Source organism: Streptomyces sp. NPDC093097 (genome assembly GCF_044754325.1).
Lineage (GTDB): Bacteria > Actinomycetota > Actinomycetes > Streptomycetales > Streptomycetaceae > Streptomyces.
Window position 1 is genome coordinate 114248 of sequence record NZ_JBIVOW010000024.1, and the last position, 47305, is coordinate 161552.

Annotated in this window: 42 protein-coding genes and 4 pseudogenes; 17 read left to right on the forward strand and 29 right to left on the reverse strand. The window is 71.6% G+C overall.

Annotation, left to right across the window (positions count from 1 at the left end):
* Positions 1–43: 43 nt before the first annotated feature.
* Together ACIQE0_RS31985 and ACIQE0_RS31990 are read left to right on the forward strand one after the other, a co-directional pair.
* Entirely contained in the window at positions 44–577 is a 534-nt protein-coding gene (locus ACIQE0_RS31985) for an NUDIX hydrolase (protein WP_366333080.1), read from the forward strand.
* Positions 578–604: 27 nt separating this feature from the next.
* Positions 605–1264 (forward strand): annotated as a pseudogene (locus ACIQE0_RS31990) (replication initiator); the annotation flags it as partial.
* A gap of 14 nt (positions 1265–1278) precedes the next feature.
* On the opposite strand, the pseudogene ACIQE0_RS31995 reads toward ACIQE0_RS31990, so the two are convergent.
* Positions 1279–1501, reverse strand: a pseudogene (locus ACIQE0_RS31995) (nitroreductase family protein); the annotation flags it as partial.
* 67 nt (positions 1502–1568) lie between these two features.
* Positions 1569–2297: an SDR family oxidoreductase gene (locus tag ACIQE0_RS32000; protein WP_402338738.1), complete on the reverse strand. Its 729-nt coding sequence runs from the start codon at positions 2295–2297 to the stop codon at positions 1569–1571.
* A 283-nt stretch (positions 2298–2580) separates the two neighbouring features.
* Between ACIQE0_RS32000 and ACIQE0_RS32005 the strand changes: the two genes are divergently transcribed.
* Positions 2581–3243, forward strand: coding sequence for a LuxR C-terminal-related transcriptional regulator (locus tag ACIQE0_RS32005; protein WP_384103382.1), 663 nt, complete (start codon positions 2581–2583; stop codon positions 3241–3243).
* Between the two features lie 63 nt (positions 3244–3306).
* Here the strand turns inward: ACIQE0_RS32005 and ACIQE0_RS32010 are convergent, their stop codons facing one another.
* The 3 genes from ACIQE0_RS32010 to ACIQE0_RS32020 all read right to left on the reverse strand — a co-directional run bounded on the left by ACIQE0_RS32010 (position 3307) and on the right by ACIQE0_RS32020 (position 6866).
* On the reverse strand, positions 3307–4068 hold the full coding sequence (locus ACIQE0_RS32010; protein WP_402338739.1) for a VC0807 family protein: 762 nt from the start codon (positions 4066–4068) through the stop codon (positions 3307–3309).
* A gap of 271 nt (positions 4069–4339) precedes the next feature.
* The gene (locus tag ACIQE0_RS32015) at positions 4340–6403 is read right to left on the reverse strand and encodes a sensor histidine kinase (RefSeq protein WP_402338740.1); all 2064 of its coding nucleotides are present in this window, start codon (positions 6401–6403) and stop codon (positions 4340–4342) included.
* Between the two features lie 37 nt (positions 6404–6440).
* Complete coding sequence (locus ACIQE0_RS32020; protein ID WP_366333072.1) at positions 6441–6866, reverse strand: cold shock domain-containing protein; 426 nt, start codon at positions 6864–6866, stop codon at positions 6441–6443.
* Positions 6867–7166: 300 nt separating this feature from the next.
* Here ACIQE0_RS32020 and ACIQE0_RS32025 point away from each other — a divergent pair, with 300 nt between their 5' ends.
* Entirely contained in the window at positions 7167–7835 is a 669-nt protein-coding gene (locus tag ACIQE0_RS32025; protein ID WP_366333070.1) for a 4'-phosphopantetheinyl transferase superfamily protein, read from the forward strand.
* A gap of 13 nt (positions 7836–7848) precedes the next feature.
* Here the strand turns inward: ACIQE0_RS32025 and ACIQE0_RS32030 are convergent, their stop codons facing one another.
* Both ACIQE0_RS32030 and hydA read right to left on the reverse strand, forming a co-directional pair.
* Complete coding sequence (locus ACIQE0_RS32030; RefSeq protein WP_402338741.1) at positions 7849–8868, reverse strand: TIGR03842 family LLM class F420-dependent oxidoreductase; 1020 nt, start codon at positions 8866–8868, stop codon at positions 7849–7851.
* Positions 8869–8888: 20 nt separating this feature from the next.
* Positions 8889–10280 (reverse strand): dihydropyrimidinase, encoded by a 1392-nt coding sequence (hydA, locus tag ACIQE0_RS32035; protein WP_366333066.1) that lies wholly within the window; start codon positions 10278–10280, stop codon positions 8889–8891.
* 469 nt (positions 10281–10749) lie between these two features.
* Between hydA and ACIQE0_RS32040 the strand changes: the two genes are divergently transcribed.
* Together ACIQE0_RS32040 and ACIQE0_RS32045 are read left to right on the forward strand one after the other, a co-directional pair.
* Positions 10750–11634, forward strand: coding sequence for an ABC transporter substrate-binding protein (locus tag ACIQE0_RS32040; RefSeq protein ID WP_402338742.1), 885 nt, complete (start codon positions 10750–10752; stop codon positions 11632–11634).
* 112 nt (positions 11635–11746) lie between these two features.
* Positions 11747–12586 carry a heparin lyase I family protein gene (locus ACIQE0_RS32045; RefSeq protein ID WP_402338743.1) on the forward strand — a complete coding sequence of 280 codons (840 nt, stop codon included), beginning with the start codon at positions 11747–11749 and terminating at the stop codon, positions 12584–12586.
* 84 nt (positions 12587–12670) lie between these two features.
* Here the strand turns inward: ACIQE0_RS32045 and ACIQE0_RS32050 are convergent, their stop codons facing one another.
* The 4 genes from ACIQE0_RS32050 to ACIQE0_RS32065 form a co-directional block, all read right to left on the reverse strand.
* On the reverse strand, positions 12671–13984 hold the full coding sequence (locus tag ACIQE0_RS32050; protein WP_402338744.1) for an aspartate aminotransferase family protein: 1314 nt from the start codon (positions 13982–13984) through the stop codon (positions 12671–12673).
* Complete coding sequence (locus tag ACIQE0_RS32055; RefSeq protein ID WP_402338745.1) at positions 13981–14823, reverse strand: nitrilase-related carbon-nitrogen hydrolase; 843 nt, start codon at positions 14821–14823, stop codon at positions 13981–13983. The genes ACIQE0_RS32050 and ACIQE0_RS32055 overlap by 4 nt, the downstream gene beginning before the upstream one ends.
* A 130-nt stretch (positions 14824–14953) precedes the next feature.
* Complete coding sequence (locus ACIQE0_RS32060) at positions 14954–15145, reverse strand: hypothetical protein (protein ID WP_366333056.1); 192 nt, start codon at positions 15143–15145, stop codon at positions 14954–14956.
* A gap of 8 nt (positions 15146–15153) precedes the next feature.
* Positions 15154–16005 (reverse strand): helix-turn-helix domain-containing protein, encoded by an 852-nt coding sequence (locus ACIQE0_RS32065; protein ID WP_402338746.1) that lies wholly within the window; start codon positions 16003–16005, stop codon positions 15154–15156.
* 291 nt (positions 16006–16296) lie between these two features.
* Between ACIQE0_RS32065 and ACIQE0_RS32070 the strand changes: the two genes are divergently transcribed.
* A complete protein-coding gene (locus ACIQE0_RS32070) occupies positions 16297–16722 on the forward strand; it encodes an ATP-binding protein (RefSeq protein WP_402338747.1) in 426 nt (141 codons plus the stop codon).
* Positions 16723–16756: 34 nt separating this feature from the next.
* Here the strand turns inward: ACIQE0_RS32070 and ACIQE0_RS32075 are convergent, their stop codons facing one another.
* The gene (locus ACIQE0_RS32075) at positions 16757–18265 is read right to left on the reverse strand and encodes an amidase (RefSeq protein ID WP_402338748.1); all 1509 of its coding nucleotides are present in this window, start codon (positions 18263–18265) and stop codon (positions 16757–16759) included.
* A gap of 172 nt (positions 18266–18437) precedes the next feature.
* A complete protein-coding gene (gene ggt, locus ACIQE0_RS32080) occupies positions 18438–20264 on the reverse strand; it encodes a gamma-glutamyltransferase (RefSeq protein WP_402338749.1) in 1827 nt (608 codons plus the stop codon).
* A gap of 231 nt (positions 20265–20495) precedes the next feature.
* On the opposite strand from ggt, the gene ACIQE0_RS32085 reads away from it, so the two are divergent.
* The 5 genes from ACIQE0_RS32085 to ACIQE0_RS32105 all read left to right on the forward strand — a co-directional run bounded on the left by ACIQE0_RS32085 (position 20496) and on the right by ACIQE0_RS32105 (position 26010).
* Positions 20496–21236 (forward strand): hypothetical protein, encoded by a 741-nt coding sequence (locus ACIQE0_RS32085; RefSeq protein ID WP_402338750.1) that lies wholly within the window; start codon positions 20496–20498, stop codon positions 21234–21236.
* Between the two features lie 51 nt (positions 21237–21287).
* Complete coding sequence (locus ACIQE0_RS32090; protein WP_366333044.1) at positions 21288–22388, forward strand: ionic transporter y4hA; 1101 nt, start codon at positions 21288–21290, stop codon at positions 22386–22388.
* 313 nt (positions 22389–22701) lie between these two features.
* Complete coding sequence (ligD, locus tag ACIQE0_RS32095) at positions 22702–23682, forward strand: non-homologous end-joining DNA ligase (RefSeq protein WP_402338751.1); 981 nt, start codon at positions 22702–22704, stop codon at positions 23680–23682.
* 341 nt (positions 23683–24023) lie between these two features.
* Entirely contained in the window at positions 24024–25058 is a 1035-nt protein-coding gene (locus ACIQE0_RS32100) for a glutathione S-transferase C-terminal domain-containing protein (RefSeq protein ID WP_366333041.1), read from the forward strand.
* Between the two features lie 85 nt (positions 25059–25143).
* Complete coding sequence (locus ACIQE0_RS32105; RefSeq protein WP_402338752.1) at positions 25144–26010, forward strand: GyrI-like domain-containing protein; 867 nt, start codon at positions 25144–25146, stop codon at positions 26008–26010.
* A 98-nt stretch (positions 26011–26108) separates the two neighbouring features.
* Here the strand turns inward: ACIQE0_RS32105 and ACIQE0_RS32110 are convergent, their stop codons facing one another.
* Positions 26109–27449, reverse strand: coding sequence for a PLP-dependent aminotransferase family protein (locus tag ACIQE0_RS32110; protein WP_402338753.1), 1341 nt, complete (start codon positions 27447–27449; stop codon positions 26109–26111).
* Positions 27450–27592: 143 nt separating this feature from the next.
* Here ACIQE0_RS32110 and ACIQE0_RS32115 point away from each other — a divergent pair, with 143 nt between their 5' ends.
* Positions 27593–28411, forward strand: coding sequence for an alpha/beta fold hydrolase (locus tag ACIQE0_RS32115; RefSeq protein WP_402338754.1), 819 nt, complete (start codon positions 27593–27595; stop codon positions 28409–28411).
* A gap of 35 nt (positions 28412–28446) precedes the next feature.
* Here the strand turns inward: ACIQE0_RS32115 and ACIQE0_RS32120 are convergent, their stop codons facing one another.
* Positions 28447–29277 (reverse strand): class I SAM-dependent methyltransferase, encoded by an 831-nt coding sequence (locus tag ACIQE0_RS32120; protein ID WP_402338767.1) that lies wholly within the window; start codon positions 29275–29277, stop codon positions 28447–28449.
* Between the two features lie 318 nt (positions 29278–29595).
* Between ACIQE0_RS32120 and ACIQE0_RS32125 the strand changes: the two genes are divergently transcribed.
* From ACIQE0_RS32125 to ACIQE0_RS32135, 3 genes are all read left to right on the forward strand, one after another.
* Entirely contained in the window at positions 29596–31197 is a 1602-nt protein-coding gene (locus ACIQE0_RS32125) for a CocE/NonD family hydrolase (protein ID WP_366333033.1), read from the forward strand.
* Positions 31198–31292: 95 nt separating this feature from the next.
* A complete protein-coding gene (locus tag ACIQE0_RS32130) occupies positions 31293–31748 on the forward strand; it encodes a pyridoxamine 5'-phosphate oxidase family protein (protein ID WP_366333031.1) in 456 nt (151 codons plus the stop codon).
* A 55-nt stretch (positions 31749–31803) separates the two neighbouring features.
* Positions 31804–32286 (forward strand): hypothetical protein, encoded by a 483-nt coding sequence (locus ACIQE0_RS32135; protein ID WP_366333029.1) that lies wholly within the window; start codon positions 31804–31806, stop codon positions 32284–32286.
* A 35-nt stretch (positions 32287–32321) separates the two neighbouring features.
* On the opposite strand, the gene ACIQE0_RS32140 is transcribed toward ACIQE0_RS32135, so the two are convergent.
* The 14 genes and pseudogenes from ACIQE0_RS32140 to ACIQE0_RS32205 form a co-directional block, all read right to left on the reverse strand.
* Complete coding sequence (locus ACIQE0_RS32140) at positions 32322–33191, reverse strand: amino acid ABC transporter permease (protein ID WP_366333028.1); 870 nt, start codon at positions 33189–33191, stop codon at positions 32322–32324.
* A complete protein-coding gene (locus ACIQE0_RS32145; RefSeq protein WP_366333026.1) occupies positions 33188–33832 on the reverse strand; it encodes an amino acid ABC transporter permease in 645 nt (214 codons plus the stop codon). Before ACIQE0_RS32145 ends, ACIQE0_RS32140 begins: the two co-directional genes overlap by 4 nt.
* Positions 33833–33911: 79 nt before the next feature.
* Complete coding sequence (locus ACIQE0_RS32150) at positions 33912–34853, reverse strand: glutamate ABC transporter substrate-binding protein (RefSeq protein WP_402338755.1); 942 nt, start codon at positions 34851–34853, stop codon at positions 33912–33914.
* A gap of 13 nt (positions 34854–34866) precedes the next feature.
* Positions 34867–35610 carry an amino acid ABC transporter ATP-binding protein gene (locus tag ACIQE0_RS32155; RefSeq protein WP_384103329.1) on the reverse strand — a complete coding sequence of 248 codons (744 nt, stop codon included), beginning with the start codon at positions 35608–35610 and terminating at the stop codon, positions 34867–34869.
* Positions 35611–35719: 109 nt separating this feature from the next.
* Positions 35720–36160, reverse strand: coding sequence for a DUF6278 family protein (locus tag ACIQE0_RS32160; protein ID WP_366333020.1), 441 nt, complete (start codon positions 36158–36160; stop codon positions 35720–35722).
* A 115-nt stretch (positions 36161–36275) separates the two neighbouring features.
* Positions 36276–37055, reverse strand: coding sequence for an exodeoxyribonuclease III (locus ACIQE0_RS32165; RefSeq protein ID WP_402338756.1), 780 nt, complete (start codon positions 37053–37055; stop codon positions 36276–36278).
* A 30-nt stretch (positions 37056–37085) separates the two neighbouring features.
* Positions 37086–37727 carry an MBL fold metallo-hydrolase gene (locus ACIQE0_RS32170; protein ID WP_366333016.1) on the reverse strand — a complete coding sequence of 214 codons (642 nt, stop codon included), beginning with the start codon at positions 37725–37727 and terminating at the stop codon, positions 37086–37088.
* 38 nt (positions 37728–37765) lie between these two features.
* Positions 37766–39055 (reverse strand): 4-carboxymuconolactone decarboxylase, encoded by a 1290-nt coding sequence (gene pcaC, locus ACIQE0_RS32175; RefSeq protein ID WP_402338757.1) that lies wholly within the window; start codon positions 39053–39055, stop codon positions 37766–37768.
* A gap of 130 nt (positions 39056–39185) precedes the next feature.
* Positions 39186–39626 carry an integrase core domain-containing protein gene (locus tag ACIQE0_RS32180; protein ID WP_402338758.1) on the reverse strand — a complete coding sequence of 147 codons (441 nt, stop codon included), beginning with the start codon at positions 39624–39626 and terminating at the stop codon, positions 39186–39188.
* Between the two features lie 307 nt (positions 39627–39933).
* Positions 39934–40215: a hypothetical protein gene (locus ACIQE0_RS32185; RefSeq protein WP_402338759.1), complete on the reverse strand. Its 282-nt coding sequence runs from the start codon at positions 40213–40215 to the stop codon at positions 39934–39936.
* Between the two features lie 15 nt (positions 40216–40230).
* Positions 40231–40659, reverse strand: a complete 429-nt coding sequence (locus ACIQE0_RS32190) for an RHS repeat-associated core domain-containing protein (RefSeq protein ID WP_402338768.1) — start codon at positions 40657–40659, stop codon at positions 40231–40233.
* 1037 nt (positions 40660–41696) lie between these two features.
* Positions 41697–41939 (reverse strand): annotated as a pseudogene (locus tag ACIQE0_RS32195) (hypothetical protein); the annotation flags it as partial.
* The gene (locus tag ACIQE0_RS32200) at positions 41936–42742 is read right to left on the reverse strand and encodes a hypothetical protein (protein ID WP_402338760.1); all 807 of its coding nucleotides are present in this window, start codon (positions 42740–42742) and stop codon (positions 41936–41938) included. The gene ACIQE0_RS32200 and the pseudogene ACIQE0_RS32195, both read right to left, overlap by 4 nt.
* Before the next feature lie 131 nt (positions 42743–42873).
* Entirely contained in the window at positions 42874–46335 is a 3462-nt protein-coding gene (locus ACIQE0_RS32205; RefSeq protein ID WP_402338761.1) for a DNRLRE domain-containing protein, read from the reverse strand.
* Positions 46336–46999: 664 nt separating this feature from the next.
* Between ACIQE0_RS32205 and ACIQE0_RS32210 the strand changes: the two are divergent.
* Positions 47000–47203: pseudogene (locus ACIQE0_RS32210) on the forward strand (IS5/IS1182 family transposase); the annotation flags it as partial.
* Positions 47204–47305 lie beyond the last annotated feature (102 nt).

Sequence of the window (47305 nt, forward strand, 5' to 3'; positions counted from 1 at the left end):
TGTCTGAGATGCTGGACGCCACCTGGCGAGAGAGGCGGCGTTCATGCAGTGGAAGACCCATGGCGAGCGGCAGATCTACACGAATCCTTGGGTGAACCTGTGCCTGGTGGACGTCCAGCAGCCCGACGGACGCCGGTGGGAACACCACGTCGTCCGGCTCCGTCACCTGGCCGTGGCCGCTGTGGTCAACGACCGCCGCGAGATCTTGATGATGTGGCGCCACCGCTTCATCACCGACGCGTGGGCGTGGGAGTTGCCCATGGGTCTCATAGAGGAGGACGAGACGCCGGAGCAGGCCGCGTCTCGTGAGGTCCTGGAGGAGACGGGCTGGCGCCCGGGGCCGATGAAGCCGCTGATCTACGCGGAGCCTGCGAACGGGATCACGGACTCGCAGCACCACGTCTTCCGCGCTGACAGCGCGACTTACGTCGGGACCCCGACGGAGAAGAACGAATCCGACCGGATCGAGTGGATCCCGCTCGCCGACGTCCGCGGCATGATCGACCGTCGGGAGATCGTCAGTAGCGGGGCGCTCGTCGGTCTGCTGTACGTCCTGATGGATGAGGCGATCCGCTGAATCAGGCGGGGAGCACTTCCCGCAGGCCTGGCGGTCGAGCGCGCCCGACTCACCGTCGAGTCCGATGCCGTCGGCGAACGCGACATCGCCTGGGGCAAGCGCTTCAAGGTGGACCCCATCGCCGCCCTGGCCGACGGCGAACTCACCGATGCCAAGGTCGCCGGGTGCATCGCCAAGTACGCCACCAAGAACGCCGAAGGTGCCGGCACCTTCGACCGCACGCTGATGTGCCGCCCCTGCTCCGGACGCGGCTACGTACGCGGCCCCGACCGCTTCCGTGACCTGTGCACCGACTGCGAAGGCACCGGGCAGGCCGAACCCCTCACCTCTCTGCCCGTCCAGCAGCACGTACGGCAGATGATCCGCACCGCCTGGGCACTCGGTCACCTCCCGGAGTTCGCGGACCTCAAGCTCTGGAAGTGGGCTCACACGCTCGGCTTCCGCGGCCACTTCTCCAGCAAGTCCCGGGCCTACTCCACCACCCGCGGCGCACTCCGCGACGTACGCCGTGCATGGCGCCTCACCCAAACCGAAGCGGCCCGCGCCCGCGCCGGCCTTCCTGCCACCGGCGACAACACCACGCTCGTCACCGACTCCTCCTGGACGTACCTCGCCTCCGGCTACCGCCCCGGCGAAGAACTCCTCGCCGCACAGACCCGCCACGAGATCGAGCAACAACGCCGTTTCCGACACGAAGAATTGCTCGTCCCAGGGGTCGCATGCGGCCACCCGCTCGCCGGCGCGCTTCTTGAGCTCGGCCAGCGGCCCACCGGTCACGACGTAGGAGCGCCACGGCTGGAGGTTCGATCCGGACGGCGCCCAGGCCGCAGCCGACAGCACCCGCTCCAACACCCGTCGCGGGACGGGCCGGTCGGTGAACCCTCGCACCGCCCGTCGGCTCGTGACCGCCTCACAGACATCCACGCTCAGCTACCTCCCTCGATCGTCTACCGCTCTCGACTGCTCCATGGGCACGCAGGAGGCGGGGATGTCAGGAGAGCCAGTCGGCGTAGTGGGTGGGGGCGAGATGGGCGTTCTTGTCGGTGAGGACGTCGCCCTTGACGGCGGCGAACATGCCGGCGGTGGGGTCGGTGACGACGGTACGGCTGTCGCCCTTGTGGGACAGGGTGATCCGGCCCAGCTCGTCCAGGGTGAAGACCTCGGGTCCTGCGATGTTGCGGATGCCGTTCAGCGGAGCCCCGGCGGTGACCTCCGCCACCGCGTCGGCCACGTCCTTGGAAGCGATGGGCTGGATGGGCGTGGCGGGCAGCCGGACGGTGTCGGCGTCGGCGGTCCAGGACAGGACTGCGTCCATGAAGTCCATGAACTGCGTGGCCCGCACGATCGAGTAGGGGATCGGCCCGGCCGCGAGGATCTTCTCCTGGAGCGCCTTGGCACGGTAGTAGTCCAGCTCCGGCACCCGGTCCGTGCCGACGATCGAGAGGATGACGAGGTGGCCGACGCCGCCCTTCCGGGCCGCGGCCAGGAGGTTGTCCATCGAGGTCCGGAAGAAGGCGAGCGAGGCTTCGTCGAAGGTCGGGGAATTGGTCAGGTTGACGACGGCGTCGGCTCCCGCCACTGCCTCGTCCAGTCCCTGGCCGCCGATGATGTCGACTCCGCTGGACTTCGAGTGCGGTACGGCCTGGTGTCCGGCGGCGTTCAGGTTCTTGACGACCTGCGAACCGATCAGTCCGGTACCGCCGATGACTGCGATCTTCATGATGTGCCTTTCGCCCGGGATTACTACGCAATATGGCATATACAAGGCTATGTGGGCGGGCATGAAACGGCTCGATGGGCGCGGTGTCGGTCGAAGCGCCGTCCCTTGCGGAGGAGTTGGCGGCGGGAAGGTTCAGTTCGCGGGAGTGGCTGACGCGGGGCCGTAGGGACGGACTGCCGTGCGGGTCGGGCAGGGGTGGTGTGGCCGGGGTGACGGTGGGCCGGTGGATAGACTGCCGGTCGCCGGCGCGCCCGCCGATCACGTCCTGCCCTGGGAGCCGCACATGCGAGTCGTCCTCGCGGAGGACCTCTTCCTGCTGAGGGACGGGATCAGCAATCTCCTCAGCGCCCACGGGTGCGAGATCGTCGCGTCGGTGGGCAGCGGCCCGGAGTTGGAGGACGCGCTGCGGCAGCACGTTCCCGACATCGTCGTGGTGGATGTGCGGCTGCCGCCGTCGTACACCGACGAGGGGCTGCGCATCGCGCTGTCCGCGCGGCGTGCGAACCGCGGGCTGCCGGTGCTCGTCCTCTCCCAGCACGTGGAGCAGTTGTACGCGCGGGAGTTGCTGTCGGACGCGGCGGGCGGGGTCGGCTATCTGCTCAAGGACCGGGTGCTCAACGAGACCCAGTTCATCGAGGCGGTGCGCCGGGTCGCCGCCGGCGGGACCGCCCTGGACCCGGAAGTGATCAGCAAGTTGCTGACCAGCAACGCCGGCACGACGTCGCTGAGCACGCTGACGGCCCGGGAGGCCGAGGTGCTCGGGCTGATGGCCGAGGGCAGGTCCAACGCGGCCATCGCGGCGCGGCTCTTCGTCAGCGAGGGCGCGGTCAGCAAGCACACCACGCGGGTCTTCAACAAGCTGGGGCTGGCCCCCTCCGACGACGACAACCGCCGGGTGCTGGCGGTGCTGGCGTACCTCAACCGCGACCGCGACCGCGAGGTCTGATGCGGGATCGTCCCGGGGCGGGTGCCAGGGCGTGCCAGGCGCCGGGAGTCCACCGGAAGCGCCCTAACTCCGTTCCAGCGTGGTGTGGTTGAGCCGTAGCCCGCGCCGGCGCAGGTAGAGCCGGCCGTAGCGCTTGCTGACGAGTTGGAACAGCACGATGCTCACCACGAACATCACCGTGGTGGCGGTGGGCACCGCGTCGATGTCGAGCCGGTAGGCGAGGACCATGCGGAGGAGCCCGTCGAGGAGGAAGCCGGCGCCCCAGATCACGTTGGTGACGCGCATGAGGTGGCGGATCTCCGCATGGTCCTGCCAGAGCGCCTCCCACCGCGCGGTCGAATCGGCCGACGTCTGGAGGCTGATCAGGCCCTGGAAGATCGCGGGGCGTTTGTGCGTGGTGACCAGCAGCGCGATGCCGAGCACCATGGTGAGCACACCGCTCTTGGCGAGGAGCCAGCGCGGGCTGCCGGTGATCAGGGAGGTCAGCCCGCCGATGAGCAGCAGGCTCAGGGTGAACAGGGCGACCGGTTCGGGCCGGCGCTCCTTGACGAGCGTGACGAGGCTCGTCAGGAACGGCGGCACGCAGCCGAGCAGCAGGGAGTTCAGCGGGGAGAGCCCGTACGCACGCAGCCCGTAGTACAGGCCGAGCGGCAGGGCCAGGCCGAAGAAGAGGGACGTCAGCAGTCCGCGGCGGGCGGCGGCGATCCGCTGCCGCTCCTCCTCCGTGAACCGCGCGTCCCCCTGCGGCGTGGAACCGGACGGCTCCTGGCCGGACGGCTCCTGGTACGACGCGGCACCGTGGTGCGGCTGGTGACCCTGACTCATCTCGATGCTCTCCCGTGTGCGCTTCCCGTGCGGCGTCCGGACCCGGCTCCGGGCGCAGGTCCGGACGAACCCTCGTCGGACCTTTCGACCGACGTTTCGACCGACGTCTCGACGATAGGAGCGGAGCCGGACGCGAGGAATCCGGGCAGACCCCGAGGTGGGGTCCAGGTAGACCCACCCCTGACCGGGGCCCACGCCCACCTGCCCCTGCGAGAAGCGAAACGAACGAAACGAAGCGCTACGAGAGTGGGCACGACGGAAAGCGGCCCCGCTACGCGGCCGAACCGTCCCCCGCCAACGGCACGTTGAGGGTCACGACGGTCGGCCCGCCGAGCGGGCTGTTGACGGAGAGGGTTCCGTCGAACGGGGTGAGGCGGCGGGCGATGCCGCTGAGGCCGCTGCCGGGGCCGGGGGCCGCGCCGCCCCGCCCGTCGTCGGTGACCGTGACGGTCAGCGCACCGTCCCGGCCGGCCAGGGCGATCTGCACCCGGGTCGCGCTCGCGTGCTTGGTGGCGTTGCTGAGCAGCTCCGAGACCGCCAGGTAGACGGCGGTCTCCACCGGCTGCTCGATCGGGTCGGAGAGCTCCAGGTGGACGGTGACGTTCAGGGGGCTGTCCATGGCCAGGGCGCGGACCGCGTCGCCCAGTCCGCGCTCCGCCAGCACCGGGGGATGGATACCGCGCACCAGGTCGCGCAGTTCCGCCAGCGCCTGGACGGCCGCCTCCTGGACTTCCGAGACCGTCCGCTTGGCGGCCTCGGGGTCGGAGTCGACGAGGCGCTTGACGGTGTTCAACTTCAGTCCGATGGCCAGCAGTCGGGCCTGCGAACCGTCGTGCAGATCACGCTCGATGCGGCGGAGTTCGGCCGCCTGGGCGTGGGTGGCGAGCGTCCGGGTCTCGGTGAGCTCCGCCACCCGCCGGGCCAGCAGCCGGCCGCCGGTCGGCGCGAGCAGCAGGCGGGCCCAGCGGGTGTGCAGGCGCAGCAGCGGTGCGGCGAGCACGCCGCTGACGGCGATCAGCGGCAGCGCGGCGACCACGCCGAAGGCCGGGTGATGGAGCGCGGACCAGTCGCCGGGCAGCAGCGCCAGCAGGGCGTACCAGGGCGCCGCGGGGTCGTAGGTGACGAAAGGGCCCGCGATCGGCCACCACAGCCAGGGCCACAACAGGGCGAAGACGCCGATGAGCGCGGGCAGCGTCAGCGGCAGCACCAGCAGCGCCACCAGCGGCGGATCGGCGGCCAGCCACAGCAGGTCGCGCCAGGTCGCCACGTCGTTCCTGGTCCAGTGCGCGCGTTCGCGCCGGGCGGCCCGGCGCCGGCTCGGATAGAGGCGCTGCCCGGAGCGGTAGAGGCCGTCGGCGCGCCGCGGTGGGGGCGGCGGCTCGGGGAGGTAGGGCGCGGGGAGGCGGACGCCGGTGCGGTCGTGGACCAGTTGGCGGCTGAACTCGACGAGCCGGCGGGCCGGTGACGCCACCAGCTCCCACCACAGCGCGGACCGGCCCAGCGCATGCAGCACGACGAACGCCACGGCGAGGAGCGCGCCCACCACCAGCTCCGCCAGCGCGACCCCGATCAGCACCGTCAGCCGGTGCAGCGCCACCCCCGAGCGCATCACCGCGCGTACGGCCGCCCCGGACCGGGAGTACCGGCACGGGCCGAGCAGCAGCCGCGCGGCCCGGGCGTGGCAGCGCAGCAGCGCCGGTCCGCCGGCGAAGCCGGCCGCGGCCAGCAGCACGCCGCCGGGCACCGGCCACATGCCCGCCGCCCCGGCACCCGATGACGAGGCGGCGCGCACCCCGAGCGGCAGCACGCCCGCGCCCGCCGCCGCGACGGCCGCGCCCGCGCCGACCAGCAGCGCCGGCAGCGCCGCCGACAGGCCGCAGCTCAACGGGGCCAGCAGCAGCCACATCAGGTCCCGCCAGGTCGCGTCGTCGGTGACGATCCAGCGCACCAGCAGCTTGTGGTGGGGGATGCGGGCCGAGCGATAGAGCGTGTGGTGGTAGCGGTGCAGCCCGTCCGCATCCGGCCGCGGCCGGGCCGGTCGCGGGTGGTAGGGCACGGGGATGGGCACCGCCGACCAGCTGCCGGCCAGCCGCCGGGTCAGGTTGGTCAGCGCGCGGCCGCGTTCGACGACGGTGACGTGTGCGTAGGGGATGCCGAGCAGGTAGGTGGCCTGCGCCGCGATCAGGGTCGCCGCCAGCAGCACCGGTCCGGCGGTGTCGAGCGCCCAGAGCGCCAGCCCGCGGGCCGGTGCCAGCAGCGCCGGCCGCAGGCGCGGGCCCAACGGCCGCCCGGGGGCGGGGCGTTCGGCGGCTGCCCGGCTGTCTTCCGTGAGCACGCTGACTGCACCCCGCCTTCCGCGACGACCAGGGAGGTTATGCCTCGACCCAGCCGTGCCGGGTGGCGACCTCGGTCAGCCGCCGACGGATCAGGAGGATCTGTTCCGCGGTCATGCCCGGCGCCGTGACGAGCAGCGTTTCGGTGATTTCCCGGGTGAATTCCTGGACGGTCAGCACGTCGCACATACCGTCCTCGATGCCTTCCCGCAGCGGCGGGTGCACCGTGGAGAACGAGGCGGCGGGCACGCCCTGCACGCCTCCCGAAACGACCCGCACGTCGGCCGCTTTGAGTCCCCGGTCGCCCTCTTCGACCTCGAACTCGACCATGACGCCCGGAGCAATCAGGGACTTGTCCACAAGAAGGTCGTTGACGTGCAGAAAGACGTCTCCCCCGCCATTTCCGGGAGCCACGAAACCATAGCCGCGCACAGCGTCGAAACGAATTACTCGCCCAGTAGCCACGATGAAAACCCCACCACTCCCACGAAATCACCCTCGGCGTGAAACCTCTACGCCGCGCAGGATGATATTCCGTGGACCGTTCACGCATCCAGTCCGTGCGAATGTCGGGGCGTCGGCGGTCGGCGCGGCGCTTTCCGCGTGACGGGTCGGCCAGGGGTGGAACGCCCCTCAACGACCGCCGGTTCGGACGGCGTTGGCGTACGACGGATAAGGTGGCCGCGGCCGGCCGTCCGGCCGCCCGCACCGCGCGGTGACCGGCCCGCCCCCGGTGTCGGCGCCGGGACGCCCCGAGAGGACGCCGTGATAGCCGAGCTGCTGCCCCCGCTGGTCGAGACCGCCGAGGCCTTCCATGACACCGCCCCGCTGCCCCGGCTGTTTCCGCAGGAGGCCGCCCTGGTGGAGCGGGCGGTCGCCGAGCGCCGCGGGGAGTTCGCGACCGTGCGGGCCTGCGCCCGCCAGGCCCTCGCCCGGCTGGGCCATGCCCCGGCGCCGATCCTGCCCGGGGAGCACGGCGCCCCGCGCTGGCCGGACGGGGTGGTGGGCAGCATGACGCACTGCCGCGGGTACCGGGCGGCGGCGCTGGCCCGCGCCGCCGACCTCGCCACCCTCGGCGTGGACGCGGAGCCGAACGGCCCGCTGCCCGGTGACGGCGTCGCGGAGAGTGTGCTGCGCCCCGCGGAACGGGCCCATGTCGCCCAACTGGCCGCGGACCGGCCGGACATCCACTGGGACCGGCTCGTCTTCAGCGCCAAGGAGAGCGTCTACAAGGCGTGGTTCCCGCTGACCCGTCGCTGGCTGGACTTCGAGGAGGCCGAGGTCCGGATCGACCCGGCGGCCGGCACGTTCCGCGCCCGGCTGCTGGTGCCCGGCCCCGAGGTGGACGGCATCCGCCTGTCCGGCTTCGACGGACGGTGGCTGGCACGCGCCGGACTCCTCGTCACGGCCATCGCCGTCCCCCGGCTCCTCTGATCTCGACCGCCGCTCACCCCCGCACCGCGGGGATGACGTCCCTCGCGTACGCGTCGATCACCGCCTCCTTCGCGTCGTGCATCGCGTACAGCGCGAACTGGTCGACGCCCAACTCCCGCAGCCGGCCCAGCTTCTCGATGTGCGCGGCGGCGGGGCCGACGAGGCAGAAGCGGTCCACGATCGCGTCGGGGACGAAGGCGGTGTCGGGGTTGTCGGTGCGGCCGTGGTGGGAGTAGTCGTAGCCCTCGCGGGCCCTGATGTAGTCCGTCAGCTCGTGCGGGACCAGGCCCGAGTCGGCGCCGTAGGTGGACACCAGGTCGGCCACGTGGTTGCCGACCATGCCGCCGAACCAGCGGCACTGCTGGCGGGCGTGGGCCAGCGCCTCGGGCGCGTCGTCGTCGGTGACGTAGGCGGGGGCGGCGACGCAGATCCGCACCTCGGACGGGTCGCGGCCGACCGCCGCCGCGGCGTCGCGGACCGCCCTGACCATCCACTCGGTGAGGAACGGGTCGGCGAGCTGGAGGATGAAGCCGTCGGCCTCCTCCCCGGTCATCTTCAGCGCCCTGGGGCCGTAGGCGGCCATCCAGACGGGCACGTTGGCGCCCTCGCGCACCCAGGGGAACCGCACGACGGTGCCGCCGAGGTCCGCCTCCTCGCCGCGCCCGAGCGCCCGGATGACCTTCATGGCTCCGCTGATCCGGGCGAGGGTGTTGGGCTTGCGGCCCGCCACCCGCATCGCGGAGTCGCCCCGGCCGATACCGCACACGGTGCGGTTGCCGTACATGTCGTTGAGGGTGGCGAAGGTGGAGGCGGTGACCTCCCAGGTGCGGGTGCTCGGGTTGGTGACCATCGGGCCGACCGTCAGGTGGCTGGTCTCGGCGAGGATGCGGCTGTAGATGACGAACGGCTCCTGCCACAGGACGCAGGAGTCGAACGTCCAGCCGTGGGTGAAGCCGGCCGCCTCCGCGCGCTGCATGAGGCGGACGACCTCGGAGGCCGGCGGGTCGGTCTGCAGGACGAGTCCGAAATCCATGGCGATGCCCCTTGGTCGGTTCAGTTCAGGTACTGGCAGGTGCCGCGCGGGACGTAGGCGCCGTGCCCGGCGCGGCCGGTGAACTCCCGCCGGTCGATGACGGGTTCACCGCGCGAGAGGACCGTCTCCACTCCCCCGGTCAGGCGTTTGCCCTCGTACGCCGAGTAGTCGACGTTCATGTGGTGCGTGGCGGCCGAGAGGGTCTGCTCGGCGTGCGGGTCGTAGATCACCACGTCGGCGTCGGCGCCCGGGGCGAGGGTGCCCTTCTTCGGGTACAGGCCGAACATCCGGGCCGGCGCGGCGCAGGCGAGCTCGATCCAGCGGCGGCGCGAGAGATGTCCGTCGACGACGGCCTGGTGGAGCAGGTCCATCCGGTGCTCGACGCCGGGCATCCCGTTGGGGATCTTGGAGAAGTCGCCGCGGCCGAGCTCCTTCTGCCCCGTGAAGCAGAACGGGCAGTGGTCGGTGGACACCACCTGGAGGTCGTCGGTGCGCAGGCCGCGCCAGAGCGCCGCCTGGTGCTCCTTCGGGCGGAGCGGGGTGCTGCACACGTACTTCGCGCCCTCGAAGTCGGGCTCGGCGAGGTTGTCGGTCGACAGGAAGAGGTACTGGGGGCAGGTCTCGCCGAAGACCGGCAGCTCCTCGGCGCGGGCGCGGGCGACTTCGGCGAGGGCCTCCCGCGCCGAGACGTGCACGACGTACAGCGGCGCGCCGGCGACCTGGGCCAGCCGGATCGCGCGGTGGGTGGCCTCCGACTCCAGCAGCGCCTTGCGGACCTCGCCGTGGTACCGCGGATCTCTCTCGCCGCGCTCCAGCGCCTGCTGCACCAGGACGTCGATGGCGATGCCGTTCTCGGCGTGCATCATGATCAGACCGCCGTTGCCGGCGGCCCGTTGCATGGCGCGCAGGATCTGGCCGTCGTCGGAGTAGAAGACGCCCGGGTAGGCCATGAACAGCTTGAACGAGGTGAGCCCCTCGGCGACGAGCCCGTCCATCTCCTTGAGCGTCGAGCTGTTGACGTCGGAGACGATCATGTGGAAGCCGTAGTCGACGGCGCACTGGCCGTCGGCCTTCGCATGCCAGGTGTCCAGGCCGGCGCGGAGCGACGCGCCCTTGGACTGCACCGCGAAGTCGATGATGGTGGTGGTCCCGCCCCAGGCCGCCGCCCGGGTGCCGGACTCGAAGGTGTCGGAGGCGAAGGTGCCGCCGAACGGCATCTCCATGTGGGTGTGGGCGTCGACGCCGCCCGGGATGACGTACTTGTGGGCGGCGTCGATGACGCGGTCGGCGGTCCACTGCTGGCTGCCGGGGGTCGCCAGGGCTTCGATGCGTCCGTTCTCGATGAGCACGTCCGCGTGCGTCTCCTCGGCGGCAGTGATCACCAGGCCGCCGGTGATGAGGGTCCGAGTCATTCCCGAGAAGTCCCTTCACATCGCAGTCGGGGGAGGGCCGGGCCGGCCGTGCGGGCGGGGCCGCGGCTCCGGGCGGCGCGGTCGACGGGGGCGGTGGTGCCGGTCGGGCCGGCCCGGACGACCGCGCGAGTCATCCCGGCTCCCTCCCTGACGGCACGTCACAAGCAGGTCTACACCCGTAGATTCCGGACGGGAAGGAGACACCGTAGAAGCATGGCACCGGCGGCGGCAAGAGTGTGACGGAAGATCAGCCGCGGGGCGGGTGTCGCGGCGGTGGTCAGCCGGGTGGTTGAACGGGGTGCGCCGGGGGCGGCGGGGGCGGCGCCCGGGGAGGGGTGCGGGGACGACCGGATGGGCAGGTAACAGTCCCCGGACCCGCAAATTCGAAAGCCATTGCGGAACCACACCTTCACAAGTGACACCGAGGACGTCAGAAAGCGCGCGATCGACGTCAGAAAGGCGAGGCGCCATGAAGCAGAGCACACCGTGGGAGTTCTCCGACGACCGCGGGCGCCTGGTGGTGGCCGGAGAACGGCCGGAACGGATCGTGGCGTACATACAGGCGGGGGCCACTCTGTGGGATCACGGCGTCCGCCCCGTGGGCCTGTTCGGGTCGATGCACGACGGCCTGGCCGCCGACCCGGCCAAGGCCGGTGAGCTGCCGCTTTCCGAGGTCCGCTACCTCGGCTCGGGTGCCGCGCTGCACCCGGAGACCCTGCTGGAGGACCGGCCGGATCTCGTGGTGGCGGTGACCTACGACGGCGAGCAGGTCTACGGACTGGCGGCGAAGACCGCACAGGAGCTGGAGGAGCAGGTCCCGGTGGCCACCGTCGCGGTGGGCCCGGGGCGCAGCCTGGCCGAGGTGCGCGAGCGCTTCGCGGCGCTGGCCGGCTCGCTCGGCCACGGCGAACCACTCGCGCTGGCACGGGAGTTGGACGCGGCCGAGGACGAGCTGCGGCGGGCCGACGGCGGGCCGGTGCGGCCGCGGGTGGTGGCGCTGTCGCCCGCCGGCCCCGACAAGGTGCACCTGGCCCGGCCGGGCACCTGGCCGGACCTGCGGGCCCTGGCCGAGCACGGCGTGGAGTTCCCGGAGCCGGCGGCCGGCGCGGGCGCGAACTGGTCGACGGTCGGCTGGGCGGAGGCCGCCGCGCTCGCCCCGGACGTCGTCCTGATCGACGTACGGGTCAACGCCGCCCGCGTCGAGGCGCTGCGGACGGACGAGAACTGGCGGGCGATCGAGGCGCGGGCCCGGCTGCTGCCGTGGAATCCGGAGGCCCCGGTCAGCCGGCGCGCCCACACCCGCTTCTTCACCGAGGTGGCCCGGGCCGTGCGGGCGGCCGCCGCCGGGAAGTAGCGCCGGGGCCCGCGGCGCCCCGGGCCGGACGCCCGGTCGTCGCCCTTGACGGCGTTCTGACAGCAAACCTAACTTTCGCTCCCGTACCATCCCCCCACAACGGGAGTCCCCCATGAAGCACGCCCCAACCCCCCGCATCCAATGGGGAGTTGCCCTCGTCGCCGGCCTTGCGCTGACCGGCGCCTGCTCCCCGATGGACCGGCAGGCCGCGTCCGCCGGCGGCGCCGACGACGCGCGCCCGGCCGCCGAAGGCCACCACGCGGCCCCCCTGTGGCGCGCCGACCCGGCCAAGGGCACCGCCGCCTTCGAGGGCACCGAGACCAAGCCGGGCTCGGTCAAGGTCGTCGACGACCCGGCCGGCAAGCACGGCAAGTCCTTCCAACTCCACACCTCCGGCGACAAGATCGACGGCCCCACCCGGGTGCGGGTGGAGACCCGCGGCCACCGCACCGCCGACGGGCCGCTGCGCTTCTCCCGGGAGGGCGACGTCTACTACATCGGCTGGCGCTCGATGTGGGGCCCGCTGCCGACGAAGAAGGGCGACTGGGTGGTCCTGTGGCAGCTCAAGGACTACGGCTCGGGTGCCGCCACCCCGCCGCTGTCCCTGCGCGCCCGCGGTGACGGCGCCGTCGACCTGGAGTACGCCGACCCGCAGCTGAAGACCACCCGGCTCTGGCACACCCCGCTCACCCTCGACACCTGGCACGACTTCGTCATCGGCATCAAGGTCTCCAAGGACCCGTCCCGCGGCTGGGTGCGGCTGTGGCACAACGGCACCGCGCAGAAGCTGCCGAATGGGAAGGAGCAGTACCCCGCGGCGACCCTGCGCGCGGACTGGGTCACCGACAAGTGGGGCGTCTACCGCTCCGACGGCGTCAAGGGACAGGCCACCGCCTGGCTCAACAGCCCGGCGGTGGGCCGGAGTTACCAGGACGTGGCGCCGACCGGCTGACCACCGGCCGCCCATCGGCCGCCGGACCGGGGCGGGCGCCGGCCGGGGCCGCCCCGGCCGGCGATCCGCGCCGCCCCGGCGGGTTCACCCCTCCGCGAGCCGCGCCTGCGCCCACCGCAGGGCGTCCGCGAGCAGTTCCGCGCCCTGCTCGGCCTCGGCCACGGTGAGCGTGAGCGGCGGCGCGATGCGGAGCGCTGCGCCGCCGTGGCCGCCCTTGCCGACCAGCAGCCCGCGCTCCCGGGCCGCCTCCAGCACCAGCGTGGCGGCCTGCGCCGACGGCTCGTCGGTGCCCGGCCGGACCAGTTCGACGCCGATCATCAGGCCCCGTCCGCGCACCTCGCGCACCACGTCCAGGCCGGCCGCCACCGCCCGCAGCCGCTCGATGAGCAGTCCGCCGACCCGCCGGGCGTTGCCCTGGAGGTCGTGCTCCAGGAGGTAGCCGAGGTTGGCCAGACCGGCGGCCATGGTGATCGGGCTGCCGCCGAAGGTCGAGATGGAGTTGGCGGGCAGGCAGTCCATGACCTCGGCGCGGGCCACCACCCCGCCGATCGACATGCCGTTGCCGATGCCCTTGGCGAAGGTGAGCAGGTCGGGCGAGCCGTTCTCGGCGTGCGCCTGCCAGCCCCAGAAGTGGTCGCCGGTGCGGCCCCAGCCGGTCTGCACCTCGTCACTGATCCACAGGATCCCCTCCCGGGCCAGCACCTCCCGGAACGCGGCGTACAGTCCGTCCGGGGGCGCGGTGAACCCGCCGATGCCCTGCACCGGTTCGGCGATCAGCGCGGCGACGCCGCCGGCGGTCTGCTGGAGCGTGTCCTCCAGGTCCGCGACGCAGGCCGCGATGTACTCCCGGTCGCCGAGGTCGGCGTACGGGCCGCGGGTGCGCACCCCGCCGTGGACGTAGAGGGTCTGGAGCGGCGAGAGGCTGGTGGGCGACCAGCTGCGGTTCCCGGTGATGGCGACGGCGGAGAACGACCGGCCGTGGTAGCTGTTGCGCATCGCCAGGATCTGGTTGGACCGGCGGTAGGTGGTGGCCAGCAGCAGCGCGGCGTCGTTGGCCTCGGTGCCGGAGGTGGTGAAGAAGACCCGGGCGTCGGGGATGCCGGAGAGCGTGGCGATCCGCTCCGCCAACTCGACCATGGGGCGGGAGAGATAGAGCGTGGAGCTGTGCACGAGCCGGCCGGCCTGCTCGCTGACGGCCTTGGCCACCTCGGGCAGTGCGTGGGCGGTCATGGTGGTGAGGATGCCGCCGAAGAAGTCGAGGTAGCGGTTGCCCTCGGAGTCCCAGACGTGCCGGCCCTCCCCATGGGTGAGCTCCAGCGGATGCTCGTAGTAGAGGCTCAGCCAGGACGGCATCACGGCCTGGTGGCGGGCGTGCAGGCCGCGGGCGTCGGAGGTCATGGCTGTACCAGCCCGTCGTAGGCGTCGGGGCGGCGGTCGCGGTAGAACGCCCACTGCTGGCGGACCTCGTCGATCAGGCCGAAGTCCAGGTCGCGGACGACCAGTTCCTCCGCGGTGTCGCTGGCGGGCTCGCCGACGAACTGGCCGCGCGGGTCGACGAAGTAGCTGGAGCCGTAGAAGTCGTTGTCGCCGTACTCCTCCACGCCGACGCGGTTGATCGCGGCGACGAAGTACTCGTTGGCGACCGCCGCCGCGGGCTGCTCCAGCTTCCACAGGTAGCCGGACAGGCCGCGCGAGGTGGCCGAGGGGTTGTAGACGAGCTGGGCGCCGGCGAGGCCCAACTGCCGCCAGCCCTCGGGGAAGTGGCGGTCGTAGCAGATGTAGACGCCGATCCGGCCCACGGCGGTGTCGAAGACCGGCCAGCCGATGTTGCCCGGACGGAAGTAGTACTTCTCCCAGAATCCCTTGACCTGCGGGATGTGGTGCTTGCGGTATTTGCCCAGGACGGTGCCGTCGGCGTCGATGACGGCCGCGGTGTTGTAGTAGAAGCCGGACTGCTCGACCTCGAAGACGGGGACGACGATGACCATGCCGGTCTCCCGGGCGAGGGCCTGCATCCGCCGCACGGTCGGGCCGTCCGGCACCGGCTCGGCCCAGCGGTAGTGCTCCGGCTCCTGGACCTGGCAGAAGTACGGGGCGTTGAAGACCTCCTGGAAACCGATCACCTTCGCGCCCTGCGCGGCCGCCGCCCTGGCGTGCTCCTCGTGTTTCGCGATCATGGATTCGGTGTCGCCGGTCCAGGTCGCCTGGACCAGTGCGGCACGCACAACATCGGACATCGGCTGCTCCTTTGTCGGTGCGTCGACCTGCGGCCACGCGGATCTACGCGTGTGGAGGCGACCGTAAGCCCCGTCCCCGACCGTGGCAAGACCATCTCCCAGCGCGCCGCGCGGCCGGTCGGGCGAAGCCTTACAACAGGTGATCCGCCTTCCCCGCCTTCACGTCCCGGATGAACGTGCGCAGGGCCTCTATCGAGTCGGTGAGGTAGCGATCCTCTTGTCCCTTGACGGCGATATAGGCGTTGCCTTCGCCGTCGGTGCCGATGCGGAAGCAGTTGTTGCCCTCGGCGCAGAAGGGAGCTTCCCATTGAATGTCCGACATGCGGTCTCCTAGAGCTGGCAAGCGATGGCGTGGACGAAGTCCCGAGACTCCCCGGGCGGCAGTGCGGCTCCGTCCATCCAGTCAAGATGTGCACGGTACTTGGCAAGTTGGGCCTCGGCGTGGGTGAACTCCGGCCCGTGCGCGGAGTCCAGCTGAACGGTGTCGAGTTGCGGCACGACGCCTTCGGCATAGAGGAGGGCATGGCCCGCACCAGGGAAGGCGCCGCAGCTGACAGGGACGACGCGCACCGTGACGTGTTCGCGTTCGGACATGGCGCAGAGGTGGTCGAGCTGGGCCTGAGTGACCTTGCGGCCACCGAACTGCATCCGCAGCGCGGCCTCGTGGACGTAACCGATGTAGGGGCGGCTCACCTCTTCGCCGACCAGGCGCTGCCGTTCCATGCGGTGGTTCACGCGGAGTTCGACTTCCAGCCGGGACATCGCCGGCAGTCCGGCCGCGAACACCGCCCGTGCGTAGTCCTCGGTTTGGAGCAGTCCCGGAAGATGGACGGTCTGAATGGTCAGCAGCCGCGCGGCGTGCCATTCCAGTTCGGCGATGTCGAGCAGGCCCTGCGGGAGGGTTCCCCGGTACTGCTCCCACCAGCCACGTTGCTTCCCGGCGGCCATGGCCACGAGGGCATCGACGTAGGCGGGGTCGGTGCACGCGTAGTTGCTCGTCAGCGTGCGTACGCGGTCCGCGCTGACGACCCGGACACCGGACTCCATGTTGGAGATTCTCGTGCGGTCTATGCCCAACAGGCCCGCCGCATAGTCGGTGCTGACCTCTGCGGCCATCCGGAGTTTGCGTAGTTCAGCACCAAGGCGCTTCTGGCGCTCGGTGGGCGTGCTTCGCGGTGGCATGGGGCCCCTTCCGACGGGCTCACGCCAGTTTGCCGTGACCGGTGCACTCGGTCCAATCCGAAGGGGTTAATTGCACCCCACGTGCATGGCAGTTTGCACCGCCAGGCGCTAGCGTTGAGTAACGCGCAAGGCACACACCGCAATCGCCGGAAGCGCACCGCGTGAGCGTGCCCTCCTGTCCTGGGGCGGGCAGAGCGCGTAGGCACTCAACCACCCAACGCCATCGGAGGGTTCAGCATGCCCGCTATCCCGTTCCCGTCACCGCTCCCGTCGTCTCCGTTCCCCGCACCCGTGCCCGTCCTGCATCGGCCGCGGGTTCCCACGGCCCCCGCCCATTGGAAGTTCCCCGGCAACCCCGCCTCCGTGCAGCGCGCCCGGCGGGCCGTCGTCCAGGCGCTGCCCGCCGACAGCACCCCTCAGCTGACGGACGACATCGCCCTGTTGACGTCCGAACTCGTCACCAACGCGGTGCGGCACGGAACCGGGTACGACGATGAGCAGCTGATCGAGCTGATTCTCTGGCCCGCCGACGGCCACTACTGGCTGGCGGTGTCGGACCCGGGTGAAGGGCGTCCCGCCGTCCGGGCGTTGACTCTTGATGCCCGTCGCGGCAGGGGGCTGGTCCTGGTGGAGGCGATCTCGGCCGCGTGGGCGGTCGTACCGCGCCATCCCAACGGGAAGTCCGTCGTCGCCGGGGTCCGGCTGTACGGCGGCTGACGCAGCCGCCCTCGCCCAGGCACCGCGACGGCGGTCACCGGCCTCCCGGGCCGCCCTCGCCGGCCGAGGGGGCGGGCCGGTCGCCGGGCCGCCGCTCGTGCCAGCGCAGGGCGTCCTGGAGTTGGGCGGCCAGGGAGATCAGCCGCGGCTCGCCGTGGGCCGGGCCCAGCAGTTGGGCGCCCAGCGGCAGGCCGTGCGCGCTGAAGCCTGCCGGGACGCTGATGCCGGGCCAGCCGAGCACGTTCCACGGCCAGGCATAGGGGCAGGCCGCGATCATGGCCTTGTCGGTCTCCCAGCCGCTGAGGCCGGCGAGGGTGCCGATGCGCGGCGGCGGGGTCGCGGTGGTCGGCGTCAGCAGGACGTCGTAGCGGCCGAACAGCGCGCCGATACGGCGCCGTTGACGCACTTCGGCGGCGCGGGCGCGGCGCAGCGGCGGCCCGCCGAGGAGCCGGCCCAACCGGGCCGCCGACTGGGTGCGGGGGTCCAGCAGCCGGGGGTCGGGAACCCGGGCGGCCCACTCGCCGACCCCGGCCGTGGCGCGCGGGACGAAGGCCAGTCCGACCAGCCCGTAGTCCGGTTCGGCCTCCTCGACGAGGTGGCCGAGGCCGGCCAGGGTGCGGGCCACCGCGGTGACCGCGGCCCGGACGTCGGGGTGCAGCGGTGTGCGGGTGAAGGTGGTGGCGGTCTTCCAGGACAGCGCGATCCGCAGCCGCCCCGGGTCCCGGCCGGCGGCCGCGCGGGCCGCGATGGCCGGCGGCCGGTGCAGGTCCCCGGCGTGATTGCCGCTGGTGAGGTCCAGCAGCAGCGCGGCGTCCTCGACGGTACGGGCCAGCGGGCCGATGCCGGTGATGCCCTGGAACGCCTCGGCGTCCGGCCAGGTCGAGATCCGGCCGCGCTGCGGTTTGATGCCGACGAGGTGGGACCAGGCGGCGGGGATCCGGACCGAGCCGGCGCCGTCGGTGCCCAACGCGGCGGGCACCAGCCCCGCGGCGACCGCGGCGGCCGAGCCGCCGGAGGAGCCGCCGGGGGTGTGGGCGAGGTTCCAGGGGTTGCGGGTGTCGCCGAAGGCCGGGCCCTCGGTGAACGGCCACTGGCCCAGTTCGCAGGCGTTGGTCTTGCCGACGATGACCGCGCCGGCGGCGCGCAGCCGCCGCACCACCTCGGCGTCCTCCCGCTTGGGCGGGAACTCCCCGGCGCAGCCGAACGCGGTGGGCTCCCCCGCCACGTCCGTGTCGTCCTTGACCGCGACCGGCACGCCCAGCAGCGGCAGCCGCTCCCCGGCCGCGAGCCGGCGGTCCGCCTCCGCCGCCTCGGCCTGCGCCGCCTCGGTCCGGACCCGGCGGAAGGCGTTGACGGTGTCCTGGGTGACGGCGATGCGCTCCAGGGAGCGCCGGACCAGGGCGGTGGCGGTGACCTCGCCCTCGGCCAGCGCCCGGGCCTGCTCGGCGAGCCCCTCCCACTGGCCGTCGAGATGCCCGGCCGGCGGGCGGCGGCGCCCGGGGGACGATCCGGTCCCGTGCTCCTGGCTCTCGTCAACGCTCACGCCGCGTGCCCTCCCTGGGACCGCCCATGCGAACGAACGGTCCCAGGAGGCTAATCGGCGCAGCGGGGGCCGGCAACGCCGCCGCGCAGCGCGACACGACGACGACACACGGACGGCAGGCACCACCCGCCCGGGGGCCGCCGGCGGCGCCGGCCACCGCTCCTACGGGGTGCTACGGCGCCGGGTCGACGACCTGCGCCGAGCCCCCGCCGCGCCGGACCTTCTCGGCCGCCGCGAGCCAGCGGCCGTCGGGCAGCCGCTGCACGCCGGTGGCCGCGCCGATCTCCGGGTTCTGCGTGAAGGAGTGCCCGAGGGCTTCGAGTTGCTTGCGGAGCGGGCTGTTCCACAGGGCCGGTTCGAGCTCGGTGGCGGCGGCGTTGCGCTGGCTGGCGCGCGGTGCGGCGATGGCGTCCACCAACGGCATCCCGCGGTCGAGGTGGTTGACGAGGGTCTGCAGCACGGTGGTGACGATGGTGGCGCCGCCGGGCGAGCCCAGCGCCAGCACGGGCTCACCATGACGCAGCACGATCGTCGGGGAGATCGAGGAGCGCGGCCGCTTGCCCGAGCCCGGCAGGTTCGGGTCATGCACGGCCGGGTCGACGGGCGTGAAGGAGAAGTCGGTCAGCTCGTTGTTGAGCAGGAAGCCGCGGCCGGGGACGGCGATGCCGCTGCCGCCGGTCTGCTCGATGGTGAGGGTGTAGGAGACGATGTTGCCCCACTTGTCGGCGACGGTGAGGTGGGTGGTGTTCTCACCCTCGTAGGTCGTCGGCACGCCCTTGCCGGTGCTGCCGCAGGGCGTCGGATGGCGCGGGTCGCCGGGCGCGAGCGGGCTGGTGAGCGCCTTGTCGTCGTTGATCAGGCATTCCCGGGAGGCGGCGAAGCGCTTGGAGGTCAGGCCCTTGACGGGGACGTTCTCGTAGGCCGGGTCGCCGACCCAGCGGCCGCGGTCGGCGAAGGCGATCCGGCTGGCCTCCAGGTAGCGGTGCAGGAACTGCTGCTCCGACAGGTGCGAAAGGTCGCTCTTCTCCAGGATGTTGAGCGCCTCGGCGATGGTGGTGCCGCCGGAGGAGGACGGCGCCATGCCGTAGACGTCCAGGCCGCGGTAGGTGGTGTGGGTCGGCTGGTGGCCGACCGTGCGGTAGGCCGCCAGGTCGGCGGGGGTCAGGTGGCCGGGGCGGACCTTGCGGGTGCTGCCCGCGGCGACCTGGGGCCGCTGGACGGTGCGGACGATGTCCCGGCCGATCGCGCCGTGGTAGAGGGCGCCGACGCCCTTGGCGGCCAACTCCCGGTAGGTACGGGCCAGATCGGGGTTCTTCAGGGTGGAGCCGACGACCGGGAGCTTCCCGCCGGGCAGGAACAGGGCGGCGGTGGCCGGGAAGTCGCGGAAGCGCGCTTCGTTGTCCGCGGTCTGCTTGCGGAACGTCTCGTCGACGGTGAAGCCGTGCTCGGCGAGCTTCTCGGCGGGCTTGAGGACCTGCCCCAGGGAGCGACTGCCCCACTTCTTGAGGGCGCTGTCCCAGGTGGCGGGGGTGCCGGGGGTGCCGATGCTGAGTCCGCTGGTGACCGCGTCGGCGAAGGGTATCGGCTTGCCGTTCTCCAGGAAGAGTTCCTTGGTGGCGGAGCGGGGTGCGGTCTCCCGGCCGTCGAGGGTGCGTACGGACCTGGTCTTGGCGTCGTAGTAGACGAAGTAGCCGCCGCCTCCGACGCCGGACGAGTAGGGCTCGGTGACGCCGAGGGCGGCGGCGGTGGCGACCGCCGCGTCGACCGCGTTGCCGCCCTTGCGGAGCACCTCGATGCCCGCGGCCGAGGCGTCCGCGTCGACGCTGGCGACCGCCCCGCCGTAGCCGACGGCGACCGGGGTCTTGGCGGGGGTGGCGGGGTCCTGGGCGGCGGGGCCGGTGCGGGGTGCCGCGGTCCGGGCGGCGGCGGGGACGGCCATCAGGGAGCCGGCCAGCGCGGCCGTGACTCCCAGGACGGTGAGACGTTGGGCGTTCGACATACCTGGGCTTCCTCCAAGGGCAGTGCGCGGGGGGCGGCAGGGGCCGGAGCCTACCTGGGCCAACAGCCCGCCGACAGGGGATGATTCGGGCGTCGGAGGACCGGCTGCGGGGCGGGACGGTTCGGGGCCGAGGCACACGGTCCCGCCGTATCCCTACACATCGGGGCAAGCGGTGCGCCCCCACGGCCCGCCCTCGAACACCCGCCCGAGGGTTCGCTACGCTCGCCCGCCATGAACGACACCCTGCTGCTCCTGTCCGCGGCGACCCTGGTCGTGGGACTGGCCGCCGGCTGGGCCGGGCAATCCGCGCTGGCCCGCCAGAAGCTGACTCGGGAACGGCGCTTCTTCGGGTTGCCCGCCGGCTCCGAGTGCGTCCTGGTCACCCACCGGGACAGCGCCTCCGCCCATTGGAGCATCCCGCGCCACGACACGCTCGCCCTGCTCGGACTGGCCGCCGCGATCGAGACCTGCGGCGCCCACCCCGAGATCGCCCCGCACGACACCGGACTCCAGGGCTTCGGCGCACGCACCGAGTTCTGCGTCGGCGACCCGACCGCGCACCGCCGGCTCGCCGCCCACCTGATGAACCGGCTGCCGGGCGTCGCGGTCCACCCGGGTGACGCGACCGGCGCCGGCCGCGGCGACCTCACCATCGGCGGGACCGCATACCGGATGGAACCGGGGGCGGCCGAGTACGTGCTGCTGGCCCGGCTGACGGCCGGGGAGGGCGGCCGCCCGGTGTTCCTGGCGGCGGGTCAGCGGCCGGTCACCCACCGGGCGGCCGTCCGCCACCTGGTCCGCAACCGGGCCAGGCTGGCCCGCCGATACGGCGCCGACGGGCAGTTCGCGCTGCTGCTGAAGGTGGTCAACTCGCAGGCGTACGGGCCCGATGTGGTGGAGCTGGTGGCCGACGTCAGCAAGGCGGCGCTGGCTCCGCCGGAGCTCAAGGGGCAGCACCGGGCGACCGCCTGAGGCCACCTCATCGACGGGCGGGGGCCCGACTTCTCTGCCAGGCTCAGGTGCATGGCCCCCCGTCCGCGCACCCCCTACCTGCACTGGACCAGTGCGCTGCCCGTCCTGGCGGTGGTGCTGCTGGCCCTGGTCTGGGGCCGGTCGCTGCCGACGCCGCTGGTGGGGTTGGTGTCGCTGTTCCTGGCCGGGGCGGTGCTGGCCGCGGTGCACCACGCGGAGGTGATCGCGCACCGGGTGGGCGAGCCGTTCGGCTCGCTGGTGCTGGCCGTCGCGGTGACCGTCATCGAGGTGGCGCTGATCGTCACGTTGATGGTCGACGGCGGGGAGAAGAGCGCCGGGCTGGCCCGGGACACGGTCTTCGCGGCGGTGATGATCACCTGCAACGGCATCGTCGGGCTCTGCCTCCTGATCGGTGCGCTCAAGCGCCGGCTGGCGGTCTTCAACGCCGAGGGCACCGGGGCGGAGCTGGCCACGGTCGCCACGGTGGCCGGGCTCAGCCTGGTGCTGCCGTCCTTCACCACCTCGGCGTCCGGACCGCGGTTCTCCGGTCCGCAGCTGGTCTTCGCGGCGTGCGCGGCGCTGGCGCTGTACGGCCTGTTCGTCACCACCCAGACCGTCCGGCACCGGGACTACTTCCTGCCGGTCACCACCGCCGGCGAGGTGATCGACACCGAGGAGCACGCCGACCCGCCGACCACCCTGGTGGCGCTGCGCAGCCTGGGCCTGCTGCTCCTGGCACTGATCGCGGTGGTGGGCCTGGCCAAGGCGGTCTCCCCCACCGTCGAGTCCGGGGTGGTCTCCGCCGGCCTGCCGTCGTCCCTGGTGGGCGTGGTGATCGCGATGCTGGTGCTGCTCCCGGAGACCATCGCGGCGGTCCGCGCGGCCCGCCGGGACCGCATCCAGACCAGCATCAACCTCGGCCTGGGCTCGGCGATTGCCAGCATCGGCCTGACGATCCCCGCGGTCGCGCTGGTCACGATCTGGCTCAAGAGCCCGCTGATCCTGGGCCTGTCCCCCAGCCACTTGGTGCTGCTGACGCTCACCATCGTCGTGGGCACCCTGACAGTGGTGCCCGGCCGGGCCACCGTGCTCCAGGGCAGCGTGCACCTGACGCTGCTCGCGGCGTACCTCGTGCTGGCGGTCAGTCCCTAGGCGGGGCCTGTCCGGTGAGCGGGCCGCGCGGAGGTCGGAGCTCTCGGCGGGCCGGGCGGAGTCCGTCGCGTGCTCTCGGCGGGCCGGGCGGTGGTACGTGAGAGCGGTCACCTCGTGGGTCGGTTTCTCGCCCTATGGTTTATCGTTCAATTGGAAGCGCGCCCCGACGGGCCGCGCCCCCTTGACCGCCCCGGCCGGCCTCCCCCGTCCGGCCGGGGCTTTCCCCCTTCCCCGCGCCGGGCCGACGCTCTTCGGCTCCCGCCCCGCCTGCGGCCGCCCTGCGGGCGCCACCGCCTCCGCCGATCATCGGAGTATGGCCCCGACCCCCGGGCGCGGCGCCGCGGCCCCGACCCCGTACCCCGTGATCCAGCCCATGCTGGCCGCGCTCGGGCCGCTGCCGCCTGAGCACGAGCAGGCGAGCTGGGCCTTCGAGGGCAAGTGGGACGGCGCCCGGTGCATCGTGAACACCCCGGGCGACGGCACCCTCCGGCTCGTCACCCGGGCCGGCAACGACACCACCGCCAGCTACCCCGAGCTGGGCCCGCTGGGAGAGCAGTTGCGCGGCCGGCCGGCGGTGCTGGACGGCGAGGTGGTGGTGCTGGACTCCGCCGGCCGGCCCGACTTCGGGCTGCTCCAGCGCCGGATGGGCGTCCTCAACCCGCGCCGCACCGCGCGACTGGCGATGGAGCTGCCCGTGCAGCTGGTGCTCTTCGACGTGATGTACCTGGGCGGGTCGCTGCTGGACGTGCCGTACCGGGAGCGGCGGACGGTACTGGCCGGACTGGGGCTGGCCGGTCCCAACTGGTCGGTTCCCGGGTACGTGACGGGCCACGGCCGGCAGGCGTGGGAGGCGGCGTTGCAGGGCGGCCTGGAGGGCGTGCTGGCCAAGCGGCTGTCGTCCCCGTACCTCCCGGGGGTGCGCTCACCGGACTGGGTGAAGACCAAGTACCAGGAGACGTTGGACGTGGTCATCGGCGGCTGGCTGGAGGGGCGCGGGGCGCTCGGCGGGCTGCCCGGATCGGTCGTGGTCGGCGTGGCGGAGCCGGCCGGGCTGCGGTTCGTGGGGGCGGTCGGTTCGGGTCTCTCCGACCACGAACGGCGGGAGTTGGCACACTACTTGAGCGTGATCCCGCTGGACCGCTCGCCGTTCGTCAACCCCGTGGACCTGGCCGGTGTGCACTGGGCGGAGCCCCGGCTGGTGGCCGAGATCGCCTTCAGCGGCTGGACCTCGGCCGGCCGGATCCGGCATCCGGTCTGGCACCGCCTGCGGCCCGACCTGACACGGCTGGGGTGACCGGACGCGGATCACCTTCGGTGCGGCCCGGCCGCGCCGACCCGATACGGGCCCCTTCGGTGCGGTGCAACGCGGTGCAATGCGATGCGGCGCGGCGCGGTGCGATGCGATGCGGCACGGTGCGATGCGGCGCGGTGCAATGCAGTGCAGTGCGGTGCAGTGCGGTGCAGCGAGGCGCAATGCGGTGAGGCGCAATGCGGCGCAATGTCGTCCGCCCCGCGCCGGTCGTCGTGCCGGATTCACCGTGCGCCGGGTGGCTGACGCACCGGGACGCTCCCCCGGTGGCGCGGGAAGGCATCCGAAGGACGCCCTCCCACGGCCCCGACGGAAAGGACCCGGCGATGCCCGACCCCGCCCCCGGCAACGACGCCAACGGCAACCGCGCCTATGGCCACAAGCCGTTCAAGCGCTCCCGGAGCCACTTCGCCGACCGCATCACCGCCGACGGCCGCGACGGCTGGCCGGTGGCGGCCGGCCGCTACCGGCTGGTGATCAGCCGCGCCTGCCCCTGGGCCAGCCGCGCGGTGATCTCCCGGCGGCTGCTGGGCCTGGAGGACGCCCTGTCGATGGCCATCGCCGACCCGATCCAGGACGACCGCAGCTGGCGCTTCACCCTCGATCCCGGCGACCGGGACCCGGTCCTGGGCATCCGCTTCCTCAGCGAGGCGTACGACGCCCGCGAGACCGGCTACCCCGGCGGCGTCAGCGTCCCCGCGATCGTGGACATCCCCAGCGGACAGCTGGTCACCAACGACTTCCAGCAGATCACCCTGGACTTCGCGACCGAGTGGACGGCGTTCCACCGGCCCGGCGCGCCCGACCTCTACCCGCAGGCGCACCGCGCCGAGATCGACGAGGTGATGACCGGCGTCTACCAGGACGTCAACAACGGCGTGTACCGGGCGGGTTTCGCCTCCAGCCAGGACGAGTACGACGCGGCGTTCGACGAGCTGTTCCACCGGCTGGACCTGCTCGCCGAGCGGCTGGCGGACCGGCGCTACCTGGTCGGCGACACCCTCACCGAGGCCGACATCCGGCTGTTCACCACGCTCGTCCGCTTCGATCCCGTCTACCACGGCCACTTCAAGTGCAACCGGTTCAAGCTGGCCGAGGACCCGGTGCTGTGGGCGTACGCCAAGGACCTGTTCCAGACGCCCGGTTTCGGGGACACGGTGGACTTCCACCACATCAAGGAGCACTACTACCGGGTGCACAGCGGCATCAACCCCACCGGCATCGTCCCGCTCGGCCCTGACCTGTCCGGCTGGCTGACCCCGCACCACCGCGAGGAGCTGGGCGGCCGCCCGTTCGGCGACGGCACCCCGCCCGGCCCGGTCCGGGCGGGCGAGGAGGTCCCCATCTCGGGACGCCCCTGACGACCCGACCGGAGCGGGCACCGATTGTCGGGTCCGGCAGGGTGGCCTTCCCTAGCGTGAGTCCTCGAAAGGGAAGGAGACCGGGGTGCTGGAACGGCTCAACGAAGCCCTGGAGCACATAGAGGCCCGTCTCGACCGGCCGGTCGGGACGGATGAACTGGCGCGGATCGCGATGACGTCGGAGTACCACTTCCGCCGGATGTTCTCCGCGCTGGCCGGTATGCCGCTCTCGGAGTACCTGCGGCGCCGGCGGCTGACCGTCGCGGGCGCCGAGGTGCTGGCCGGCGAGCGGACGCTGCTGGACATCGCGGTGCGGTACGGCTACGGCTCGGGCGAGGCGTTCGCCCGCGCGTTCCGGGGCCTGCACGGCGTGGGTCCGGGCGAGGCCCGGCGGACCGGTGCAGTCCTGCGCTCCCAGCCCCGGCTGGCCTTCCGTCTCGTCGTCGAGGGGAGCAGCACCATGGAATACCGGATCGTGGAGCGGGGCGAGTTCCGGGTGGTCGGCAAGAAGGCCCGGGTCCCGCTGGTCTACGAGGGGGTCAACCCGGCCATCGTCGCGTTCCTGAAGGGACTCGGGCCGGAGGTGAGGCGGCGGATCGCGGAACTGTCCGACCAGGAGCCGGAGGGGATCGTCTCGGTCTGCGACGACCTCGACCCCCACCGCGCCGAAGGAACCGAACTCGACTACTACCACGCCGTGGTGACGAGCGCGCCGGTCCCGCCGGACCTGGACGCGCTGACCGTGCCGCCCGGGACCTGGGCGGTCTTCGCCAGCACCGGGCCGTATCCGCAGGCGTTGCAGCGTCTGTGGGCGGACGTCTTCGCCCAGTGGTTCCCGTCGAACCCGTACCGCAGCCGGCCCGGGCCGGAGATCCTGCGCACGCGGACGGCGCCGGACGGGGCGGGGGCGACGGCGGAGCTGTGGATACCGGTGGAGCGGACGCCGGTGTGAGCGAACGGGCCCGCCCGCCGGGGCGATGCGGGCCCTGGGCCCTGCGGCCGAGTGCGCATGCCGCCGCCGGACGGCAGGCGGGAGTTCGGCGGCCGGGCCTACTCCGCGCCGACGTCCTCCGGGGTCCGGCGGGCCAGCCCGGCCAGTACGTCCAGGGCATCGGCCAGGACCTCGATCGGCGGGGAGGACAGGGCCAGCCGGACCGCGTTGGGGACGTGCCCGGCGCCGGCGGTGAAGGCGCCGGACGGGGTGACCGCGATGCCGCGGCGGGCCGCGGCGGCCACGAAGGTGTCCGCCCGCCAGGGCTCGGGCAGTTCCCACCAGCAGTGGTAGGAGTGCGGGTCGGTGCGGAGCCGCTGGCCGGCGAGGCGGTCCGCGGCGATGCGCTGGCGGGCCGCGGCGTCGGCGCGCTTGTCCGCCTCGATGGCGGTGGCGGTGCCGTCGCCCAGCCAGCGGACCGCCGCCTCCAGGGCGAAGCCGGAGGCCGTCCAGGCGCCGGAGCGCAGCGCCGCGGCGAAGTCGGGGGCGGCGGGGCGGTCGGGAGGCACCAGGAAGCCGAGCGTCAGCCCGGGGGCGAGCCGCTTGGAGAGGCTGTCGACGAGCACCGTGCGCTCGGGCGCGAGGGCGGCGAGCGGCGGCAGGTCGGGGCGGAGGAAGCCGTAGACGGCGTCCTCGATCGCGTAGAGGCCCAAGTCGCGCAGCGCCTCGGCGAGTTCGGCGCGGCGGGGCTCGGGCATGGTGGTGCCGAGCGGGTTGTGCAGTGCGGTCTGGAGGTAGACCGCGCGCAGAGGGGCGGCGGCGCGCAGCGCGTCGGGGGTGACGCCGTGCTCGTCCATCGCCAGCGGTACGAGGGTGACGCCGAGACGGGCCGCGATGCCCTTGACGACGGGGAAGGTGAGGGCCTCGACGCCGAGGCGCTCACCGGGCGGGACGAGGGCGGAGAAGGCCGCGGCGAGCGCCTGGCGGCCGCTGCCGGCGAAGAGCAGCCGCCCGGCGTCGGGGACCCAGCCGGCCCGGGTGAGGTGGACGGCGGCGGTGTGCCGGGCGAGGGGGGTGCCGGCGGCGCCGGCCGGGCACAGCGCGGCGGCCATCGTGTCGCCCTGCTCCACCAGGGGCCCCAGGCTGCGCGCGAGGAGCGCGGACTGCCCGGGCAGGACGGGGAAGTTGAGCTCCAGGTCGATGCGGTGGCCGCCGGGCTCGGCCAGCGCGGGTTCGACCGCCGGCGGTGCCGTGCGGACGAAGGTGCCGCGGCCGACCTCGCCCACCGTCAGGCCGCGCCGGCCCAGTTCGCGGTAGACCCGGGCCGCGGTCGAGTCGGCGATCCGCCGCCGCCTGGCGAACCGGCGCAGCGGCGGCAGCCGGTCCCCCGGCCGGAGCCGGCCGGCCGCGATGGCCGCGGCCAGTTCGTCGGCGATGGCGCGGTAGTCGTCCCCCGTCATTGCACTCCCCTCTCTGACATTGCACCGAGCACATTGTTCCTATTGTGCCGAGACCTTGCCCCTCATAGCATCGAGATGTCAACTCCCAGACGAACCCCATCACTTGGCGACGCCGCACGTCATGCGGCAAGGAGGGATGCCCCATGGCCTCGGTGCAATCCGGCGGGATCACGGTCGCGTACGACGACGAGGGAAGCGGTGAGCCGCTGGTCCTCGTCCACGGGCACCCCTTCGACCGCTCGATGTGGCGGCCGCAGACCGCGCACTTCAGCCGCGCCGGGATGCGGGTGATCGCCCCCGACCTCCGTGGCTACGGCGGAAGTTCGGTGGTGCCCGGCAAGACCCCGCTGGAGACCTTCGCCCGGGATATCGCCGCGCTGCTCGACCACCTCGGGGTCGAACGCTGCGTCCTGGGCGGCCTGTCGATGGGCGGGCAGATCGTCATGGAGTGCTACCGGCAATTCCCCGAGCGGATACGGGCGTTGCTGCTCGCCGACACCTTCGCGGCGGCGGACACCGACGAGGGCCGCGCGGTACGCCTGCGGACCGCGGAGCGGCTGCTCGCCGAGGGGATGGGCGGGTACGCGCACGAGGCGCTGCCCAAGATGATCACGCCGACCCATGTGACGGCGCTGCCCACGGTCGCCGCGCACGTCCTGGGCATGATGCGGAACACCTCCCCCGAGGGCGCCGCGGCCGCCCTGCGCGGCCGGGCGGAGCGCCCGGACTACACCGGGCTGCTCCGGCAGATCACCGTGCCCACCCTCGTCGTGGTGGGCGCCGAGGACGAGTTCACCCCGGTCGCCGACGCCCGGTCGATCCACGCGGCGGTGCCCGGCTCGCACCTGACGATCATCCAGAACGCCGGCCACATGCCGAACCTGGAGCGCCCGGAGGAGTTCAACGCAGCACTGGCGGCGTTCCTGGACACACTGCCGGCCCCGGCGGCGCGGGAGGGCTGACCGGCGCGGCCACCGGGCAGCCCCACAAGAGCCGACTACCCGCCCACCGTCCCCGAAGCCAGCAACGCCGTATGCGGCAACACCAGTTGGCCGTCCGGAGCGGTGAACTCGGCGGCGAGGGCGGTGAAGTGGGACTTGACCCGCTCGACGGTTGCCGGTCCTTGAGAGGTCACCACCCGGCCGATGGTGGCCACGCCGGCCGCCGGGCCGCGCCACCACTCCTCCAGGGTGGTGCGGTGCTCCCAGGAGACCGCGGCGCATTCCACCGCGGACAGGCCGCCCGCGGTGCGCAGCAGTTCCGCGAGGCCCTCCGCGGTGCGCGGGAAGTCGTCCTCGGGGGCGAGGGCGGGGATGTCGATCGGCCGCGGCACGCCGGCGGCCTGCACCGCGCGGCCGAGGAGCGCCTGTCCCGGCGCGGGCGGCGCGGCCCAGATGGTCAGCGCGATCCGGCCGCCCGGCCGGGTCACCCGGCGGAGTTCGGCCAGGGCCGCGCGGGGCCGTCCGACGTGATTGAGCACGAAGTTGCCGACGACCGCGTCGAACGCCGCGTCGGCGAAGGGGAGTTGAGGGAGGACGGCGAGCCGGACGGTCACCCCGGGGGCGGCGGCCGTGGCGGTGCGCACCATGTCGGGTTCGGCGTCGACGGCGGTCACCTCGGCCCCGCGCGCGATGGCGGCGTTGGCGGCGGTGCCCGTTCCGGTGCCGACGTCGAGCAGCCGGGTGCCCGCGGTGACGCCCGCGGCGTCCAGCAGCCGCGGCACCGTGTACGCGCACAGCCGGCCGAACCCCGCCCCGTACGCCGCGGCCCGGCCCGCCCAGGCCCGCCGCTCACTGGCATCGAAGGGCGTCTCCGCCGCGGGCGCCATCGGCACCCCCTCGGTGTCCGTCACGAACGTCCCACCTTCCCCCCACATCTCGTTCCGTCACGCCCCCACGCCGACGTCCGGAGAACTTCGAGATCCCCCCACGCCGACACCAAAGCGCACCGCCCACGCCTCCCCCCTCTCAACGCCAGGAGCGCCCCGAACTCTCCCTCGCACCAAGGGCGTTACTCACCCGTAACCTACTGACGGGTTACCGCAGGTAAGCAATGCACCTTACGCTCCCTCCCATCGAGCCGCCGGGCGCCCCCTCCTGTCTCCGGACAGCGTCCCGCGCCGCTCGCATCGAGATCTGGAGCAGACATGACCCCCTCCCGCACCACTGTGCGCGCCGCGATCGGCACCGTCTCCGCGGCGGTGCTCGCCACCACGGTCCTCACCGGCGCCCCGGCGCAGGCCGCCCCGGCCCCCGTCCGCACCGCCGCCACCGCGACCGCGGCGGGCACCCCCGCCCTGCGGTTCGTCGACATCACCGGTGCGGGCGGCATCACCCTCAAGGCGAACGTCTTCACCCCGGCCGGCGCCGACGGCACCCGGCGGTACCCGCTCGTGGTGCTCCCCACCAGCTGGGGCATGCCGCAGGTCGAATACCTCGCGCAGGCCCGGAAGTTGGCCGCGACCGGCTATGTCGTGGTCGGCTACAACTCGCGCGGCTTCTGGGAGTCGGGCGGGCAGATCGAGACCGCCGGACCGCAGGACGTCGCCGACGCCTCCAAGGTCATCGACTGGGCGCTGGCGCACACGCCCGCCGACCCGCAGAAGATCGGCATGGGCGGGGTCTCCTACGGCGCCGGGATCAGCCTGCTGGCCGCCGCGTCCGACAAGCGGATCAAGGCGGTCGCGGCGCTCAGCGGCTGGGCCGACCTGATCGGCTCGATCTACAGCGGGCGCACCCCGCACCTCCAGGCGGCCGCGATGCTCGGCGGCGTGGGCGCGCTGACCGGGCGGCCGAGCCCCGAACTCCAGCAGATTCTCAAGAACTTCCTCAGCGCCGACATGTCCAAGGAGAAGGACATGATCGACTGGGGGCGGAAGCGCTCCCCGGCCGCCTACCTGGACCGGATCAACGCCAACGGGGCGGCGATCCTGCTCGGCAACGCCTGGGGCGACTCGCTCTTTCCGCCCGACCAGTACGCCGCGTTCTTCGAGAAGCTCAAGGGCCCCAAGCGGCTGGAGTTCCGCCCCGGCGACCACGCCACCGCCGAGGGGCTGGGGCTGCTCGGACTGCCCAACGACACCTGGAACGACACCGAGCGGTGGTTCGACCACTACCTCAAGGGCACAGACAACGGCATCGACCGGGAGCCGCCGGTCCTCCTCAAGTCCCGTTCCACCGGCGCCTACGAGGGCTATAAGAGCTGGCAGGAGGTGCCCTCCGCGCACCGCAGGATCGCCCTCGACGGCGCCCAGCGCATCCGCACCGGCACCGACTCCGGAGCCGACGGCGGACTGATCTTCCTCTCCAGCATGCTGGACCAGTTCCTCCGACTGCCGCCGATGGCCTCGATCCCGCTGCTGCCCCGCTCGGCGGCCGCCGTCTGGCAGTCCGCGCCGTACGCGAGCGGGCAGCGCGTGCGCGGCACCACCCGGCTGCACACCACGGTGACCGGCACCGCATCCAGCGGCACCCTCATCGCCTACCTCTACGACGTCGGCCCGCTGGGCCTGGGCAAACTGGTCACCCACGCACCGTTCACCTTCCACGACCGGACCCCGGGCCGTCCGTTCGGCGTCGATCTGGACCTCTCCGCCACCGCCTACGACGTCCCCGCCGGGCACCGACTCGCGGTCGTCGTGGACACCGTCGACCCGCTCTACCTCGCACAGAACCCCGACGGTGCCCGGCTGACCTTCTCCTCCCCGGCGGACGATCCGTCGTATGTGTCGGTGCCGGTGCGCGACTGACCGGCGCCATCGCCGCGACGGGCCGGTCCTACGTCCGCGGGCGTACGGCCCGCGCCCGAAGCGGCGGGCGGGGAGCGGTCGTTAGGCTCCCCGCCATGACACCCCTCCCCCCGCCCCGTGACGCCGGGCAACGCAAACGGGACGCCCTCCAGCGGCTGGAGTCGGACGAGGACGCCTGGATCTCGACCGCCACCGCCGACGGGGCCCCGACCCTGGTGCCGCTGTCGTTCGTCTGGCACCAGGAGCAGCTGGTGATGTCCACCAAGGGCGTCAACATCACCGTCCGCAACCTCGCGGCCCGCGGCGAGAGTTGGGTGGCGATCGGCCACACCCGGGACGTGGTGCTCCTGCACTGCACCGCCGAGGTGCTGGCCAACGACGCACTGCCGCAGGAGGCCGCGGACGCCCTCGCGACCAAGCTCGGCTGGAATCCGCGCGGCCGTGAGCCGTGGGTCTTCCTCCGGTTCACCCCGCAGCGGATGCTGGTGTGGCGGGAGGCGAACGAACTGGCCGGACGGGAGCTGATGCGGGACGGCGTCTGGCGGGTCTGACGCCACCGCACCCCGGGCGACGCCCGGAATCACCCGCTACGGCATGATCGTTGCCATGCGACACCGTGACACACCCCCGCCCGGTCCCCGCCGTCCGCACCTGCCGACCACCGAGTCCGCGGTCACCGCGATCCGGGAGCTCGCCCGGGAGTACGGGCGGGAGACGACGGTCACCGACGACATCGGCGCGGACCAGACCACCCGCCGGACCTCCGCCGGGGCGTTCACCGTGCTGGACCCGGACGGCTCGCTGCCGCACGAGGCGTTCGTCGAACTCGGCGGCACCCCCGCCGTCACGGTCCAGCTCTACCCCGAGGACGACGCCCGGATCACCGTGGACGCGGTGGACTTCGCCGATGTGCCGCGCGATGCGGTACCGGCGTTCCTGCGCGCGGTCTACGGCGATCTGGCGTACGTCAAGAGCCGCCTCTTCCCGCCGGGACAGTGGCTGGTGGTGCCGCTGCCCGGCGACGAGACCTACAAGGAACTGGTCGGGCGGATGGCGCTCAGCCCGTGGATGGCGCGCCGGGTGCGCTGACGGCGATCGTGAACGGGCCGCGGGGCAGGGCCCGTTCAGCCGTGCGCCCGGTGGTCCTCCTGCTGGAGCAGCCCCGGCTCCGGGGCGGCCACCTCGTCCGTCTCGACCTTGGGGTTGCGCCGTTGCCGCCGGGCCACCCAGGTGGCCAGCCAGGACAGCAGCATGCACAGCCCGATGTAGACCGGCGAGATGATCATGACGACGGGGATGAACGGCAGGTCGTAGTCGAGGTTGGCGGCGATGAGCTTGCCGGCGTGCAGGAACTCCTCGTAGGTGATGAGGTAGCCGAGCGAGGTGTCCTTCAGCGCGACCACCAACTGGGAGATGATCGCCGGCAGCATCGCCCGGACCGCCTGCGGCGCCAGCACGTGCACCATCACCTGCGTCTTGCGCATCCCCAGGGCGTACGCGGCCTCGCCCTGGCCGTGTTCGACGGAGTTCACCCCGGAGCGGAAGACCTCCGCCAGCACCGAGCCGTTGTACAGCGTCAGCCCGCTGACCAGGGCGACGAACGGCTCCGCGCGCAGGGCGACATAGATGAAGAAGATCATCACCAGCACCGGCATGGCGCGGAAGAACTCCACCAGCACGGCACAGGACCACCGCAGCGCCCGGTGCACGGAGAGCCGTCCGGCCGCCAGCACCCCGCCCAGTGCCAGCGCCAGCACCGCCGCCAGCCCGAACGCCCGCAGGGTGTTGGCCAGTCCGGTGAGCAGCAGCTTCTGGATGCCCACATAGGTGAAGGGGTTCCACTTCGCCGCGGTGAACTGGTCGGTGCGGAACAGGAGATACAGGATCCCCCCGACCAGGGCGAGCAGCACCAGCGTCGCGGCGAGCCCGTAGTAGCGGTGCCGGCGCCGCGTCCGCGGGCCCGGCAGGTCGTAGAGGACGGTGCCGGTACTCATCGTGCGACTCCGTAGCGCTTCTCCAGCGCGTTGAAGAGCGCGCTGATGGACAGGGTGACGAGCAGATAGCCGACCGCGATCCAGACGAAGGACCACAGGACGCTGTAGCCCCGCTCACTCAGCGGCTTGTAGACGCCGAGGAGTTCGACGACGCTGAACGAGCCGGCGATCGCGGAGTTCTTGGCGAGCGCGATCAGGGTCGAGCCGAGGGGCGGGATGACCGAGCGGAACGCCTGCGGCAGCACCACCGTGCCGAGCGTCTGCCCGAAGGTCATGCCCAGGCTGCGGGCCGCCTCGCCCTGCCCGGACGGCACGGTGTTGATGCCGGCGCGCACCGCCTCGCAGATGAACGCGGAGGTGTAGCACCCCAGCGCCAGGACGGCGAAGAGGGTGAAGGGCAGCACCACGCCGAAACGCGGCAGCCCCAGCAGCACCGCGAAGAACAGCAGCGTCAGCGGGGTGTTGCGCAGCACCGTCACCCAGGCCGTGCCGAAGACCCGCAGCGAGCGGACCGGTGCGACGCGGCAGGCCGCCATGAGGAAGCCGAGGACGAGGGCCAGCAGGGAGGCGTAGACGGTCAGTTCGACGGTGCCCAGCAGACCCTCCCCGTAGAGGGAGAGGTTGTCGAGGAGAACGTTCATCGGGCGGTCCTCGTTCGTGGTCGTTCCGGATCGTTCCCGGGGGTCCGGGGTGGGGCGGTCCCGGCGCCGGCCGCGGTGCTCAGCCCGCCGGATAGCGGTCGATCGGCGGCGGGGCGGGCGCCGGCACTCCGGACACGCCCAGCGTGGCCTCGTACGCCTTCCGCCAGGTGCCGTTCCGCACGGCCTCCGCCAGCGCGTCGTCGAGGGCGAGCCGCAGTGCGGTGTCCTCGCGCCGCACGCCGATCCCGTACGGCTCCTTGGAGAACGGCCGGCCGACGACCTTCAGTTGGTCGGGTGCCTTGGCGGCGTAGCCCAGAAGGATCGCGTCGTCGGTGCTGACCGCGTCGACCTGGTACGTCAGCAGGTTGTCCACGCACACCGAGTAGCTGTCGTAGGAGACCACGACGGCCTCGGGGTAGTCGGCCCTGAGGCGCTGGTACGGGGTGGAGCCGGCGGCCGTGCAGACGCGCCTGCCGGCCAGGTCCTGGGGGCCGTGGATGTCGGTCTCGTCGCGGCGCACCAGGAGGGACTGGCCCGCCAGGTAGTAGGGGCCGGCGAAGCCGACCTGCTCCTTGCGTTTGGCGTTGATGGTGTATGAGCCGACGTAGAGGTCGATCTGGCCGTTCTGGAGGGCGGTTTCGCGGTTGGCGGAGGCGATGGTGCGGAAGGTCACGGCGTGTGCGGGGAAGCCGAGTGCGGCGGCCATCATCTTGGCGATCTCGATGTCGAAGCCGCTGTAGGTGCCGGTGGCCGGGTCCCGTTCGCCGAGGTAGGGCTGGTCCTCCTTGACGCCGATGACGAGCCGGCCGCGGCGCTTGGCGGTCGTCCAGGTCGGCGAGTCGGGCAGCGAGAAGTCCCGGGCCACCGGATAGTGGGGCAGTTCGGCGGCGTCGGGGCCCTTGGCGGGCGGGCTGCCGGGGCGGCCGCAGCCGGCCGCGGCCAGCGCGAGGAGGGCGAGCAGCACGGCGGTGAGCAGGGCCGGGCGGGGCCGGTGGGACGGCGGGGTGGGAAGGTGCGGCATCGCGGCGCCCCGTTCAGTGCTTGAGGATCTTGGCGAGGAAGTCCTTGGCGCGGTCGCTGCGCGGCGCGGTGAAGAACTCCTCGGGGGCGCGGTCCTCGATGATCCGGCCGTCGGCCATGAACACCACGCGGTGGGCGGCGTAGCGGGCGAAGCCCATCTCGTGGGTGACCACGACCATCGTCATGCCCTCCCGGGCGAGTTGCCGCATCACCTCCAGCACCTCGTTGATCATTTCGGGGTCGAGGGCGGAGGTGGGCTCGTCGAAGAGCAGGGCCTTGGGCTCCATGGCGAGCGCCCGGGCGATGGCGACGCGCTGCTGCTGGCCGCCGGAGAGCTGTGCCGGGTACTTCCCGGCGTGGGCGGCGAGGCCGACCCGGTCCAGGAGTTGGCGGGCCCGGTGCTCGGCGTCCTCCTTGCGCTGCCTGCGGACCTTCATCGGGGCCAGCGTGACGTTGTCCAGCACGGTCCGGTGCGCGAAGAGGTTGAACGACTGGAAGACCATGCCGACCTCGGCGCGCAGCCGGGCCAGCGCGCGGCCTTCCTCGGGCAGCGGGACGCCGTCGAGCAGGACGGCGCCGGACTCGACGGTCTCCAGGCGGTTGATGGTCCGGCACAGCGTCGACTTCCCGGATCCGGAGGGGCCGATGATGACGACCACCTCGCCGCGGCCGACGGTGAGGTCGATGTTCTGGAGGACGTGGAGTTTCCCGTAGTGCTTGTTGACCCCGCGCAGTTCGATCAGCGCGTCACCGGCCATGGAGCGACCGCCCCTTCTCGTCCGTACGGCCCAGAGATCGCAACTTACCCAGACGAACGGGGCACTTCGCCGGTGACACGCGCGGGGGCGGGCCGTTCGGACCGGGGCGTCAGCCCTCCGCGACCTCGGCGTAGACCTGGGAGAGTTCGGGGGCGCCGTCGTCGGCCCAGGCATGGCCGGCCGCCACCACGTCGATCTCCCGTCCGGACGCCAGGCGCACCACCGGCTGCCCGTCCGGCCAGACGTGCCAGACCGCGCCGCGGACCGTGCGCACCAGGACCGTGCCGAGGTAGAGCCCGGCGTCGTTGCCGAGCCAGGGCAGCTCCTCCGGGTCGTCCCGCCATACCGGCTGGAGCTGGTCGAGTTCCTCCAACGACCGTACGGAGTCGTCGAGTTCGACTCCGGCGGTGGCCGCCTGGTCGCGCAGCAGCTCGCATTCGGAGAGCAGCTCGACGACGCTCTCGGGATCGGCGCGCACCGTCTCGGCGAGCGGCACCGAACCGCCCGGGACCGTGCGCCTACGCCACTTGTCCAGGAAAGACAGATTCATGGTGCGAGGGTCCCACCCGGCCCCGCACCGCGGCCACAGGCGCGCGGCACAAGACGGCGGCCCGCGCCCGCGCGCCTCCCCGGCCAACCGGGGAGGCGGCCGGCATCCGACCGGCTCACACGTCCAGGTCGACCACCACGGGCGCATGGTCCGAGGCGCCCTTGCCCTTGCGCTCCTCGCGGTCGACATAGGCGTCCGAGACGGACTTGGCGAACGGCGCGTTGCCGTAGACCAGGTCGATGCGCATACCGCGGTTCTTGGGGAAGGCGAGCTGGCGGTAGTCCCAGTACGTGTACGGGCGGTCGTACTTCAGCGGGCGGGGCACCACGTCCGACAGGCCGGTCTCGCGCAGGGCGGCCAGGGCGGCGCGCTCGGCCGGGGTGACGTGGGTGGCGCCCTCGAAGACGGCCGGGTCCCAGACGTCCTCGTCGGTGGGGGCGACGTTGTAGTCGCCGAGGACGGCGAAGGGGCGGTCGCCGGCCGCGTCCTGTGCGACGGCGGCCTTCAGTGCCTCGAACCAGCCGAGCTTGTAGGCGTAGTGGGCGTGGCCGACCTCGCGGCCGTTGGGCACGTAGACCGACCAGACGCGGGCCGGGCCGCAGGTGGCCGAGACGGCGCGGGGCTCCTGGGTGCCGTCGTAGTCCGGGCCGCCGGGCAGCCCCTTGACCACGTCCGCCAGGCCGACCCGGGAGAGCAGCGCGACGCCGTTCCACCGGCCGTCGGCGTTGACCGCGGCCTCGTAGCCCAGCTCGCGGAGCGGTTCGTAGGGGAACTGCTCCTCGGAGCACTTGGTCTCCTGGACGCACAGCACGTCCGTGCCGGACTTCTCCAGCCAGGCCAGCAGCCTCGGGAGGCGGGCGGTGATCGAGTTGACGTTCCAGGTCGCGATGCGCATATCGACAAACCTACAGCGCGGTACCGACAGTCAGCCCACCTCGGTGCGGGCGCCCGGGGTGAGGCGGCCGTGCTCGGCCCCGCCCAGGCCGCCGATCAGGGAGTCGTAGATCGGGCGGGCGTGATCCTGGAGCAGGCTGTCGTGGATGTCGACGGACCGGCGCGGGGCGACCGCGCGGACGTAGTCGATGATCTCGGCGATCTTGTTCCAGGGGGCGTGGACCGGCAGCAGCAGGGTCTCGACGGTGCGGTCCTCGGGGACGGTGAGCGCGTCGCCGGGGTGGAAGACGGTGCCGCCGTCCAGGAGGAAGCCGATGTTGGTGATGCGCGGGATGTCGGGGTGGATCACGGCGTGCAGTTGGCCGTACACCTCCACCTCGAAGCCGGCGGCGGTGAAGGCGTCGCCCTCGCCGACGGTGTGCACCCGGCCGGGGAAGGCCGCGGAGAGCTGGTCGGCGACGCTGGCCAGGGTCCAGATCTCGGCCGCCGGATCGGCTTCCATGGCCCGGCGCAGCCGGCCCTCCTCGAAGTGGTCCGGGTGCTCGTGCGTCACCAGGATCGCGTCCGCGCCGACGGCGGCGTCCTCCTCGCTGAACACGCCCGGATCGATCACCAGCGTCCGCCCGTCCTTCTCGATCCGGACGCAGGCGTGGGTCTTCTTGGTGAGTTCCATGGCGCCATCTTGCCGCGCGGGGCGCACGGGGCGGAGCCTCACGCCTCCGGTGTCGTCTCCTCCCGGATGACCTTCTGGGCCACCGCGAAGGCGGAGTTGGCGGCCGGGACGCCGCAGTAGACCGCGGTGTGCAGCAGGATCTCCTTGATCTCCGCGGGGGTGAGGCCGTTGCGGAGGGCGGCACGGGTGTGCAGGGCGAGTTCCTCGCGGTGGCCGCGGGCGACCAGCGCGGTGAGCGTGATGATGCTCCGGGTGCGGCGGTCCAGGCCGGGCCGGGTCCACATCTCGCCCCAGGCGTAGCGGGTGATGAAGTCCTGGAAGTCGGTGGTGAAGTCGTCGGTGCCGGCCTCCACCCGGTCCACGTGGGCGTCGCCGAGCACCTCCCGGCGGACCTTGCCGCCCTGCTCGTACGCGCCGCCGCGGATCGGGGCGGGCGCGGACGGGCCGGACTCGATCGCGGCCGGGGCGTGGGTCGGCAGCGGCGGCGCGATCTGCGGCTTGGGGGCGGCGGCCCCGATGGCGGCCGGGGTGCCGGGGCCGGGCTTGTCGTGCCAGGCGGTGCTGAAGTGCCGGATGAGCAACTCGCTTACGGCGTTGGGCTGTTCGACGGGGGCCAGGTGCGACGCGCCCGGGACCAGCGCCAGACTGGCGTCCGGTATCCCGGCGACCAGGGTGCGGGCGTCGGTGGTGGGGGTGACCTGGTCCTCGGAGCCGGCGACGACGAGGGTGGGCACACCCACCCGGCCCAGGGAGGACCGCACGTCGAAGGCGGCCAGTGCCTCGCAGGCCGCGATGTAGCAGCCGGGGTCGGTGGTGCGCACCATCTGCACGGCCCACTCCACGATGGCGCTCTGGGCGCCGGCGAAGTCGGAGGTGAACCAGTGCTCGGGCGCGGTGCGGGCGATCGGGTCCAGTCCGTTGGTGCGGACCACCACCCCGCGCTGGCGCCAGGCGTCGGCGGTGCCGTAGCGCGGGGAGGAGGACACCAGCGCGAGGGAGGTGACGCGGTGCGGGCGGGTGAGGGCCAGCTGGGTGCCGACGGCCCCGCCGATGTCGCAGCCGGCGTAGCCGAACCGCTCCACGCCCAGCGCGTCGAGGGTGGCGACCAGCCGGTCGGCGAGCTCGGCGACGGAACTCGCCCCGTGGGCAGGAGAACCGCCGTGACCGGGCAGATCGAAGCGGACGACGCGCCACTGGCGGGTCAGCTCGGGGATCTGCCGGTCCCACATGTGCCAGGTGGTACCAAGTGCGGCACCCAAGACCAGGGCGGGGGCGTCCTCCGGCCCGTCAACGCGGTACTGCAGGGTGTGCATCGGTGTCTCACTCACGCCCTGCACGCTCTCACATCTCACAATTTCTCACGTGCTTGGGTCGGCACCCCGTGCAAGCCATCCCACGTTGCGGTGGCTTCGCGAAGATCTTCCACGTCCGGCTTGATGTACCACCTTTTGGCAGGCTTCACGGTCGGGTGTCCGACCCACCGCGCAAGGATATGGCCCGGCACACCGTTATTCGCCAAGTAGGTACAGCACGACGCACGAGCGTCGTAGACCCGAACACGACGAAGCCCCAGCATCCCCATGAGCCGGTACGCGCGCCGGCGGAGCTGCTTGGTCGTGAATGCCTCTCCGTCTGGTCGCGGACCTCCTCGGCGGCGCCGAAATGCACGCTGGCCGGCGTGTGCCAGCCGCTACCCGAGCGCCGATGCTCGTGGTTGTAGTACGCGATGAACACGTCGAACCACTCGCGGGCGTGGGCCAGCGAGTCGAACCGTTCCGGGTGGTCGGACATGTACTTCGTGGTCTTGAAGTGGGCCTGGCTGTAGGGGTTGTCGTTGCCTTCGGCCGCGAGGGCGACCGGGTGACCCCGAAGTCGATCAGCAGCTCCGAGACCTTCCAACGCGGCCTTGTTCCGGGCCAGTTCCTTCTCCAGCTATTCCACCTGGCGGCACAGCTTCTCGTTCTCCGCCTCGGCAGCCGGCGTCTTCGGCCTCGCCGGGCTGGTCCGCTGGCCAACCAGCTCGACACACGCAGCGTCGCATCCGCGCCCCAACGTGACAGGCTGCCATTTTGTAGAGGCGCACACCCGTAAGGACCTGATCGGTGGGCTTCGCCGAGCCAACCGCAGGGAGTGCTCCAGGTGTCCAGGTGGTGGGGTGCGCTTGTTGCCGAGCCCCACCACCTGGCCCATGAACCGGCCGAGACCGCTACGGACCTTCGACCGGGTACGCGAGGAAGAAGTGTCTACTCACCGGGGAGATACCCCCTAGGAATCCTTCGGAATCCACTGAGACGAAGAACCTATACCCCCGCTCCTCTTCAAATTCTTCAGGTTCCGCGTCAATGCGTACCGGATATTCTTTCCCATCGACCCCAGTGACGGACCGCTCGGTCACCTGGTCAGCGATTTCACGGATTTTCTCCCACGGCGATTCCTTAATCTCGCGCTCGATGGAAAGCGCAATCCTCTTCGCCTCCGCCCGACTCATACCCAATCCCTCAATTCATCGCCACAGCGGGATCCGCCGCACTTTCCCCCAGCCGTTACGGCCGCGCTTGTACACATTGAATTGCAGATGCTTCCTGTTGCCAGCTCTCGGAAAACGATGCACCTTGGCGTCATAAGCGGCCCTCCAGCCGTACTTCCTTCCGTTGTATCTGATCCCGTATGCGTTTCCCCGGCGCCAGACCTTCTGGACCTTGCGGCCCTTCTTGATGGCCCGGTAAGCGGATTTAGCTCCTCGATATATTCTGCTGCAGTAGCGGATGCACGCTGCGACACCGCGTACAACGAGCGCGATCCAACGCCCATTGAGGTCAATCTTGTTAACCGGATCAGCGGCGGCGTACTCGTACGCGTTGGAGCTACCCCCGGGAACAGGATCTGTGCTCTGGAAGCGGCCGGTGGTGGGGTTGTACAGGCGTACGCCCATGAGGATCTGGCCGGTGGGGTTTCCGCAGAGCGCTGCTTAGCGCCGAGCCACCCGTAGCGGGGGGCGCGGGGAGCGCCGATCGGGTTGCCGTACTCGTCGTTGGCGTACACGGTCGACGTCTTGGCCGCGTCGAGCGGGTAGGTGACGGTGATGTCTCCGTGCAGGTTGGCGAGTTGGAGGACGGTGTCGCCGGTCTTGCCGGTGGTGGCGGACAGGTCGCTGCCGATGCCGGAAACGTTGCGGGTGACCCTGTCCGTGTCTTCGGTGATGTAGGCGGGATTGTCGCCGTCGCTGGTGTAGTGATTGCGGCGTGCCTGCGCCTCACCCCAGCTGTCGCCGGACTTGGTCTCGCTGGTGGATGCGGCGAGACGTCCGACCGAATCGAGGGTCCACGTGGTGCGCTTGTCGCCGCTGGCCTGCTGGTGGACGAGGTCGTTGGCGTAGTAGCTGGTGGTCGCATCGCCCTGGCGGGTGGTGCGGCCGAAGGCGTCGTAGGCGATGGTGTCGCCGATGAGCCGGTCCGCGGAGTCGTAAGTGTAGGACGTCTCCTTCGTACCGTCCTCACCGCCCTGGGCGGTGAGCTTGGTGCGGTTGGTGTTGTTGTCAAAGGTGTACGTGCGGGTGGTGGTCTGCTCACCCTGGCTGTCGGTCGTCTTGGTCAGACGGCCAACCCCGTCGTAGCTGTAGTTCTGGCTGCTGCCGATGCCAGTATTGGCGGTGTGCAGGGCCCTCTGGCCGTGGACCGTGTCGAGCGCGGTGTCGGCGACAAGGGTTTCGCCGTCACTGTCGCGCGTGTAGGTGCGGGCGCTTTCGGTGCCGGTCTCGTCCCGCTCACGGGTCAGGGTGAGGCCGCCGGGCAGATTCTCGGTGATGACCTCGCCGTCGGCGTCGTAGGTGGCGGTGAAGGTGCCGGCGACGGAGTCGGTGGCCGTCGTGGCCAGGCCGCGTGGTTCCTTGTCGGTGTCGTAGGTGTAGGTGGTGGTGGACGGGGCGGCGTCGGTCTCCTTGACGGGCCGGTCCAGCTTGTCGTAAGTGGTGGTGGACTGCCTGCCGTCGGCGTCGGTGTAGCCGATCTGGCGGCCGAGCTTGTCGTAGGTGTAGGTGATCGTCCCGGCGCTGGAAGTAATGGTGCGCTTCTTGCCGGTGTCCGGGTCGTAGGTGGTCGTGGTGTCCGGGACCTCGGTGCCCTGGCCGCCGCTGATCGCTGTCTTGACCTCCCGCCCGGCACCGTCGTAGGTGGTGGCGGTGGTGCGGATCTGGCCGTTGGCCGCTTCGGTCACCTTGGCGGTGTTGCCCCACCGGTCGTACTCGTTGGTCTTGGTGGGCAGTTGGGTGGGGTTGGAGCCGCCCCGGTGATCGTACCGGCGGGTCCGGTGGAACAGACCGTGTCGGCCCACTCGGGGCGACCAGCGCACGTGCCGCTGCCCGTCGCGCTCCAGTAGCGGGTGACGGTGGCGCCGGCATCCGTACCGTTCGACTTGGGCAGTGTCGTCTTGGTGACGCGTCCCTGGCCGTCGTACTCGGTGCGGGTGGTCAGCTTCAGCCCGCCGGCGTCCTTGGTCTCGGACGTGGGCAGGCCCAGGTCCCAGTCGTACGTGGTCTTGGTCACCCGCACGTCCGCGTCGGTGGCGTAGCCGTCGATCGCCGCACCGGTCTTGGTAGTGGTGACGAGGTTCTCGGTCTTCGCGTCCGAGGGGCGGCCCTCGTCATGGGTGCTGACTGTGTGCTTGCGCAGCGGGACCGGTGTTCCGGCCGTGATCAGTGCCTGATCGCCGCTGCCGCCCAGCGCGCCCTGCAGGAGGCCCAGGTGGAGAGGCTCCAGCTTCTCCACCTCACGCTGGCCGTCGTCGCTGTAGACGGTAACCGTGGACAGCTTGTCGGCACGCTCGGCCGTTCCCAGGTCGATCAGCGACAAGTCGGTCAGCCGCTCCTTGGCCGCACCCGAGCCGCCCAGGGCCAACTGGCGGTTGGCGGCCGTCAGCTCACGCACCGTGTTGCCGTAGGTATCGTAAGCGGCGGCATCGATGTGGCCGCCGGGCTGGGCCGTGTTGACCTTCCGACCCGAGGCGTCCGTGTAGCTCACCGTGGCGCGTCGGTAGTCGCCCGCGGACAGCTTGGATCCGTCACTTGAGGACGGGGCAGCGTCGGCGGGGAAGACAGCGGTGGCATCCGTGGGTGCTTCGTTCTGCCCCCAGACTGCGACCTTGCCGGGGCTCAGGTCGTGGGGGCCCTGTCGCCGCGGGTGGGCACGTCATAGACGACACGCGTGGCGGCGGTGCCATCCGCCTCACTCGCACTGCCCTGCTTGAGGGCGGGACGGGCAGCGGACAGCAGCATGCCTTCGCCTGCGGTCTGGGCGTTGCCGGCCTTGCCGTAGGTGAGGGTCCAGGGCAGTTCACCGGCCGGGGTATAGCTGGTGACGCGTCCGGCGTCGTCGTAGGCGTACGTGGTCTTCAGGGCAGGGGCGATACGGGGGTCCCACTGCTCGCGCAACTGGCCCCTGGTGTCGTACGCGTAGGACGATACTGCGGTCGCTGTCGATGCTGCGGCGCCGGGGCTGGTGGCCCACAGGCGGATCTGGCGCAGGCGGCCCGCGTAGTCGCCCAGCTTGCTGCCGTCAGCGGTGGTGGAGGTCGCATACACGAACTCCAGCATCCGGCAGCCCTTGGTGGCGGGGGTGGCCTCGCAGGTCTCGGAACTGGCCGCGCTGGTGGGTGCGATCACGTACTTGGGGCGGGCAAGGTCCTTGTTGTCGACGGTGACCTTCTCCGACACGGTGCGGGTGGTGGAGTTCTCCTCGGGCCCCCGGGATGAGGACACCTGCCACGTCGCCAGCGACGAGTCTGTCTTGCGGAAGACGGTGACCGTGCCGTCCTTGTCGGTCAGCGTGAACGAGCCGGTCAGGCTGCCGGTGAGTGTGAACTCCTCGGCACCGACCTCGCTGTTCCAGGCACCGTTCTTGGTCGCGCTGAAGCCGATCTCGTCACCGTCCTCGAAGGTGACGGTCACCGACGTGTTCGACGTCTTGCGCAGCCCTGTGTAGTTGGAATCCGACAGCTCGGACTCGATCCCGGTCGTCCACGACGGGCCGAAGATCGGCGCCTGCCCCTGCGCCGCCGTGTCCTGGCCGGGCTTGCGGGAGTTGGCGTTGCGCGAGACCGACAGGTCGAACGCGGACGCGTCCGTCTCCGACAGCGCCAGGTTGCCCGTCAGTAGATTGACCTCGCCGGGGCCGACCTCACTGGTGGGCGCGGTACCGGCATCACGGTCGAAAGTGATGCGGGAGACCTGAGTGTGCCCGTCGGGCAGCTTGTCGGCACCGGAGAAGGTAGCGCGCACCTGCAACGGCCCGTCATTGGACAGGGTCTTGGCGATGTTCCACGCCATCGGCTTCACCGAGCCGCCAGTGACGGGCTGGGGCCACGAACCGATCGGCTCATCGCCCGAGGTGAAGGTGACATCGCCGGCCGGAACCGTCTGCCAGGTGTCCTCGTCGCTGCGCCGGTACTCGAAGGTCACCTCCTTGTACTCGCTCTTACCCCGGGCATTCAGGTGCGTACGCCGCGCCGGGCGAACGCCCTCGCTGGGCTGCAGCAGGGCGGCGCCGTCCTTGCCGACCCCGAACGCCATCGCTGTGGTCTTCTCCGAGACCAGGCCCGCGGAATCCACAGTGCGCGCATACAGGGTGTGCCAGCCGTCAGAAGGCTTGATCGTGATGTTGAGCGGCTTACCACCAGTGCCCGCTTGGTCGTTGACCTGCTTGGGCGTGGACGGATCGTCCAGTCCCCACAGGTAACCGCGCCCATCGGAGGATGTGGTCGACAGGGTGCAGGAGGTGTCCTTGCCCGGGTTGTCCGACCAGGTGTCGTCGGAGAAGCTCTCGCACGTGACCTTCGGCGCGGTCGGCTTCACCGTGTTCAGCCGGAATGTAATGTAGCCGGACCAGGCGCCGTAGTGCTTGCCGTCATAGCCGCGCACCCGCATCCGCAACCCGGAGCCCGCCGGGAACTTCTCGTCCGCCGGAACAGTCACCTTCGCCGTCCCGCCCGAGGACACGTTCGCTGAGGTGGCGGTGAAGTTGTAGTTGCCCGCATCGTTCCACGCCGGGTCCGGGGTGACCTCGAACTGCGCCTTCACGTTGCCGCCGTCCGCGTCGGTGACCTTCGCCGACAGCGACGGTGTCAGCGAGGTGACATAGCGCCGGTTGTTGTACGGATTGACGGTCGAGGGGGCCACCGCCACCGCCGAGGGAGTTGCAGGCGGTGTGTTGTAGGTGACGGCGATGACGGGCACATTGCTGGCCGCGTTACGTGAGTTGAACCGCTTCCAGGTGCAGGGATCCGACTCGTTCGCGGAGCGGATACCCAGCGTGTTCTCTGCGCTGGCGTCGTCCGCCCACCGCTGCATGAGGTTCTTGATGTCCGCGGTCACCCAGCCCGCGGCGCAGGAGGACGAGAAGCCCTTGGTCTGCGTGGAGCTGGCCCACTTGGTGTGCCAGCCCGGCTGTGAGGTCCAGCGGGTCGCCGTGGTGGCCGTATCGGTGTCGTACACGTCCCAGGCGCGCGCCGTGCACGACCAGGAGTGTGTGTTCCACAGCTGCAGCGTCGCGGACTCGATCTTCTTGCCCTTGATCGGCCGCGTGTTGAATTTCAGGAACGAACGGGCCTTCTGCCCGCCGCCGTTGTTGCCCAGCTTCAGCTCGGTCGAGCCGGACTGGTCGGTGTTGTAGCCCTCCTGCACGAACGTCGTGAACGTGGTGCCCAGGTTCACCGCCGGATCGACCATCACCGGGAACTTGGTGCCCTCATCGGCCAGGAACTTCGCGTCCGGTGTCAGGGTGATGTCGATGTTGCGGCCCGACTCGACCACGTCCATCGCCACGTCCGCACGGTGGATGTGCTCGCCCGAACGCTCATCCACGCGTGCGTCCCACATCACCGGCGCCGGCAAAGACCCCAGCTGTTTACCGGAGGTGGCGTCCGTGAACGCGATCGAGCCGTCATCCTGCTTGACAGCCTTCATGCCGTCCGCGTCCAGCGTCAGGCGCAGCGTGCCGACCTCATCGACGGCCTTCTTGTCCTTGAGGACCAGATACTGCTCGAACCCGGTACGCGTCGACTCCACGATCAAGTCCGTGCCCGGCAGCGCGTTCTCATAGGTGGCCTTCGTGCCCGACAGTTTCGGCTGGGGCAGGCCCCCGCGCCAGCTCACCGTCAGCTCCCGGTCCGCCTCCTCGGCCTGGAGCTTGACCAGCGGCACCGGTGCGGCAACGGGATCCGCGGAGCTCAGCCGCCGCGAGGCCGCCGCGTCCGGCTTCCCCGGCGTCTTGCCCGCCAGTTCGAGATCCAGGGGGTGGGACTTGGCCCGCACCGTGCCGTCCTCGCCCACGGTCAGTGTCGGGTCGACGTCCTGCCAAGCGCCGTTCTCGTCTCGGAAGCGGACCGGGCCGGCGGCGAACTCCGCACGCCTCGTACCGTCCGGCTGCGCCCACACCGTGGTGGTCTCCGTGCGCTCCGACAGGATCTCGATGGGCCGCTTCTGCAACCGCGCCGTCAACGCGGCCGACGCCGCATCCTCTGCCTCGGCCGACCCCGAACTCTTCACCGCTGCCGGCTCGATGACGAAGTTCGGCTGTGCGGCCGGTTTGCCGACGACGACGGCACCGGCGTCGGCCATCGTGGCCGTCTGGGCTACCAACAGGGCCGACAGGCCAAGTGCCAGCTTGCAACTTGCCTTGAACCACGGCGAACTCGTGAGCATCCACGAGCGTCTCGCCGCCACCGGCGCGTCCTGGCCGGCTATTCGACCGGTCTCCCGACGGGATGATTCCCCGTCTCTGTGCCATTCCACTGGTCAACCCCAACTGTCAGTTGGTCACGGCAGATCGGCCCCGGGCCCCCGGACGGTCCGGTCCATGACGATCTACGAGGTTTGCCAGGTATAGCACAGGTAAAAGAAATATTAATACTTCATGGGTTTGCTTTGGGGTACTTGAGAACTGATGGGAAGTGTCAGCTGTTGACTTGATGATGCGTCATCATGTACTGGATGCGGGACGGGACGTCCCCTCCACTTGCAGGTTGAACATCACCCGGCTCGTGTCAGGCATCTGATACGGACGCCCGCTCGTGTCGCACTTGCCCGGGCCGGGGAGGCACCGGCGGAACCTGGGCGGCGAACCGAGGCAACGAGCACGGCGCCGCCGGCCGCACCGCCCTGCGGCGGAAGATCCGATGGCGCATCGCGTATCCGACACCGGACCGAGCGGACGGTCAGGAAGCGCTGACGGAGTGTCGGCCGGTCGCGGCCATGCCGCGCGGTCGACTCTGTCAGCCTCCGACGTGGTATCGCCCAGCGCATTGCCGGCAAGCGCGTCGAGTCCTCCACACGGCTGGGCTGCCACTGCTGGGTGGTCGAAAGGACCGTGTCCTGGCTGGCCGGATGCCGACGTCCGCACCTCTGCTACGAGCGCAAGGCCGAACACTTCCTCACCTTCGTCGGCATAGCCGCAGCCCTTATCGGCTACCGCCGAATCACCAACTGAAACAACGTCTAAGCTTTACTTTTAACCCCGCCAAGATCATTCCTTGGTGGGGTTTGATGCTGAGGCCCTGAACATGGAGGCGGCCACCCGCAATTCTTCGGA

What these genes read in the sequence shown, in the direction of transcription:
- ACIQE0_RS31985 (WP_366333080.1), top strand. Translation starts at nt 44, where the DNA reads ATGCAGTGGAAGACCCATGGCGAGCGGCAGATCTACACGAATCCTTGG.
- ACIQE0_RS32000 (WP_402338738.1), bottom strand. Translation starts at nt 2,297, where the DNA reads ATGAAGATCGCAGTCATCGGCGGTACCGGACTGATCGGTTCGCAGGTC.
- ACIQE0_RS32005 (WP_384103382.1), top strand. Translation starts at nt 2,581, where the DNA reads ATGCGAGTCGTCCTCGCGGAGGACCTCTTCCTGCTGAGGGACGGGATC.
- ACIQE0_RS32010 (WP_402338739.1), bottom strand. Translation starts at nt 4,068, where the DNA reads ATGAGTCAGGGTCACCAGCCGCACCACGGTGCCGCGTCGTACCAGGAG.
- ACIQE0_RS32030 (WP_402338741.1), bottom strand. Translation starts at nt 8,868, where the DNA reads ATGGATTTCGGACTCGTCCTGCAGACCGACCCGCCGGCCTCCGAGGTC.
- hydA (WP_366333066.1), bottom strand. Translation starts at nt 10,280, where the DNA reads ATGACTCGGACCCTCATCACCGGCGGCCTGGTGATCACTGCCGCCGAG.
- ACIQE0_RS32040 (WP_402338742.1), top strand. Translation starts at nt 10,750, where the DNA reads ATGAAGCAGAGCACACCGTGGGAGTTCTCCGACGACCGCGGGCGCCTG.
- ACIQE0_RS32045 (WP_402338743.1), top strand. Translation starts at nt 11,747, where the DNA reads ATGAAGCACGCCCCAACCCCCCGCATCCAATGGGGAGTTGCCCTCGTC.
- ACIQE0_RS32050 (WP_402338744.1), bottom strand. Translation starts at nt 13,984, where the DNA reads ATGACCTCCGACGCCCGCGGCCTGCACGCCCGCCACCAGGCCGTGATG.
- ACIQE0_RS32055 (WP_402338745.1), bottom strand. Translation starts at nt 14,823, where the DNA reads ATGTCCGATGTTGTGCGTGCCGCACTGGTCCAGGCGACCTGGACCGGC.
- ACIQE0_RS32060 (WP_366333056.1), bottom strand. Translation starts at nt 15,145, where the DNA reads ATGTCGGACATTCAATGGGAAGCTCCCTTCTGCGCCGAGGGCAACAAC.
- ACIQE0_RS32065 (WP_402338746.1), bottom strand. Translation starts at nt 16,005, where the DNA reads ATGCCACCGCGAAGCACGCCCACCGAGCGCCAGAAGCGCCTTGGTGCT.
- ggt (WP_402338749.1), bottom strand. Translation starts at nt 20,264, where the DNA reads ATGTCGAACGCCCAACGTCTCACCGTCCTGGGAGTCACGGCCGCGCTG.
- ACIQE0_RS32085 (WP_402338750.1), top strand. Translation starts at nt 20,496, where the DNA reads ATGAACGACACCCTGCTGCTCCTGTCCGCGGCGACCCTGGTCGTGGGA.
- ACIQE0_RS32090 (WP_366333044.1), top strand. Translation starts at nt 21,288, where the DNA reads ATGGCCCCCCGTCCGCGCACCCCCTACCTGCACTGGACCAGTGCGCTG.
- ligD (WP_402338751.1), top strand. Translation starts at nt 22,702, where the DNA reads ATGGCCCCGACCCCCGGGCGCGGCGCCGCGGCCCCGACCCCGTACCCC.
- ACIQE0_RS32100 (WP_366333041.1), top strand. Translation starts at nt 24,024, where the DNA reads ATGCCCGACCCCGCCCCCGGCAACGACGCCAACGGCAACCGCGCCTAT.
- ACIQE0_RS32110 (WP_402338753.1), bottom strand. Translation starts at nt 27,449, where the DNA reads ATGACGGGGGACGACTACCGCGCCATCGCCGACGAACTGGCCGCGGCC.
- ACIQE0_RS32115 (WP_402338754.1), top strand. Translation starts at nt 27,593, where the DNA reads ATGGCCTCGGTGCAATCCGGCGGGATCACGGTCGCGTACGACGACGAG.
- ACIQE0_RS32120 (WP_402338767.1), bottom strand. Translation starts at nt 29,277, where the DNA reads ATGGCGCCCGCGGCGGAGACGCCCTTCGATGCCAGTGAGCGGCGGGCC.
- ACIQE0_RS32125 (WP_366333033.1), top strand. Translation starts at nt 29,596, where the DNA reads ATGACCCCCTCCCGCACCACTGTGCGCGCCGCGATCGGCACCGTCTCC.
- ACIQE0_RS32130 (WP_366333031.1), top strand. Translation starts at nt 31,293, where the DNA reads ATGACACCCCTCCCCCCGCCCCGTGACGCCGGGCAACGCAAACGGGAC.
- ACIQE0_RS32135 (WP_366333029.1), top strand. Translation starts at nt 31,804, where the DNA reads ATGCGACACCGTGACACACCCCCGCCCGGTCCCCGCCGTCCGCACCTG.
- ACIQE0_RS32140 (WP_366333028.1), bottom strand. Translation starts at nt 33,191, where the DNA reads ATGAGTACCGGCACCGTCCTCTACGACCTGCCGGGCCCGCGGACGCGG.
- ACIQE0_RS32145 (WP_366333026.1), bottom strand. Translation starts at nt 33,832, where the DNA reads ATGAACGTTCTCCTCGACAACCTCTCCCTCTACGGGGAGGGTCTGCTG.
- ACIQE0_RS32150 (WP_402338755.1), bottom strand. Translation starts at nt 34,853, where the DNA reads ATGCCGCACCTTCCCACCCCGCCGTCCCACCGGCCCCGCCCGGCCCTG.
- ACIQE0_RS32155 (WP_384103329.1), bottom strand. Translation starts at nt 35,610, where the DNA reads ATGGCCGGTGACGCGCTGATCGAACTGCGCGGGGTCAACAAGCACTAC.
- ACIQE0_RS32160 (WP_366333020.1), bottom strand. Translation starts at nt 36,160, where the DNA reads ATGAATCTGTCTTTCCTGGACAAGTGGCGTAGGCGCACGGTCCCGGGC.
- ACIQE0_RS32165 (WP_402338756.1), bottom strand. Translation starts at nt 37,055, where the DNA reads ATGCGCATCGCGACCTGGAACGTCAACTCGATCACCGCCCGCCTCCCG.
- ACIQE0_RS32170 (WP_366333016.1), bottom strand. Translation starts at nt 37,727, where the DNA reads ATGGAACTCACCAAGAAGACCCACGCCTGCGTCCGGATCGAGAAGGAC.
- ACIQE0_RS32185 (WP_402338759.1), bottom strand. Translation starts at nt 40,215, where the DNA reads ATGAGTCGGGCGGAGGCGAAGAGGATTGCGCTTTCCATCGAGCGCGAG.
- ACIQE0_RS32190 (WP_402338768.1), bottom strand. Translation starts at nt 40,659, where the DNA reads ATGGGCGTACGCCTGTACAACCCCACCACCGGCCGCTTCCAGAGCACA.
- ACIQE0_RS32205 (WP_402338761.1), bottom strand. Translation starts at nt 46,335, where the DNA reads ATGGCCGACGCCGGTGCCGTCGTCGTCGGCAAACCGGCCGCACAGCCG.